A 57,671-nucleotide genomic window follows, 5' to 3' on the forward strand; every position below is an offset into this window, starting at 1 on the left:
GCCGGTGACGCCGCTGGCATCACTAGCAGTCAGACCGGAAACCGGCACGGTCAGCGAGCTTGAGGTTGACGGCATGGTGAAGGTGCTTACTACCGGTGCTGTAATGTCCAGGACTACATTATTTACTGTAACCGTTACTGTTGATGAATTGTTAGCATTGCCATTATTATCCAATGCCCTGGCGGTAAGGATATAGGTACCATTTGCCACTGACTTAGTATCCCATGTGTAGCTAAACGGGGCGATATTGCCAGCAGATAGAAGGACGCCATTGGCGTAAATCTCAACCATGCTCACGCCGACATTGTCACTAGCATTGGCGTTGATGGTCAGAGGGCCACTGACAACAGTATTATCAGCCGGGGCTGTCAACGCAACTGTCGGCGGAATTATATCGTTCACAACTGTTACGGTTCTATTCGACTGGCTGACATTACCGGCAGCGTCATAGGCCTTAGCCGTAAGGGTATAGCTACCTTCTGGCAGGGATGTGGTATCCCATGAATAGAGATAGGGTAAATTAGTCTCGACCACTTTTAATGCACCGTTTACATAAAACTCCACTTTGGTCACGCCAACGTTGTCAGTGGCACTGACATTGATTGAAACGATTCCGCTCACTTTGTTGGCATCGAGCGGTGAGGTTATATCTACTGTCGGCGGGGAAAGTTCTGCAAGAGCGACGACGTCGGAGAATCCACTTTCCAGACCTTGTTTATTATAAGCTTTTACAGCAAAACTGTATGATTTTGTAGGGTCAAGTCCGCTAATGGTTGCGGAGGTCTGGTTCTGCACATCGATAGGGGTTACGCCGTCAAAGGTGCCGGAGCCTGCCGCATAGTAAACCTTATATCCAGCCAGGTCTGACTCGGTATTCGGAGCCCATTTGACCAGAACGCTGGATGCAGAACTGATGGAGCTCATGCTCATGGAGAGGATGGCAGCCAAGACCGACCTGACCAGCATTTTTTGTAGCCGGATGCCATGCTTGATCTGAGCCGGGCGAACATAGCCCTCTTCAACAAGTACTTCACCAAGTTTTTTACGGGAGATGGTCTGTTTGGCGAGGGCTTTTTCCAACTGTTCCCGGGAGATATACCCGGTGGCGACAAGCAGTTCACCGATCCTTAGCGGGCCATCCGTTTTTCCGGTCTGATTCTGCTGAAAGTCGAGCAGTGCCGTGAGTTGTCGCTCGGTAAGTAGACCGAGGCGTACTAAAATTTTACCGAGCTTTTCACCGGATTTCTTCTGCTCGGCAATGGCCAGATCAAGCTGTTCAGCAGTTATCTTCCCTGATTGCACGAGCAGTGCGCCCAGGAGTTTTCGCTCACCAGCCGCTACCCTGACAGCGTCGTCCAGTTGGCTGAGATGCTCCTGTAATAGCAGCGGCGGTGCAACATCTCTCGCATCAAGAACCCCCATGCGAACCAGCACCTGGCCCAAAAGCTCTTTTGTCTTTTTCTGTTCCTCCAATGCCCGATCGAGCTCACGATGTGAAAGGAAGCTACCGTCCAACAGAATCTGACCAATGTGCCGTCTGAAAAGAAGACCCATGACTCTGCTCCTTCACCGAAGAGGAAAGTATTATTAAATTTGGTTTAATTATAGCACAAAAGTTGGTTTTATATACAAAAGTCAACAGTAATAAAAAAAATTCCTTTCGGCTCACCAAAAGTAAAAAGCCCGCTAATGCGGGCTTTTCCTAACAATAATGCAAAACACAACCTATCAATTGTATTTCTAGCCTACCTGGTAAGCTGACGATATCTGATTCGATGCGGGATGTCGGCGGCGGCTCCGAGCCGCTTCCTGCGGTCTTCTTCATACTCAGAGTAATTCCCCTCAAACCAGACCACCTTACTTTCGCCTTCAAAAGCAAGGATATGGGTAGCAATACGGTCGAGGAACCAACGGTCGTGCGAGATAACCACAGCACAGCCGCCAAAGGTTTCCAGTGCTTCCTCAAGCGCCCGCATGGTGTTGACGTCCAAATCGTTGGTCGGTTCGTCCAGAAGAATGACGTTGGCGCCGCTTTTGAGCATCTTTGCCAGATGTACGCGGTTGCGCTCACCGCCTGAGAGCATGCCGACCTTTTTCTGCTGATCACCGCCAGTGAAGTTAAAGCGGGCCACATAGGCGCGGGCGTTAACCGTCTGCCTGCCGAGCTGTATCGTTTCCTGGCCGTCGGCAATCTCTTCCCAGAGCAGACGCTCAGGGTTCAGTGAATCTCGACTCTGGTCAACATAGGCAAGTTGCACCGTATCTCCTACCCTTATTGAACCACTGTCTGGGGTTTCCTGACCACTTATCATTCTGAACAGGGTGGTCTTGCCTGCCCCATTGGGGCCGATCACCCCGACAATGCCGCCGCGCGGCAACTTGAAGTTCATACCTTCGAACAACAACCGATCGCCGTAAGCCTTGGCAACACCGTCAGCATCAATGACGACATCACCGAGACGCGGCCCAGGCGGGATATAAATCTCCAGTTCCTTGGCCTGGCGCTCCGTAGTTTCGTTCACCAACTGCTCATAAGCTGTAATACGCGCCTGGGACTTTGCATGCCGCCCCTTGGGGGACATTCTGATCCACTCCAGCTCACGCTGCAGGGTCTTCTGACGGTCCGACTCCTGCTTCTCCTCATTAGCCAGCCGGTTCTGCTTCTGCTCCAGCCATGACGAGTAGTTTCCTTTCCAGGGGATCCCCTCTCCCCGGTCAAGCTCCAGTATCCACCCGGCAACATTGTCCAGGAAATAGCGGTCGTGGGTAACAGCGATAACTGTTCCTTCGTATTTTTGCAGATGGTGCTCCAGCCAGGCAACGGTCTCGGCATCGAGATGGTTGGTCGGTTCGTCCAGAAGCAGGATGTCCGGTTTTTGCAGCAACAGCCGGCAAAGGGCAACCCGTCGCTTCTCGCCTCCAGAGAGGACTTTTACCTGGGTGTCCCCATCAGGGCAGCGCAGGGCATCCATGGCCATCTCCAGGCGTGAGTCAAGGTCCCAGGCGTCGAGGTGGTCGAGCTTCTCCTGAACAGCAGCCTGACGGTCGCAAAGCTTTTCCATGTCCGCATCTGGGTCACTGAAGGCTGCCGTGATCTCATTAAACTCGTTAATCAAGCTAACGGTCTCGGCAACCCCCTCTTCCACAATCTGCCTGACGGTTTTTGCCTCGTCCAGCTGCGGTTCCTGCTCCAGATAACCTACGGTATAGCCCGGCGACAGAACTGCCTGGCCGTTGAAATCCTTGTCCACCCCGGCCATGATCCTCAGCAGCGAGGATTTCCCGGAGCCATTCAGGCCGAGGACACCAATCTTTGCCCCATAAAAGTACGACAGAGAAATGTCTTTTATGACCGGTTTTTTGTCATAATGCTTCGATACCCGCATCATGCTGTAGATTATCTTCTTGTCGTCAACACTCATGAAACCCCTCCAGTATGATTTGAAAGATACTATTAACCGTTCAACCTCTTAGATGTCAACGGGAATGCAGTGGATACTGACATCTTTGGGGTGGATTAACAAAAAAGGCGGCCAGAAGGCCGCCTCGGACAGGTTATTTAACAACGGTTAAAAGGTGCCGCGAAAGAGTTGGGCATTGAAGACAACTGAGGTGTGGCCGGTAGTCGGATTTTCCTGGAGACCCGGCATAACGGTTGGTATGGCAAATTTCACCTTGCCGTTTTCATATTCAGCCAGGGATTTGGTTGCCTTGACAAGCCCGTAAGCTGCACCGACAAGGACACCACCAGCGCCGCCATAACCGATATAATCCAGATGATCGCCCGGATGCTTGGTAAAGGCCAGCAAAGCGCCACCGACCAAAGCACCGGCAAGGCCGCCATAGAAAGCACTTTGAAAGGTTTCAACAAAAGGGTTTTCAGCTGCCTGGCACGGTACAGAGATTGAGGTCAACATGCTGACTGCGATTGCAACTGCAAAGACTTTCGTCACTCTCTTCATTTAGCTCCCCTTGATTTAATATTTAAGTAGACAAGTTCAATAAAGCAGGATTCATGCCACTTACCAAGACCAGCAGTTAAACAAAAGTAACTGAAATCAGTAATATTTTCAACCTTAAAAAACAAAGGAAGAATAACCTCAAGCAAAACATGTTGCAGATATGCCACACTAAATTCCCGCCAGCAGGGCAATCCAACGCAGATTCAGCAGATTACGACTCACTGCACGGCCCAGTGTCCTGTTGCGAAAAAACTACATTATTCACGATTGCCTGCCTTATGAAGTTCAGTTCATCATCTCTGCTCATCACCGCACCATTGAGGCGAGCCGCAAGCAGTTGCTCAAGCAGTTCTCCGACCATTGGCCCCCTCGCTACGCCTAGCGCCAGAATGTCATCACCGGTAAGGATGGTATGTACCCCTTGCAGTTTGGTGAAGTATAGGGACAGGGCCTTTTTGGCCTCCTCGCTCTTGGTGCGGGCCATCAGGTAAAGCAACACCTCGACCGCCAGGTCGTTAAACAGGCGATAAATTTCGCTGGGCTGCAACGGGCGACATTTTGCCCCCCTGCGATTGAAGGCATCCAGTACCCGCTCCCCTAGCCGCCTCATTTCAGCCAACTTTTCCCGATAGTGTTCACTTACTGCCAGTCTCTTGCAGACCTCTATGAATTCATCATGGGTCAGTATTTCACACAAGGCAAGAAAGTAAACCACCCATTTTTCGTATTTTCTATCGAGAAACAGCAGCTCAAACCAGGAAATTACCGGCTTCACCTCTTCTAACAGCCTGCGGTTCATTGCGTCCAGTTTTAAAACCGGGTGAATGAACCGCAATAATCCGAGGTTTGCCATCCGCTCAACCGCGCCGAACGGATCACGCTCCTTGAAGATAATTACCAGTTCACTGAGCAGGCGCTTGCCTCCCAATTTATGGAGAAAATCCATCTTAACGGCATTCTTGATCAGGTTTTCGGTGTGCCTGGCAATGTGAAACCCAAGCCGCTGCTCAAAACGTATTGCCCTGAATACGCGGGTGGGATCCTCAACAAACGATAAGTTGTGCAAAACCCTGATATTTTGTTCCTGGAGATCACGTTGCGCGCCGAAATAATCGATAAGCAACCCGAAATCGCTTTGATTCAGCTGGATGGCCAAGGTATTAATGGTAAAGTCGCGGCGGTAAAGATCCATTTTCAGGGATGATCGTTCGACAACCGGCAGTGCTGCCGGTGTCTCGTAATACTCCAGCCGGGTGCTTGCCACATCAATCTTGAAGCCGTCCGGAAAGACAATCACTGCCGTGCCGAATTTAATATGCCCTTTGCAGCGGCAACCGAAGCGGGAGGCAAAAGTTTCGGCAAAGAGGATTCCATCACCTTCCACGGTAATATCGATATCAAGGTTTTCGGTACCGAGTAGCAGGTCCCTGACAAAACCACCAACCGCATAGACCTGAAGATCCAGCTCATCGCCGATTTTACCGGCACTACTGAGGATCTGCAGCACCCGTGGAGAGAGTCTCCCCTTCATCTGCCGGGCTAGCTCCTTGCTCTTGGTCGGGATATCTTCGCGCGCCAGGTCGTATAGCGCCTCTCCGGCATACATGGAGCGAAGCAGGTCTGTTCGAGTTATCACGCCGATCAGTTCTTCTTTTGCGAATACCGGGGCAAAACGGCGGTTCTGGCGGATAAAGTATTCCTGGATATCCTGAATAGGAGTGTCTGGAGAGGTTCTCAGGAATTCCGTGTGCATATATTCGGACACCGGCAGCTGCCCCAAACTGTGATAGAGCGCCTTCTCCACTATCCTGCGGGAGATGATGCCGATCATCTTATTCCCGGACATGACCGGCATGGCATTGACATTGTAACGCGTCAACAGTTCACGCGCTGCAGCAATAAGGGTGTCCGCAGTCATAGTCTTCACAGGAGAAGACATTATGTCGCGAGCCACCCGCCTGGGGTTTACTTTTTGTCGGAGAGACTTTTCAAGATTCGACAATACCTGGATCAGCGTCAGCTCCTTGATAGTTGCCGAGGCTGCAGTAGCATGCCCGCCACCGCCCAGATCGCGCAGCACATCGCCGACATTTACTTCCGGTATCCTGCTTCGGGCAACGATATAAACCCGGTTACCCATCTCAACCACCAGGAACAAGGCTTCGAGGTTTTCCATGTCGCGCATCATATGGGCGAGAATCGCAATATCACCGATGTAGTAATCAACGGAAGAATGGGCAATTGAGACCTCCACACCGTTTAAGGTGATGGACTGCAGGGATTTCAGGAGGTCATTGAGCAACGACACCTGATCCGAGGTCAGTTCCTGGGTCATGAAATCGCCGACCGTGCTCAGGCTGCCACCTTGGCGTAACAGCCAGGCAGCTGCCATAAAATCGTCTTCAGTGGTGGATACGAACGTCAGGCTGCCGGTATCCTCATATATTCCCAGCATCATCAGGGTTGCTTCAATCGGCGTGATCGCAATCTCGCGTTCTTCGAGAATCCGGCACAGGATAGCTGTGGATGAGCCGCAATCCCTGATTATCCCACCGCTCATTTTTATATCTCCCGATGACTCGGGGTGATGATCATAGATGTGGATTGCAATGCCGGGCCGTTCGAGCAGCTCAGCAAAGCGGCCGATACGCGAGGAGTGTTGACAATCCACCAGAATAAGCCTGGTTACCTTCCCCAGGTCCAGGTCTTTGAAACGGGTGAAGTTAAGGACATAGCTGGAGGATTTCAGGAAAAAATCACGCATCGATTTTTCCTGAGAGCCGGAAAAGACCATAAGGGCTTCCGGGTACAGCTTGTGTGCGGCAATCATGGCGCCGAGGCAGTCAAAATCGGCATTGAGGTGGGTGGTTATGACATCCATACATTGATTGTACAGGAGTTACGGCAAAAAAAAAGGCGCCGCGAACGGCGCCGACAATTTATGCTGGAATTGCGTTTAAGTCTTTCAGGATAGCGTTGACATCAATACCGTGGGCCTGGGCCCCCTGCTCCAGTGATTCGTTCTGGGCACCCATGCAACCGATGCAGCCGAGGTGGTAGTTTTTCAGCACCGCAGCAACCCCTTGAGGGTCGATCTGCAATGCCTGGCTAAAAGTCATATCTTTGTTGAAGCGCTCACTCATGCTATTTCTCCTTTATTCATACCTGATTTCTATTATTTCGTACTCCTTCACACCGGAAGGGACCTTGGCTTTTACCGAATCATCGAGTTTATGACCAATCAGCGCTTTGCCAACCGGGGAGGTGCAGGAAATCTTACCCAGTTTAATATCGGCTTCATCTTCTCCGACAATCTTGTAGGTAACCTCTTCCTCGGTAGCGGTATCGTACAGGGTCACGGTAGCGCCAAAAACAACCTTGTCAGGCTTGAGATTGGAGAGATCAACCACATAAGCCCTGGCAAGCTTGTCGCCAAGTTCAATGATCCGACCTTCAATAAAGCTCTGGCGGTTTTTGGCCGCATCGTATTCCGCATTTTCGGAAAGGTCTCCATGACCCCTGGCCTCAGCAATATCCTGGATTACCTTAGGCCGCTCTTCACGGATAAGCCGTTTCAAATCTTCCTGGAGCGCTTCGAAACTCTCCTTGGTCATCGGTACAGAATGAGACATTTAGCTGTGACTCCTTATAAAACTGCCGGGGCAGCCTTAAGGCCGCCCCGGTGCGTGATTCGGTATTATGCTATCAATCAGTAAAGATAATCCTGAAGGGGCTTTACTCCCAGGTCTTCGCGGATTATTGCTCGAATCCCATCAACTGCTGCTCTGGCACCGGCAACGGTTGTAAAATAAGCAACACCGTGCATCAGAGCGTTTCTCCTTATCGAGAACGAATCGGCAACAGCTTGTGCCCCCTGAGTGGTGTTGATGACCATTGCGATATTGCCGTTTTTGATCGAGTCAACAATATGGGGTCGCCCTTCAAGCACCTTGTTTACCACACTGACCTTGATCCCTTTTTCCTGGAGAAAAGATGCCGTGCCTCTGGTAGCCACAAGGTTGAAGCCGGCATCATACAATTTTTGAGCTGCCGAGACAACATGTTTCTTGTCCGCATCCCTGACACTAATGAAAACGTCACCAGAAGTAGGAAGTTTCACGCCAGCGCCGAGCTGTGACTTGGCAAAGGCAGTGGCAAAATCAGCGTCGATTCCCATAACTTCACCGGTAGACTTCATCTCCGGACCGAGCAAGGTGTCAACGCCTGGGAATTTGACGAACGGGAATACCGACTCCTTGACCGCGACATGCTTTGGCACGATATCGCCGGATATCCCCTGCTCCTTGAGGGTCTTACCGGACATGATCCGGGCAGCGATCTTGGCGAGCGGTCTGCCAGTGGCTTTTGACACGAATGGCGCCGTTCTCGATGCCCGCGGATTAACCTCAAGGATGTAGATGTCGCCATCCTTCACGGCATACTGGACATTCATCAACCCTCTTACATCCAGCTCAAGGGCCATCAGCCTGGTCTGGCGCTTGATCTCGTCAATGATCTCCTGGGAAATGGAATAAGGAGGCAAAGAGCAGGCAGAGTCACCGGAGTGAATACCCGCTTCCTCGATATGTTCCATGATGCCACCGATGACAACATCAGTGCCGTCACAGAGGGCATCGACATCAATCTCAATCGCTTCATCGAGGAATTTATCGATGAGGATCGGGTGTTCCGGGGACGCCTGGACCGCGGTAGTCATGTATCGCTGCAAGTTCTCGGTGTCATAGACGATCTCCATGGCCCGTCCACCAAGCACATACGATGGTCGTACCACCACCGGGTAGCCGATCCGTTCCGCAACCTTTTCCGCCTCTTCAAAGGAACGGGCAATGCCGTTTTCCGGCTGTCGCAGGGACAGCTTGTGCAGCATCTCCTGGAAGCGTTCCCGGTCCTCGGCCCGATCGATGGCATCCGGCGAGGTGCCGATTATCGGCACGCCGGCCTTCTCTAATGGCACTGCAAGCTTCAGTGGGGTCTGACCGCCGAACTGGACAATAACCCCTACCGGTTTCTCGATATCGACAATAGAGAGCACATCCTCGTAGGTCAACGGCTCGAAGTAGAGACGATCAGAGGTGTCATAGTCGGTGGAAACCGTCTCCGGATTGCAGTTGACCATAATGGTCTCAAAACCGTCCTCAGCCAGGGCAAAAACCCCGTGGACGCAGCAGTAGTCGAATTCAATCCCCTGGCCGATCCGGTTTGGTCCGCCGCCGAGAATCATGATCTTCTTCCGGTCCGTTACTTCGGCCTCGCACTCCTCCTCATAGGTTGAGTAGAGGTAAGGAGTATAGGCAACAAATTCGGCGGCACAGGTATCCACCCGTTTAAACACCGGCTTGACCCCAAGAGAAAGCCGGAGCTGCCTGATCTCTTCTTCATTCTTTCCCCAGAGCCGACCCAGAAACTTGTCGCTAAAACCGTACTGTTTGGCCTCGCGCAGGAGATCTCGAAATCCGGCATCAGCGGGGTTAGCCACTTTCAACGCCTCTTCCTTTTCGATTATCTGGCGGATATTATGGAGAAACCAAGGGTCGATGGCGGTCTTCTCAAAGATCTCATCCACGCTCATGCCGCTTCTCAAGGCATCGCCCAGATACCAGAGCCGCTCCCAGTTGGGAGTGCGGAGTTTCTCAGACAGCAGTTGCTGTTCCTTGGCGGTCAGTGCCCGGCGCGTTTCGTTTGTTAAGTCGAACAGCCGTGACTCAAGGCCGCAGGAGCCAATTTCAAGAGAGCGCAGCGCCTTCTGGAACGACTCCTTGAAAGTCCGACCGATGGCCATGACCTCCCCTACTGATTTCATTTGCGTGGTCAGGGTGGCATCGGCAGCCGGAAACTTCTCGAAGGTGAATCGCGGGATCTTGGTAACCACATAATCGATGGTCGGCTCAAAACAGGCCGGGGTCTCGCGGGTAATGTCGTTGACGATTTCGTCAAGCCGGTAGCCGACCGCCAGTTTGGCCGCGATCTTGGCAATCGGAAATCCGGTTGCCTTTGAAGCCAGCGCCGATGACCGTGAAACCCTCGGGTTCATCTCGATAACCACCAGCCGGCCATCGCGCGGGTTGATGCCGAACTGGATATTGGACCCGCCGGTATCAACGCCGATTTCGCGGATGATCTTGAGCGACGCATCACGCAGAATCTGATATTCCTTGTCAGTCAGGGTCTGGGCAGGGGCAACGGTAATCGAATCGCCGGTATGGACCCCCATCGGGTCGAGGTTCTCGATGGAGCAGATGATGACTACGTTGTCAGCGGTGTCGCGCATCACCTCAAGCTCATACTCCTTCCAGCCGATGACCGACTCTTCCACCAGGATCTCGTCGGTTGGCGAGGCATCGATGCCGGCAATTGCCATCCGCTCATACTCTTCCATGTTGTAGGCAATGCCGCCACCGGTACCACCGAGGGTGAACGACGGGCGGATAATTGCCGGGAAGCCGACCTCCTTGACAACATCCATTGCCTCCTGGCGGTTGTGGGCCAGGCCTGATTTCGGTATCCCAAGGCCGATCTTCTGCATCGCCTCCTTGAACAGGGTCCGGTCCTCTGCCTTTTTTATGGCCGGAAGCTTGGCTCCGATCAGTTCTACTCCGAATTTTTCAAGAATGCCCATCTCGGCAACGGCAACTGCAGTATTGAGCGCTGTCTGGCCGCCCAGGGTCGGAAGGATTGCATCCGGGCGCTCTTTTTCGATGATCTTGGCCAGGATCTCCGGGGTGACCGGCTCCACATAGGTCCGGTCGGCAAAGTCAGGATCGGTCATGATGGTGGCCGGGTTGCTGTTCAACAGCACCACCTCGAATCCCTCCTCTTTCAAAGCCTTGCACGCCTGGGTGCCGGAATAGTCAAACTCGCACGCCTGGCCGATGACGATAGGGCCGGCGCCGATAATGAGGATCTTCTTTATGTCTGTTCTTTTTGGCATCTAGACCTTACTCCTTGATCTTTTTATCTGAAAATAAAGAAAACTGCTCCGGCAAGGCAACACCCTGCCCATAGATAATCCAGTTTCAGCGGCGTCCCCATGTACCAGACGGCAAAAGGGATGAAAACAACCAGGGTAATAACCTCCTGCACTATCTTCAATTGCGCCAGGGAAAACTTTTCATAACCGATCCGGTTGGCGGGAACCTGTACCAGATACTCGAAAAAGGCGATTGACCAGCTTACCAGAACCGCGATCAGCCAGTGTCTGGTCCGGAGATTCCTTAGGTGCGCGTACCAGGCAAAGGTCATGAAAATGTTCGAGATGACCAGCAGGAGAACCGTCCTCAAATGTGCCCCCTCTGCTCGTCCAGCTCCTGCACCCAACCGTACTCCAGGCCAAGCTCATCCAGGTATTCGACTACGGCATCGTACTCATCATGGGTCAGGGGTCGGTTCAGTCCCTCGGTCTTCCCGGCAAGATGTGCCGGGAAATACTGACTCATCAGGGCAATATGGGTATCACGCCCCAGATTTTCGGCAATCCAGAGGAGTGTATTCCTACTGCCGGAGTTGCCATCCGGCAGCACGAGATGGCGAATGATCACCCCCTGAGTCGCCAGCCCATCACTATCCAGCTGCAGCTGTCCAACCTGGCGAAGCATTTCAGCTACTGCCCGGCGGTTGACCTCACGGTAACCAGGAGCAGAAGAGATCGCCATGGCAGGCTCATTTTCGGCATACTTCATATCCGGCAGGTAGATGGCAACAATGCCTTCAAGTAGCTGAAGCGCATCAACTTTCTCATAGCCACTGGAGTTCCAGACCAGCGGCAGCTTGAACCCCTCAGGGATTGCCAGCCAGAGAGCAGCAAGGATCTGCGGAAGAAAATGCGTCGGCGTAACAAAGTTTATGTTATGCGCCTTTCTCCTTTGCAGCTGCAGCATCCGCTTGGCAAGCAGGCGCGTACTGATCTCCTCGCCGTTTCCCATCTGGCTGATTGGAAAATTCTGGCAGAAGCGGCATGAAAGTGAACACCCGGAGAAAAAGATCGTTCCGGAACCATGCGTTCCTGATATTGGCGGCTCTTCGCCCCGATGGAGATTGCTGGAAGCCACCTTCGGTAGCAGCCCTGCCCGGCATATTCCCTGTTCACCTTTCAGGCGATTGACTCCACAATTGTGGGGGCAGAGGTCGCAACTGCTCAGCCTCGCGTATGCCCGCTTGACCCGCTTGAGCAGTTCGCCTGAATGGTAGAGATCGATATAATTCATGTCTTTCGTAGGGACAGGCTCTGTGCCTGCCCGAAACAGGGCAGCCACAGAGGGCAGCGACTACGCCGATTTATGTTTCTCCATCATTTCGACAAACCTTCCGAACAGATACTGCGAATCGTGCGGCCCAGGCGAAGCCTCGGGATGATGCTGTACCGAGAAGATCGGCAGGGTTTTATGCCTGATCCCTTCAACAGTCTGGTCGTTCAGGTTCAGGTGCCCCAGTTCGCAGATCTCGGCAACCGAATCGAGGTCCACGCAAAAACCGTGGTTCTGGGCAGTAATCTCAATCCTGCCGGTCGCCGTGTCCACAACCGGGAGGTTGGAGCCATGATTGCCGAACTTGAGTTTCATGGTCTGACCGTTTAGTGCAAGCCCCATCAGCTGGTGTCCGAGGCAGATGCCAAAGATCGGTTTTTTGCCGATGAACTTCCTGATGTTTTCCTGTACCGTTACCAGCGGCTCGGGATCGCCCGGTCCGTTGGAGAGAAAGATACCGTCAGGATTCATGGCCAAAGCCTGTTCTGCCGGGAAAGTGGCTGGAACCACCGTCACGTCGCAACCGGCATCTACCAGGCAGCGCAGGATGTTGTACTTGATACCGAAGTCATAGGCCACGACCTTGAATTTAAGCGTTTTCGGATCAACGTCGGCATATCCGTCGGCAAGATCCCAGGTCCCCTGGGTCCAATGATACGGCTTGCAACAGCTGACGCCGGTCGCAAGATCCAGTCCTGCCATGGTCGGCAGCCCTTTTGCCTTTTTCACCAGAGATGCATGATCACTGTCAATGGTCGAGATGATGCCGTTTTGTGCCCCGTTATCCCGCAGATGACGGGTCAAGGCCCTGGTATCGATACCCTGGATGCCGACCACCCCATTCTCTTTGAGATAGGCATCGAGACTCATGGTTGCCCGCCAGTTGGAATAGCAATCAATATACTCCTTGACGATGAACCCGGAGAGATACAGCTGGCTACTTTCGATATCCTCAGGATTGATGCCGGTGTTGCCGATCTGGGTGTAGGTCATGGTAACCATCTGCCCCTTGTAGGACGGATCGGTAAGCACCTCCTGATAGCCGGTCATGGCGGTGTTGAATACTACCTCACCACCTGCCTCACCGGTCGAGCCGAACGATTTTCCTTCAAAGATGCGCCCGTCAGCGAGCGCAAGAACTGCTTTCATGTATTAACTCCCCAATCGTGATTCCAGTAGGGGCGTTTAGCGAATCGCCCCTACCCTCTTTTGTATACGCCCTTACCCTCTTTTATAAACTACCTTGCCAGCCACAATGGTGTAGGCAGCAGCACCTTTCATCGTTTCCCCGAGCCACGGAGAGTTTTTTGACTTGCTGGCCAGTGTGTCTGCTGACACTGTCCATGCCGCCTTCGGATCGATTATGGTGATATCGGCAGCAGATCCGGGCTTTAGCGAGCCGCGATCAATACCCAATATTTTTGATGGGTTGACCGACATCTTCTCAATCAGCGCTGGAAGTGTAAGGACCTTTTCTTCGACAAGCTTCAGAGACAGCGGCAGGGAAGTCTCCAGGCCGATAATCCCGTTTAAGGCAAGATTAAACTCGATATCTTTCTCATCCAGATGGTGCGGCGCATGATCGGTGGCAATGGCATCAATGGTGCCGTCCTTGAGGGCGGCCTTTACAGCCTCCTGATCCGCGGTGCTGCGCAGCGGTGGGTTCATCTTGGCATTGGTTTCATAGCCACGGACAGCATCATCGGTAAGAGTAAAGTAGTGGGGGGCGGTCTCGCAGGTCACCCTGACCCCGCGAGCCTTGGCGTTCCTGATGATCCTGAGAGCACCCTGGGTGGAAACATGGGCGATATGGAGCGGCGAATTGGTAAATTCTGCCAGATAAACATCGCGGGCAGTGGCTACATCTTCTGCGGCCCACGGGATCCCTTTGAGACCAAGTTCGGTGGCCACAAAACCTTCATTCATGACCCCTTCGCCGACCAGGCTCTTTTCCTCGGCATGGGAGATCAGCATTATTCCCATCCCTTTGGCGTATTCCAGGGCGCGGCGCATCAGCTCGGTATTGGCAACCGGGTGACCATCATCGGAAACCGCCACACAGCCGGCTTCTTTAAGCTCACCCATCTCCGCCAGGCTTTCCCCCTTGCTCCCCTTGGTAATGGCGCCGACAGGGAATACGTTCACGCACCCCTCAGCCTTTGCCTTGGCAACGATATAGGAGGTGACGGTCTTGTTGTCATTGACCGGGCTGGTATTAGGCATGCAGGCAACAGAGGTGAAACCGCCGGCAGCGGCAGCCCTGGTTCCGGTAACGATGTCTTCTTTGTATTCAAGGCCCGGATCCCGTAGATGAACGTGCATATCCACCAAGCCGGGAGTCACGTAGCACCCTTTGGCGTCTATTATTTCAGCACTATCTGGCGCGGACAACCCCTTGGCAACGTCTTTGACCTTGCCTCGCTCAACCAGGATATCCAGCGTGTCGTCAATATTCTGCAACGGGTCAATCACCCGGCCGTTCTTAATCAAGAGACTCATTAATGCTCCCCCTTTTCAGTTCCGTTATCAAAATTGACCGTTTCATTCCGCTGTAAGTTCACCACCGCTGACATGGTACAACATCGCCATTCTCACCGCGACGCCGTTCTCCACCTGCTTCATGACATGTGATTGATCGCCATCGGCAACGTAGGATGAGAGTTCCACTCCGCGATTGATCGGACCGGGGTGCATAACCATGGCGTCTTTCTTGGCCAGTTTGAGGTTTTCCGGGTTAAGTCCGTAGTAGCGGGAATACTCCTTAAGGGTAGGCAGCAGGGTCTTGCCCTGACGCTCCAGCTGTATCCGCAGCATCATCACCACGTCGGCGCCGTCGATCGCTTCGTTCATGCTGTTACAGACCGTCACATTGCCAAGCTTCTCGGCGCCGGTCGGGATCATGGTCGGCGGTCCGGCCAGGAAGACCTGCGAGCCCATCTTGGTAAGCCCCTGAATGTTGGAACGGGCCACCCGGCTATGGGTGACGTCGCCGACAATCGCCACTTTAAGTCCATCGAGCTTGCCGAACCGGTCCCGCATGGTCAACATGTCGAGCAACCCTTGCGACGGGTGCTCATGGGCACCGTCGCCGGCATTGATGATTGAACAGGGAAGCCGCTTGGCCAGAAAGTAATGGGCGCCGGAAATGGCGTGACGCATGACGATAATATCCGGCTTCATTGCCATCAGGTTTTTTGCCGTGTCCAGCAGGGTTTCACCCTTGGTGGCGGAACTGGTTGAGGGCGAGATATTGACGGCATCAGCTGAAAGCCTCTTGGCGGCAATCTCGAACGAGGTACGGGTCCGGGTAGATGCCTCGTAAAACAGGTTGATGATGGTCTTGCCGCGGAGAGTCGGAACCTTTTTTATGTCCCTGCTGTTGATTTCCCGCATGTTTTCGGCGGTATCCAGCAGGAGCAGAATCTCCTCTTTGGTCAGGTCGCGCAAGGCTATAATGTCTTTATGCTTGAATCCCATTTTAGTTGTCCCCTCTCCAGTTATTTCTGCAGAAGCACATCAACAGGTCTGCTTTCGTCATTAAACTGTACTTGAATGATCTCCTTCTGGCTCGTGGGCACGTTACGCCCGACGAAATCGGCCCGGATCGGGAGTTCACGATGGCCGCGGTCGATCAGCACCGCCAGCTGGATGCTGTCCGGCCGGCCATGGTCCATAACCGCATCCATTGCCGCGCGGATGGTGCGACCGGTGTAGAGGACATCATCCACCAGCACCACCTTTTTCCCTTCCAGGCTGAAGGGGATGTCGGTCTTGCCCACCGGGAGGTGCGAGGCATGACCTTTGATGTCGTCACGATAGAGGGTGATGTCCACTTCGCCGACAGCTACCGATTCGCCTTCGATCTCTTCCAGCCGGAGGGCGAGTTCGCGGGCGATATGTACCCCGCCGGTGCGGATGCCGACCAGCACCAGATCGCTCACCCCCTTGTTACGTTCCAGGATTTCGTGGGCGATACGTGTAAGCGCCCGCTTCGTGCCGTTTTCATCAAGTATTACCGTTGTCCCGTCTCCCACTGCAAGCCCTCCTTTCAACTGTAGTCAGCCCACAAAAAAAGCCCCTCCGCGCAGATGTGCGGAAAGGCTCCTCAATAGCTATAAAATGAGTCTCTTTTCGTCACCTTTGCCAACCTCACAGGGTTAATTTAAAAGGTGACTTTCTTTTACATCTTCCCAGAGAAGAGGTCAAGGGGATTTTGGAATTTTAATTCTTACTAGGGGATTACGATATTGTCATGTCGAATGTCTTTACACTAACCTCAACACACAAAGACAACCAACACTAACAACTGAACAATTCAAACAAGTTACCAACTTGGCTGCAATATTGCTTTAGACATTTTCAATGAATTCAGTAGTTCGAATAAGGCGACTTAACAGAACTTTAATACCGCCACTAGTTTTAAATAAAAGGAGAATAAAATCATGAAACGTTCAATTTTAGCAGCATTGGCACTTTGTGGTATGATCGCAGCAGCAAGCACTGCTTCGGCATATACGATCAACGGCGGAGCTACCGATGTAGGTGGCCTGGATGACCTGATGGCTTACACCGTATTGAGTGACAGCAGTACTGCTGATGAAAATGCGTGGGCAGCACCGATTGTCCTTGCCAAGGATGGCGTAGTCGTTCAATTCACAAAGCAAACAGCTTCCTCAGAAACTGCATGGAAAGAAACTAATCAAGCAGGAATTTATGCCTTTCAGCTGACTGGCGCTAACGATTATTTCCTGTTAAAAACAGGTGACTTGTTTGTTGGTAAACCGTCAGGGCAACCTGCAGATGCTAAGCAATATGAGCACTTTCTCTACAGAAACAACGTTCAGGATTCATGGGCCGTGATTGATCTTAGCGCTCTTATTGGTGATAACAGCCCAACAACCTACCTTAATTCTTTTAATGTCAATACCGGCAAGATCAGTCATGTTACCACTGGTGAAGAAAGCACTCCCGTTCCTGAGCCTGGTACAATAGTCCTGCTCGGAGCTGGCCTGCTTGGTCTGGCTGCTTACGGCAGAAAGAGAATCCAGAAGTAAGTCGAAAAATTTTACACTTTTAATCAAGGCCGCCCGAGAGGGCGGCCTTTTTAATTCACGCCATAATCACTCGAAAGTATTATAATTTCACTCACCCTGCCACGCAATAAATCACCATAAAAACCAACATCCCCATGTCGGATTATTTTACACAGCGAAATATCATCAATATTCACGCTGGAATATTGATAAAGAGTCTTATCCTTCTTGTCTTTTCGGTCAAATTCAGCTAGATGTATAAAGTTTTATTCCAGTTAATTACATCAGGAGCTTGTTAATTGAATCAAATCCCTTCCGGCAATGAGTCGTTAAGCGAACTTCTACGTGATATCCGGCGCACAGGAGCCGTTTCATTGCTCAACGGAGATCCAGTAACCATCCCGCAATGCCCGCCTCAGAACCTCGGCTCTCCGCAATTTTGCGCTGACCTTGGCATCCGCTACCCATACCTGGGAGGGTCAATGGCCAAGGGGATCAGTTCGGTGGAGATGGCTGTCGAACTGGGCAAGGCCGGGATGCTCGGTTTCTTCGGCGCTGCCGGACTGCCGCTGGCAACAGTTGAGTCGGCTATTGACCGGTTGCAGGCTTCCGGAGTGGCATACGGAATCAATCTGATCCACTCCCCCCAGGAACCTGACCTTGAGCAGGCGCTGGCAGAGTTATATATTCGCAAAGGGGTGAGACTGGTCGAGGCCTCGGCTTTCCTGTCCCTGTCCCTGCCCCTGGTCCGCTATCGACTGCACGGCATTCACCGCACTCCTGACGGTCAGATTGAGACGCCGAACCGGATCATTGCCAAGGTATCGCGGGAAGAGCTTGCGGTCCGTTTCTTTTCGCCACCCCCCGAAAAATTCCTTGCCCAGTTGGTTGCTGAGGGCACCATAACCGTTGAGCAGGCTGAAATGGCGGCCCAGATCCCCATGGCCCAGTATGTGACCGCTGAAGCAGACTCCGGCGGACATACCGACAATAGGCCCGCCATGGCACTGTTCCCGACAATCAGGTCAGTGGCCGCGCGCTTGCAGCAAGAGCATGGTTATGCGGTAAACCTCATGACCGGCCTTGGCGGCGGGATCGGCACTCCTCACGCTGCAGCTGCCGCATTTGCCATGGGTGCCGACTGGATAATGACCGGGTCGGTAAACCAGTCATGCGTAGAGTCCGGCACCTCCCAGGCTGTGCGCGAGATGCTGGCAGCCACCCGCCAGGCCGACGTGATCATGGCACCAGCAGCGGATATGTTCGAGATGGGGGTCACAGTACAGGTCCTCAAGCGTGGCACCATGTTCCCGATGCGGGCGGCCAAGCTGTACGAGATCTACCGCTCCTGTCCGGGGATAGACGATATTCCGGCTGCTGAGCGGGAAAAGCTGGAAAAAACCGTCTTCAGATCAACCATAGCCGAGGTCTGGCAGCAGACCCGCACCTATTTCCTGCAGCGGGACCCGCGACAGGTGGAGCGTGGTGACCGGGACCCGAAACACCGGATGGCCCTGGTATTCCGCTGGTATCTCGGCCAGGGCGCCCACTGGGCCAAGGATGGCGACTCTTCACGCACTGTAGATTACCAGGTCTGGTGCGGCCCGGCCATGGGGGCATTCAACGAATGGGTTGACGGAACCTTCCTGGCTGCCCCGGAAAACCGGCGGGTGGTTACGGTAGCTCAAAATATACTTTACGGCGCCGCGGTCCTGACCCGCGCCAACATCGTTCGCTGCCAGGGAGCCAGACTACCTGACGGGCTGACAAGCACGGAACCTTTAGAAGAAACCAAGCTCAAGGAGTATCTCAGGTGAGAACTGACGCTGCCAACACTGACACATGCAGGGACAACTCAGCACGGCTGGCAATAGTGGGAATCGGCTGCCTTTTCCCCAAAGCCGAAGACCAGACGACTTATTGGGCAAACATCCGCGAAGGGATCGATGCCATCACCGATATCCCCTCGACCCACTGGCGCGTGGAAGATTACTATTCACCTGACCAGAAGACCCCGGATTTTACCTACGGCAAACGTGGTGGCTTTCTCTCGCCACTCCAGTTCAACCCGCTGGAATTCAATATCCCTCCCAATACCCTTGAAGCGATCGACACCTCGCAACTGCTCGGTCTTGTCGCAGCCGGTCAGGCGCTCAAGGATGCAGGCTACGGCCCGGACCGCCAATATGACCGCAACCGGGTCAGCGTAATCCTCGGCGTGACCGGAACTCTGGAACTGGTGATACCCCTGGGGGCCAGGCTGGGCCACCCGCTCTGGAAAAAGGCCCTGAAAGAGGCCGGGGTGGAAGACGCCGTGGCAGAAGACGTGGTGCAGCGCATTTCCGACTCCTACGTCCCGTGGCAGGAGAACTCGTTTCCAGGGCTGCTCGGCAATGTGGTGGCAGGCCGGATCAGCAAGCAGTACGACCTGGGCGGGACCAACTGCGTGGTCGATGCCGCCTGCGCCAGCTCCTTCAGCGCGCTCCACCTTGCCAGCATGGAGCTTGCCACCGGCAAGTCGGACATGGTGGTAACCGGCGGGATCGACACCTTTAACGATATCTTCATGTATATGTGTTTCAGCAAGACCCCTGCCCTCTCGCCAACCGGCAACGCCAAGCCGTTCGACGCTTCCGGTGACGGCACTATTCTCGGCGAAGGGCTCGGCATAGTGGTCATCAAACGGCTGGCCGATGCCGAGCGCGACGGAGATCGCATCTACGCGGTGATCAAGGGGATAGGCTCGTCCAGCGACGGCAAAGGTGACGCTATCTATGCGCCAAGTGCCGGTGGCCAGAAAAAAGCATTGAAAAACGCCTACGAAAACGCCGGGGTGACCCCGCAAAGCATCGGGTTGCTGGAGGCACATGGCACCGGGACCAAGGTGGGAGACGGCGTGGAGGTTTCGGCACTGCGCGAGATCTATGGCGATTCTGACCAGCCATGGTGTGCCCTTGGTTCGGTAAAGTCGCAGATCGGCCACACTAAGGCGGCAGCAGGAGCCGCCGGTTTGATTAAAGCGGCGCTGGCGCTGCACCACAAAGTTATTCCCCCCACCATCAAAGTGACCAATCCGCTAGAAGAGGTAACAGGCGGCAAGACCCCTTTTTACCTGAATGCAGAGAAACGTCCCTGGCTATCTCCTAAAGGAGTGCCGAGACGCGCTGCGGTCAGCGCCTTTGGCTTTGGTGGCTCCAACTTTCATACCGTGCTGGAAGAGTACCTCCCGGAAAAAACCGCAATCGATTGGGATGGATCGGTCCAGATCCTAGCGTTTGCCGCATCAAACCGGAGCGAGCTGGAAGAGGTTCTGAGCGAATTCCCGACCGACCTCACCTGGGATGAGCTTCGTACCCGTGGCGCCAAGCTCCGCCTGGAGTTTGAGCCGTCGGCCCCCTGCCGCCTGGCGCTGGTGGTTGAGAAGGACCGCACCAGCCTGACCACCATGTTCGCCAATACCCAGGCCATGCTCCGCAGCAACCAGGCAGCCGCCTGGCAGACACCGGACGGCGCCTGTTTCTCCAGTGCCGCTGCAGGGGGCAAGACCGGGGTCGTCTTTCCGGGCCAGGGGTCTCAGTATCTCGGCATGCAGCGCGATCTGGCCTGTAGCTTTCCCGAGCTGTTCTCGGTCATCGCAGCCGCTGATGAGCGCTTTACTGCTCGCGGCACCAGCAGGCTTTCCGATTTTATCTATCCGCTGCAATCGTTCGGTGCCGATACCCGCGACCGGCAGGAATCAGAACTTCGCGCCACCGATGTTGCCCAACCGGCAATCGGCGCGGTTAGTCTTGGCTCCATGAGGCTGCTTGAAACATTCGGCATCGAGCCGGATGCCGTTGCCGGCCACAGCTACGGCGAACTGACGGCGCTATGCGTTGCCGGCGTCCTGGACGAGCCCTCGTTCCATGCGCTCTCTGGCCTCCGAGGGGCACTAATGGCCAGGGGTGACGGCGACCGGGGAAGCATGCTGGCCGTACCTGCTCCGTTGCCTGTTATTGAGGGGATCATTGCCGAGGAACATCTGGAACTGGTGATTGCCAACCGCAACTCACCAACTCAGGCGGTGCTATCCGGGAGCAGCGCAGAGATCGATCGCGCTTGCGCGGCATTCGCTGCGAGGAAGCTCCAGACCAAGAAACTGCCGGTGGCAGCGGCATTTCACAGCCCGCTGGTCGCCGACGCGGCAGAACCGTTCCTTGAGGCGCTCTCCGCCATTGACCTGAACCCGGCAAGAATTGCCGTATATGCCAACACTAGCGGCGACATCTATCCTTCTGCGCCAGCAGAGGCCAAGACTCTGCTGGCAAACCAGCTGGCCAAACCAGTGGAGTTTGTCGCAGAAATCGAGGCCATGTACAGTGCCGGAATCCGCACCTTCATCGAAGTCGGGCCTGGCACCCGTCTCACCGGCCTGATCAAGGCGATCCTCGGCGACCGGGAGCATGTTTCCGTTGCGCTCGACTCATCCAACGGCAAGCGGACAGGCATTGCCGATCTCGCCCGCCTACTGGCCCAGCTTGCGGTATACGGTCACCAGTTGAAACTGACTGCCTGGGATGCCGATTATCGGCCGCCGGCAACAGCAAGTGGCAAAAAACCGGCCATGACCGTGCCCATCTGCGGCGCCAATTATGTAAAACCCAAGGCAAAACGGCCGCCTGTCGCCCCGAGGACTTTTGCTCAAGGGCACACGGCGCCGGCTGTGCCAAACAGCGCTGCCCAGCAGCCAATCGTGCCTGCTCCTTCACCGCAGGCACCCAGGGAAAGCGTTGCGGAGTCGCTCCGCGTTGCCCGCGAAAGCATGGCGGTACTGCAGAAGATGCAGGAAGACACGGCACGCCTGCACCAGCGTTTTCTCGAAGGCCAGGAAGCGGCGAGCAGAACCTTGCAGATGCTTCTGGCCCAACAGCACAATCTTCTCAACAGCGGCAGCGTGCCTTATGTCGCTCCTGCTGCTCCGCCAAGCTTCGCACTGCCGGAGCCACCAGTAATGCCGCCGGTGCAACCAGCGCCAATAGCCATTACTCCGGCGCAACCACTGCCTGTACCAACGGTTGGCGCCACAGATCAAGTCTCCAAGACGCTCCTCGCCGTAGTCAGCGAGAAAACCGGCTATCCCGAAGAGATGCTGGAAATGGAGATGGGGCTGGATTCGGATCTCGGCATTGACTCGATTAAACGGGTCGAGATCCTTTCGGCCTTGCAGGAACGGCTTCCCGGAGCGCCGGTCATCGGCCCCGAACATTTGGGCACCCTGCACACCCTGGGCGAAATCGCCCGGCACCTGGGTGCAGGCGAAGCGTCTGCAGCACCCGTTGTTCAGGCAGCGCCAGCAGCCTCCGCCAATAATATCACCGAGACCCTGCTCACCGTGGTCAGCGAGAAAACCGGCTATCCGGTGGAGATGCTGGAACTCGGCATGGGGCTGGATTCTGACCTCGGCATTGACTCGATCAAGCGGGTCGAGATCCTTTCCACCCTGCAGGAGCGGCTCCCCGGAGCGCCGGTCATCGGCCCGGAACACCTGGGGACACTGCATACCCTGGGTGAGATCGCCACGCACCTTGGATCAGGAGCACCCACGAATATCGTGACTGCTCCCAGCCCGGCGCCAACTCCTTCTTCGACTGTTGTTACCGACGCCCTGCTGGCCGTGGTCAGCGACAAGACCGGCTACCCGGTCGAGATGCTGGAACTCGGCATGGGGCTGGATTCTGATCTCGGCATCGATTCCATCAAGCGGGTCGAGATTCTCTCCGCCTTACAGGAGCGACTGCCGCAAGCACCCGTCATCGGCCCGGAACATCTGGGTACGCTCCACACCCTCGGCGAGATCGCCAACTTTCTCGGAGCAGGAACGGTCTCCGTGGCACCGGCTCCGGAAGCAGCCGCTGCCGTATCGGCACCGACAGCTTCAGTAGATATTGCCGGGACTCTCCTCTCCGTGGTTAGTGACAAGACCGGCTATCCGGTGGAGATGCTGGAACTCGGCATGGGGCTGGATTCTGACCTCGGCATCGACTCGATCAAGCGGGTCGAGATCCTTTCGACCCTCCAGGAGCGGCTCCCCGAGGCACCGGTCATCGGCCCCGAACATCTGGGAACACTGCACACCCTGGGGGAAATTGTCCAGCACCTGCAGGGGGGTCTCGCGGTGAACCAGGATGCCCCGGCAGCGGCACCGAAGCCTGTCAATTCCCTGCCTTCAGCTGCCGCTACCGCAGCAACCGTTGTTAACCGGAGCGCCATCGTGCCGGTGCAGCTCCAGCCGGCATCGGAAAAACTGGAAGTCGCCCCTGGCGGCGAATTCTGGATAACCGACAACGGTTCGCAATTCCCCCGAGAACTCGCCTCTAACCTGAGAAGCCGCGGCCATGCGGTACGGATGATTGCTCCCGGCGATTCGATTGACAACCTCCCGGACTCGGAACTCTCAGGCCTGGTTGTCTGTGCTCCATCAACCGGCACCAGCGACAGTTTTATCGAAGAATCGTTCCTGTTGCTGCGCAAGGCATCACTTTCGCTGCGGCGTGCAGGTTCATCCGGCGGCGCTATTTTCGTCACCGTGTCCCGGCTGGACGGCAAATTCGGCTGCGGGGCCGGCACCACCCTGATTGACCCGCTTTCCGGCGGTCTTGCCGGTCTCTCCAAGACAGCATCCAGGGAGTGGCCGGAAGTATCGTGCAAAGCGATAGATCTCGGGAGCTTCTCCAACGAGGCGGCGGCAGCCGGGGCAGTTGCCGAAGAGATCTTCTCGTCCGGCCCGGTCGAAGTCGGCCTGACCCCCAAGGGCAGAACCTCCCTTTCCCTGGCCGAACTCCCTCAGTTGCCACCGGCTGAAGGCGCCACCTTGAACCAGGGAGAAGTAGTTATCGTTACCGGCGGCGGCCGCGGAGTGACTGCCGCCACGGCCATCGCTCTGGCAGAGGCTTTCAGGCCCCATCTGGTGCTGCTCGGCAGGAGCCCGGAACCGTCAATTGAGCCGGAGTGGCTGTCACAGCTTGGCGACGAAGCAGGGATCAAGCGCGCCATACTCAAACACGCCGGTGAGAAGCTGTTCCCCAAAGAGGTCGAGGAGCGTTACCGTTCGATCATTGCCGGACGGGAGCTGAAAGAGACCATTGCCAGGATAGAGGCAAGCGGCGCCACGGTCAGCTACCGGTCGCTCGATATCCGCGACAAGAAAGAGATAACGCCGCTACTTGACGAGATCCGGCGCAAGCATGGCAGGATCCGCGGCATTGTCCACGGCGCCGGGGTGCTTGCCGACCGCCTGATAACCGACAAAACCCGGGAACAGTTCTCCCAGGTTTACTCGACCAAGGTTGCGGGATTGCGTGCCCTGCTCGATGCCACGGCAAAAGACGACCTCAGGTTCATAGCCCTGTTCGGCTCAACCACCGGCCGCTTTGGCCGTACCGGTCAGGTCGACTACGCCGTTGCCAATGAAGTGCTCAACAAGCTGGCCCAGGTCGAGGCCCGGCGCCGGCCGGGATGCCGAACCGTCTGCATCAACTGGGGCCCCTGGGATGGCGGCATGGTCACCAATTCCCTGAAAAAGGTATTCAGTGACGAAGGGATCGCCCTCATCGGCCTCAAAGAAGGAAGTGAACTTCTGATCCGCGAGATTGCTGCTGCGGATGCCCCGGTGGAAGTGGTGGCACTGGCCGGAGGCAAGACCGTTCCCCAGGCAAAACCTGCTTCGCCACGGGTCAAACCCCTTTCCGAAGCGCTTGCCATCACCTTGAACGTCAATAACTATCCGTTCCTCAAATCCCACGTCATTGACGGCAAGGCAGTGCTACCGATGGCGGTCATCGTCGAGTGGCTCGCCCACGGCGCCCTGCACAGTAACCCCGGCCTCCGCTTTCATGGCTTCAACGATCTGCGCATCTTCAAGGGGGTGATCTTCGACGGCAGTGCGCCGTGCAACCTCCGGATACTGGCAGGCAAGGTCGAAAAGAAGGAATCGTTCCACCTGGTGCCAATCGAGCTGCACAGCAGTTCGGCCAACGGCCAGGACCAGCTTCATGTGCGGACCGAGATCGTACTGGCTACCCGTCTTCCCGAAGGTATCCGCTCCATTGCCGAGCTGCCGGCCACCCCATTCGTGCCCCACAACGGGGTCATCTATGACAAGGACCGGCTGTTCCACGGTCCGGACCTGCAGGGGATCGAAGAGGTCGAGTGCTGTTCGCCGAAAGGGATCTCAGCCATGGTCAAAGGCGCGCCGCAACCGGCCAGCTGGATCAGCCAGCCACTGCGGAACAGCTGGCTGACCGATCCGCTGGTGATGGACTGCGCCTTCCAGATGATGATCCTCTGGAGCTTTGATCGTACCGGGGCAGGGTCACTCCCCACTTTCGCCGGGAGATATCGCCAGTTCAGCGAGGCATTCCCGCGCGACGGCGCCCATGTCATGATCCGCGTCACCGAGGTTCACGAGCATTCGGCCACTGCCGACATCGAGTTCTTGGACCGCCAGACCGGCAAGCTCATCGCCCGGATGGAAGGATACGAATGCGTTATCGACCCGTCCTTGCAGAAAGCGTTTCAGCGTAACCAGCTGCACCAGCTCGGCGTAGCATGAAAAACGCACGCGGTTCTTCAGTCGCCATTGTCGGCATCGGGGGAATATACCCGGACGCCCACGATCTCGGCCGGTTCTGGGACAACATCAGCAACGCCAGGAGTGCGGCCCGGGAGGTCCCCGACGGACGCTGGCAGATCCCCGTTGACGTGGCCTATGACCCGGAGGTAGGAAAACCGGACCACGTCTATTCCCGCCGCGGCTGCTTTATCAACGAGATCCCGCCATTGGCCGATCTTTCAGGTCTTGCCATTGACACGGCCCTTCTGGCCGATCTGGACCCGCTGTTTCATCTGCTGCTCCACGCCGGCAAGCGCGCCTTTGATGACGCAATCACCGAAAAGCTGAACCGCGACCGGATCGGGGTGATTATCGGCAACCTGGCGCTGCCCAGCGAGAAATCCACTCTCCTTACCCGCCAATGGCTCGGAAAGAGCTTCGAAGAAGCGCTTCTCGGCACCAGCAGCGATGCTGTGGCCACCGATCCCCTCAACCGCTACGTTGCCGGACTTCCGGCCGGAATACTCGCCCATGCCCTCGGGCTGGGCGGCGGCAGTTTCACCCTCGACGCCGCCTGCGCTTCCTCACTCTATGCCGTAAAACTCGCCATGGACGAACTCCTGGAAGGCCGTTGCGATGCCATGCTCACCGGCGGTCTCTCCCGTCCCGACCCGCTCTATACCCAGATGGGGTTTTCTCAGCTTCGGGCGCTTTCCAAAAAGGGGATATGCGCCCCCTTCGATGCAACCGGCGACGGTCTGGTCGTGGGCGAAGGGGCCGGGATCTTCCTGCTCAAGCGGACCGAGGATGCCGTTGCCCATGGCGACAGGATCTACGGGGTAATCCGCGCCGTGGGCGTGGCAAACGATGTTGGCGGCAGCCTGCTGGCCCCAATGTCCGAAGGTCAGCTCAGGGCGATGCGTGCCGCCTATGCCAAGGCCGGCTGGTCGCCGTCCGATGTGGACCTGATTGAGTGTCACGCCACCGGTACCCCGGTCGGTGACGCCACCGAGGTAGCAAGCCTCCGGGAATTATGGAGCGAGAGCGCTGCTGAGCCTGGCCGGTGCGTCATCGGTTCCGTAAAATCCAATATCGGCCACCTCCTGACCGCGGCTGGTGCCGCAGCGCTCACCAAGGTGCTGCTCTCGATGCAGCAGGAGACGCTCCCGCCTACCGCCGGCTTTAACGCCCCGCAACCCGGCATGGAGCTGGACAACTCCCCGTTCACGGTTCTGAAAGAGCAAGCGGCCTGGAACCGCAGGAGAGAGGGGGTTCCCAGGCGAGCGGCGGTGAGCGCCTTCGGTTTCGGCGGGATCAACGCCCACCTCCTGGTGGAGGAATGGCTGCCGGAAACCGAAATTCAGACAAACCAGACAACGAACAGCGATAACCGGCCACTTATTGCGGTAGTCGGCATGGATGCCCGGTTCGGCCCCTGGTCGTCTCTCAGGTCCTATCAGGAGCGGGTTCTTGGCCATGACAGCTCGATGCAGCCGACCCCGCCGACCAACTGGTGGGGTGCCCAGAACAACCAATGGTTCAAGAATGAGGGGCTGGAGTCCACCCCTTTTGCCGGGTTCTTCCTGGGTGATGTCCAGGTGCCGACTGAAAAGTTCCGGATTCCGCCGAGGGAGATGGAGGAAATGCTCCCGCAGCAGCTGGTGATGCTGCAGTCTGCCGCCGCTGCCATGGAGGACGCCGGACTCGACCGCGACGATAACCTCAACAGTTCCGTTCTGATCGGCATTGCCCTTGACCTGAACAGCACCAACTTCAGCTACCGCTGGTCCCTGGCCGAACGGGCCAAAGGTTGGGCTGTCAAGGCCGGTAGCGAAATCTCTGCCGGTGACATGGCAGAATGGACCAAGAGCCTGCGCGATGCCGCCGGTCCTGCGCTGACCGCTAACCGGACCATGGGCGCCCTTGGCAGCGTTGTTGCCAGCCGGATCGCCAGGGAGTTCCGGGTCGGCGGACCCAGTTTCACCATCTCCAGCGAGGAGAACTCCGGAATCAAGGCCCTGGAGACTGCGGTCAGGCTGTTGCAAAAGGGAGAAACCGACCGTGCTCTGGTGGGTGCCGTTGACATGGCTGGTGATATCCGTGCCGTACTGGGTCACCACGCAGTCAGGCCGCTCTCCCGTTCGGGTCGGGGCGTTCCGTTTGATGCCCAGGCAGACGGCAGCCTGATCGGCGAAGGCGCAGCCGCAGTAGTTTTGAAGAGACTGGAAGATGCCGAGAGGGATGGCGACAGAATTTATGCGGTAATCCGTGGCATCGGTTCCAGCAGCGGCACCACGCTGTTGCCCGGCAGCGACGCTTACTGCCGCGCAGTAGAGATGGCCTATCGGGATGCCGGTGCCGGCTCATCCGTGGATTACCTGGAGGCTGCTGCCAGCGGCCACCCGGCAGAGGACCGGATGGAGGCCAAGGCCCTGGCCGCCCTGTTTGCCAAAACAAAGGGAACAACGCCCCGCAGATGCTCAATATCATCGGTCAAGGGTGATATCGGCCATTGCGGCGCGGCATCCGGCCTGGCGTCATTCGTCAGGGGCTGCCTGGCGCTCTATCAGGAGATCATCCCCGGATGCCGTGGAATAGAAGCGCCTGCCGCGGAACTCTCAGCCATCCAGCAACTTACCCTTCCAGACTCCCCGCGATACTGGCTGCGCAACAGGGCCGATGGCCCGCGTCGAGCGGGGATATCTTCTTTCAGCATTGACGGCAGCTGCAGCCATCTGATCCTGGAGGGGTGGGAAAGGCTTCCAACACAGGCAGAACAGGAGCGGATCGCCCCTACCGGCAGGCTGAACGAATACCTGTTTGCGGTTGCCGGCGAAAACGGTTCAGAGCTGCATCAGGAATTAGAGCTGCTCAAAAAACGGTGCAGCGCTGCCGCTGACCTGGAGCTACCCTCCCTGGCCCGGCAATGTTATGAGCGGCTGACAGCAAAAGGCGACCAACCACGCGCCGTTGCCCTTGTCGCCAGGACGGTAGAGGAGTTGAACGCACTGGTCGATCTCGGCATCGAGTCGGTGTTATCCGGTAAAGAAGCGCCCATAACCCATCCAGCACTGCGCGACCGGCTGTTCTATTCGACCAGGCCGCTCGGCAGGGACAGCAAAATAGCCTTTGTCTTCCCCGGCTCCGGCAACCACTTCCCCGCGATGGGTCTGGAACTCTCCTCCCGCTGGCCGGCTATCTATCGCCGCCAGGACAGCGAGAACCAGCGCCTGCGCGACCAGTTCCGGCCCGAACTGTTCTGGAGCGGCGCACCGTTAGATGAACTCAATAACGACCATAAGGCGGTCATCTTCGGTCAGGTGGCCACTGGTTGCGCCGTGAGCGACATTGTCCGGAGTTTCGGCGTAGAGCCACAGTCGGTGATCGGCTACAGCCTGGGAGAATCGGCCGGGCTGTTCGCCCTCCGCGCCTGGAAGGATCGGGACCTGATGTTCTCCCGGATGAACGCCTCCACCCTGTTCACCAGGGATCTTGCCGGAGAGTGCCGGGCAGCCAGGAAGGCCTGGGGACTCCCTGATGGCAAGGAGGTCGCCTGGAGCATCGGCGTGGTTGAGGCGACGGCCCGTGAGGTGCGCCATGCCCTGCGGACCACGGCCCATGTCTACCTGTTGATCGTCAACACCCCGGACGAGTGCGTCATCGGCGGCGATGCCAAGGGCGTCAAGCGGATGGTCGCTATGCTCGGCTGCCGCTTTCACCCCCTGGCCGGAGTCACCACGGTCCACTGCGAGGTGGCAAAGGAAGTTGCGGAGCCGTATCACGACCTGCATCTCTTCAACACCAAGGCTCCTGCCAATATCACCTTCTACAGCGGCGCCAGGGGCCGTTCCTACGACGTGACCCGCGACAGCGCGGCCGACGCCATCCTGGCCCAGGCGGTCGAAGGGATCGATTTCCCGGCAGTGGTCAACTCGGCCTATGATGCCGGAGTGCGGCTGTTCCTGGAGATGGGGCCGGGCAGTTCCTGCAGCAGGATGATCTACCGAATCCTGGAGGGGCGCCCCCATCTGGCTCGTTCAGCCTGTTACCAGGGTCAGGACGCGGCATCGCTTGTAGTCCGGATGCTGGCCAATCTGGTTAGCGAGCGAGTGGCGCTTGATCTGGCCCCGCTTTTTCAAGAACCAGCGATCCGTACAGCATCAACGTCGACCGGCTCTGTTGTGCAGCTTGTCATCGGCGGCAAACCGTTTAGCCCGCCCAAACAACCTCAAGGCAAACCAGCGCCTGCTGTCCGGCAACCGGTGGCTGCTAAGCCGACACTATCGGTTGCGCCGCAAGAGCCTCCTCGGATTCCGGCATCACAAGTCGCTGAACCGACCCACGATCCGCTACTCCGCGAGCTGGCAGCGTCCCAGGAAGCGCAGATCAAGGCACACGAGGCCTTTCTCCGGTTGAGCGACTCCCTTGCCAAATCCATGGCCGATGCCATTGCCTTGCAGATGTCCCTGCAGGACGAACCTGGTGGTGAGCTCCCCATGGAAGCCCCGGCAATGCCGGCAGTTGCCCCTGCCCCGCTGTCAACACCGGCAAAAAAAGCAGTATTTGACCGGGAGCTCTGCCTGGAATTTGCCCGCGGGTCCGTTGCCAAGATGCTCGGCCCTTCTTTCAGCGAGGCCGACACCTTCCCGACCCGGGTCCGGCTCCCGGACGAGCCGCTGATGCTGGTGGACCGGATCGTTACCCTTGAAGGGGAAGCCAGATCCATGACCAACGGCCGAGTGGTCACCGAACACGACATCCACCCAGGCGCCTGGTACCTGGATGGCGGCCGGATACCGACCTGCATCGCCGTGGAAGCAGGTCAGGCCGACCTGTTCCTTTCCGGCTATCTCGGCATCGATTTCATCACCCGCGGCCTGGCGGTCTACCGGCTGCTGGACGCGGTGGTCACCTTTCACCGCGGGCTGCCGGGACCGGGCGACACCATCCATTACGACATCCGGATCGAGCGGTTCTTCCGCCAGGGGGACACCTGGCTGTTCCGTTTCCGGTTCGACGCCACGGTCAACAACGAACCGCTGCTCACCATGCGCGACGGTTGTGCCGGTTTCTTCTCCGAGGAAGAGCTGGCAGCCGGCAAGGGGATCGTCCGCCCGGCCCTTGACCTCCGCCCCACATCCGGCATCCGCCCTGCGGACTGGCAGGAGCTGGTGCCGATGGCACGGGAGAGCTACAGCGCCGGGCAGCTGGACCGTCTCCGGCAGGGGGACCTGGCAGGCTGCTTCGGTGACCGGTTCGCCGGACTCGCCATTTCCGACCCCCTGACCATACCGGGCAACCTGATGCGGCTGGTGCACCGGGTGAACGAGATTGACCCGACCGGCGGCAGGTACGGCCTGGGGATCATCCGCGCTGAAGCTGATATCAAGCCGGACGACTGGTTCCTCACCTGCCATTTCGTCGATGACCGGGTCATGCCCGGCACCCTGATGTACGAATGCTGCATGCACACCCTCCGGATCTTCCTACTCAGGATGGGCTGGGTGGCAGAGGCAGAACGCTCCGTGTGGGAGCCGGTTCCGGGCATCGCCAGCGGGCTCCGCTGCCGCGGCCAGGTACTGGAAACAACCAAAGTGGCCGGGTACGAGGTCAGCATCCGCGAGCTCGGCTATGGTCCGGAGCCGTACGCCATCTGCGATGCCCTGATGTATGCCGATGGCCGCCCGATCGTCGAGATCACCAACATGTCGGTCCGGCTCACCGGCACCACTCAAGAGCAGTTGGCGGCATTGTGGAGCGCACCTGCTGCAGATATCACAAAGCCTGCCATCTACACCAAGGAACAGATCCTTGCCTACAGCAACGGCAAACCGTCGCTAGGGTTCGGCGAGCCGTACCGGATCTTCGACTCCGGCCGGAAGATCGCCCGGCTCCCTGGCCCACCGTTCCAGTTCATGGACCGGATAACCGGGCTGGCCGGGGAACCATGGCAGATGACCGCCGGTGCCATGGCCGAAGCCCAATACGATCTGCCAGCTGATGCCTGGTTTTTTACTGCAGAGCGGCAACCGGCCATGCCGTTCGCCGTGCTGCTTGAGGCAGCGCTCCAGCCCTGCGGCTGGCTGGCCGCCTATGTCGGCTCGGCCCTCACTTCGCCGGTAGATCTGTCCTTCCGCAATCTGGGAGGGAGCGCCATCCAGCACCGGCCGGTGACGCCTGACAGTGGCACCCTCACTGCGGTTGCCACCATGAAGAAGGTTGCCACCAGTGGCGGCATGATCATCCAGGAATTCGATTTCAGTGTGGCCGACCGCAGCGGGCTCGTCTACAACGGCGAGACCATGTTCGGTTTCTTCTCCAGAGAGGCGCTGGCCAACCAGGTCGGCATCCGCGACGCCAATCCGTATCAGCCCACTGCTGCCGAGCTTGATCGAGGCAGTTCTCTCCCCTACCCTGAACAGCCGCCGTTCCCGGAAAAAACTTTGCGGATGATCGACCGGATCGAGCTGTTCGTCCCTGACGGTGGACCGGCAGGGCTTGGCTACATCCGCGGCATCAAAGATGTCGATCCTGACGAATGGTTCTTCAAGGCCCACTTTTTCGAAGACCCGGTGACCCCCGGCTCGCTCGGCCTCGAATCGTTCCTGCAACTGCTCAAATATGCTGCCCATGAACGTTTCGGCATGCCGAAAGCCGCTGTCATCGCCCTTGGCGCAAGGCACCGCTGGCTGTACCGCGGCCAGATCGTTCCAAGCAACAGCCGCGTTACTGTGGAGGCCTGGATCACCGCAACCGATGAGCAGGCACGCACCCTGACCGCCGACGGGTTCCTGTCGGTCGATGGCAAAATGATCTACCAGATGAACCAGTTCACTGTAGTTGTGGAGTAGAAACGGATGAAGTATTCCAAGGTTTTCATAGAGTCCCTCGGCTACGAACTCGGGCCGGTGGTGGTCACATCGTCGGAACTGGAAGCTCGGCTGGAGCCGCTTTACAAGGCACTCCGCTTCATTCCGGGCCAGTTGCAGGCACTTACCGGCATCCGCGAGCGGCGCTGGTGGGAACCGGGCTATCCGCTCTCCAAAGGGGCGATCGCTGCGGCCAAAAAGGCGCTTCATTCGAGCGGGGTTTCCCCAGCCGATATCGGCGCGCTGATCTACACCGGAGTCTGCCGGGAGCAGTTCGAGCCGGCCACTGCCTGCAAAGTGGCTGCCGGGCTCGATATAAAAGGAAACTGCGCCATCTTCGATATCTCCAACGCCTGCCTCGGGGTGCTGAACGGCATCCTGGAGGTGGCCAACCGGATTGAACTCGGCCAGATCAGGGCCGGGCTGGTGGTATCCTGCGAAAGCGCCCGTGAGATCAACGACATCATGATCGCCGCCATGCTGGAGGAACGGAGCATGGAGCATTTTGCCGTATCCCTGGCAACCCTTACCGGTGGCTCCGGTGCTGTGGCGGTGCTGCTTAGCGACGGTTCGTTTTCGGGTGCGGAAAAGCGGAGGCTGGTCGGCGGGGTTACCCAGGCAGCCCCGGAACACCACGATCTATGCCTCTGGGGGGTGACCCCTGATGGCCGGGGCGGCTACAGCCAGTCGATGCGCACCGACGCGGTGAGTGTCATGAATTTCGGGGTGGAACTGGGCCGCAGGACCTGGGCCGCGCTGCTCCACGAGCTGAAATGGCAGACCGCCGAAGTGGACCGGATCATCTGCCACCAGGTCGGTTCGGCCCACCAGAGCGCCATCCTCAAGACCCTGGGAATACCTGATGACCGGGACTTCACCACCTTTGAATACCTGGGGAACATGGGGACCGTGTCGCTGCCGCTGACCATGGCAGTAGCCGAGGAGCGCGACATGCTGGAACCGAGGCAGAAAGTCGCCCTGCTGGGGATCGGCAGCGGCTTGAACTGTTTAATGTTAGGAGTCCAGTGGTGACAACCGCTTTCAAAGCCGAATACCCCTTTACCAGCAACTACCTCGACCTCGACGGCCTCCGCTACCACTACCTCGACGAGGGGAACGGGCCGCCGGTGGTCATGGTCCATGGCAACCCGTCCTGGTCGTTCTACTACCGCAACCTGGTGCTGGCGCTCCGGGGCAGCCGGCGCTGTATCGTGCCGGACCATATCGGCTGCGGCCTCTCGGACAAGCCTGGTGACGACCGTTACGACTACACCCTCTCCCGCCGGGTGAACGATCTCAACCGCTTGATCGACCATCTCGACCTGCAGGAGAAGATCACCCTGGTGGTGCATGACTGGGGCGGAATGATCGCCATGGCCTGGGCAATTCTCCACCCGGAGCGGATCGAGCGGATCGTGGTGCTGAATACCGGCGCCTTCCACCTCCCGGAAGAGAAACCGTTTCCTCTGGGGTTGCGCATCTGCCGCGATACCGTTATCGGCACCCTGCTGGTGCGCGGCTGCAACGCCTTTGCCAGGGGCGCGGCCAGGGTCGGCTGCAAACGGAACCCGATGACTCCGGAACTGCAGCGTCTCTACTGCCTCCCCTACGACTCATGGCAGAACCGGATCGCCACTCTCCGCTTCGTGCAGGATATCCCGCTGACACCCGGAGACAAGGGATATGACATCGTCTCTGCCGTGTCTGAAGGTATTGCCCAATTCCAAGAGCTGCCGATGCTGATCGTCTGGGGCGAGCTGGATTTCGTTTTCGACCGCCATTTCCTGGCTGAGTGGCAGCAACGCTTCCCCAATGCCGAGGTCCACTCCTACCCCGACTGCGGCCACTACATCCTCGAAGACGCCAAGGACGAGGTCGTGCCGTTGATTGCTGAATTCATCCAGAGATCCGCCTGAAGCTGCTGAACTCACCTGTCTGATCGCCGAGCTGGTTGATTCCATAGCCGACGGTGGCAGGCTATCGAAGTGCCTCCTCGACACTTTTGTAGAGACCGGGGATATCCCCTTTGCAGATATAGCCCTGAACTCCATGATCTGTAGCCAAGGCTCTCAGTATCCCTTCATCGTTGGAAGAGTAGAAGAGTATTGGTATCCGCCGCTCCCTGCACCACGGCTTGATAAGAGTAACCAGGTTTTCACCGGAAAGAGCCGGCATGTTGACGTCAAGCAGCACCAGATCTGGTTGCACGCTCTTCACGTAGTTGGTTGCTCCGAATGACCCCTGATAAGTCACCACCTCAAGCGCTCCGCTCTCCAACAACGCTTTGCTGGTATAGAGATGAAGTTCTTCATCATCGATTATCAATACCTTTTTTTTATCCTGCATTGCTCTCCCCTTTATTTAATGGTGTCGCATCGGTGCGGAAACGATAAATCGGGTTCCCTTGCCCCGAGCGCTGGTAACTGTAATTTCTCCCCCAATGAGCCTGGTGAGGTTTCGGCTGATTGCCAACCCGAGTCCCGTCCCTACATGGGTTTTAACTGCTGGATCCTCGAGCTGGCCGAAAGGGGTAAAAAGCAAATGGAGGTCTTTCTGATCGATACCAATACCGGTATCGCTTACTTCAATTTCAAATTGTTCGTCGCTAACGGCGAGTGCAATGTCAATGGCCCCTTCGTCGGTAAATTTTGCCGCATTGCTGGTAAGATTCGTGATGATCTGTCGCAGTTTGATCGGATCGGACATGACGTTAACCGGACAGTCCGGTCCGTTGACAGTGACGATGACCGGCTTGTCCCCCACAAGGATACGGGTAGTCTCCGCAATCTCGCTCAAAAGCGGCATGACATCGATAGCCTGAAACGTCACCTCCATTTTCCCCGCTTCGATCTTGGACAGATCAAGGATGTTGGTTATGATCCCCCTCAGGTTGGTTGCAGTGGTCAGCATAAGCGAGAGACGCTCCCGTACCTGTTCGAGCGATCCCTTGCCGGCCGCAATCCTCAAGAGCTCGGCCAGCCCAACAATGGCGTTCACCGGAGAGCGGAGTTCATGGGTGACATTGGCAAGAAATTGGGTTTTGATTTGGTTGAGCCTTTCAAGTTCCTCAGCACGGGCCGTTGCAATCTCTTTAAGCAGTACACTTCTACTCAGGGCATTACCCTGCTGGGTCACCAACTGCTTGACCGACAGTATCCCCAGGTAGTAACCGTCACCGTCAGTTACAATGATCTCGTCGTAAATATCCTTCGGCTGGCGGGCAAATGCCTTCTCAATAACCATTTCAAGAGCCTCGTCCCGAAAAACCGTCAGCGGGACCGAGTCGGCTATGCCTATGATCGGATGTCGCGCATGGAGTTCGTAGCCGAACCTTTTTGAGAGGGTATAGAACAGCTTCATCCGTGTAATCAATCCAACCGGCCTGTTCCCATCAACCACTGCCATGGCATCCAAAAGAGGATTACTGGAAAACCAGTCGTACACGCTGCTCACAACAACCTGAGGCTGCACCTGATCACGACAGATGATCAAATCGCCGGCAACAGATGCCATGCTCTCAGCATCTACCATGCAATCCCCCTTGCCACTAACCACCTATGCGCATCTGAACTAAACATTTCACCTTACCGACCTTTACTGGCAGGATATTAGACAGTCATTGCAATCTGGTTAATGCCGTGTAACGATCAGGTGACAGCAGCTGCCCTCTGCAGCAAGCATTGTATAAATCGAGCCAACACCCATTTAATTTCAGCATGTTACATCTCTCATTAAGCCTTTCACCTTGACTTTTGAACTACCATGGGTTATTGTCACGAAACTTAATACACGCTTGGCCTGATACACGATAATACTAAACCATCCGCGAGGATGGGACGGAAAGCCTACAGGGTCTCACCGAGACAGCCGGGTCGCCGAAATATCCTTTGATATCTCGGCGACCCGGCTTTTTTTATGGTTTCACCATTCAACACCGGCCACAGATGCCGTACCTAAACAGATGATTACGGAGGATATATGACTAACATGAGTAAAAAGATCCAGGAGATGGCAGTTTTTATCGAATTTCTCGTCGGTTCGGGACTGGCGATCTTCTTCCACCTGGTGCTGCACAACGAGCAGGCCGCCTACCTGATCTTCGGCCTTGGTATCCTGCTGTCACTGTTCACCTACCTGGTGCGTCAGGATATCGAGACAACCAAGTCGCACCTGATCGACAAGTATCATGAGGCCCACGAGATCCCGTTTGCCCTGGCTCAGATCAGCGATGCCGAGTGCAAGGCAAAGGCAAGCGAGCTGATCGCCAGCACCCTGAAGAGCATCATGATCCTGCAGAACGGCTACATCCCGCTGGATGAGATCGAATTCTACCTTGAAGGGGCCAGACTCTCGGACCAGTCGGTAAGCCAGATCAAGGCGGTGGACCCGCTGACCTCGGGCTGGCTGAGCCGCGGGGCGCTGATTAATTTCTACCAGGCAAACCTGCGCGCCATCAACCGCGGGGTCACCGTCACCCGGATCTTTGTCACCAGCCGCGAAGAGCTGGGCGATAACGACGTACAGAAGGTACTGTTATCTCAGTACAACGACTGCGTTAATGTGCGGATCGCCTTCCGTGACGAGCTGCCGACCACCTTTGACATCAGCGGCAGGGACACCAACAGTTCCTTTGACTTTGCCATCTATGACGACCGCGGGGTGACCGATGTCTTTGTCCAAACCGGCAAGTATTACGGCCGGAAGACCTTCCAGCAGTCCGAAGTGGCCAAATATCAGTATCTCTACGAGCTGCTCGAACACAGCGCCCATCCGGTAAGGCTTGAGAACGACAGGATTGTCCTGGCAAGCGAACAGTATGCCCTGGTCGCGAACGGCTGATCGGATAATGGCTTGCAGAAGGCGATTCCTCCTGGTACGCAGTAACAAACAATATTGATTCGCAGTTTCATTGATAGTACAGTGAGTCACCTCCGGCAGGTCTGGAGGTGACTTTTTTAGTTTTACCGGAGGGGCTATCTATGGAACAGGATGCGACGTCCGCGAAATGGAAAAAGGTGTTCAGCCTGCCGGTGATTGTGGCGGCGCTGGGTTACTTTGTCGATATCTATGACCTGGTGCTGTTCAGCATTGTCCGGGTGCCTAGCCTTAAATCCCTGGGTCTCCAGGGACAGGAGCTGATCAACCAGGGGGTGTTCCTCCTCAACATGCAGATGGTAGGAATGCTGGTCGGCGGCATCATCTGGGGGGTTCTGGGAGACCGCAAGGGCCGCCTCAAGATCATGTTCGGCTCCATCTTCCTTTATTCCATCGCCAATCTGGCCAATGGCATGGTCTCCTCCCTGCCGGCCTACGCTGCGCTCCGGTTCATTGCCGGAATCGGGCTCGCCGGTGAGCTGGGTGCCGGGATCACCCTGGTCTCGGAAGTGCTCCACAAGAGTGTCCGCGGCTATGGCACCATGATCGTCGCCTCCATCGGGGTATCGGGGGCCATCCTGGCCAACGCAGTTGCCGCCAGCTTCGACTGGCGCAACGCCTTTTTCATCGGCGGGGTGCTGGGGCTGCTCCTGCTGATCCTGCGAATCTCCGTGGCCGAGTCAGGCATGTTCCGCGACATGGAAAAGAAAGAGGTCTCCAAGGGGAACTTCCTCGCCCTGTTCACTGACCGCAAGCGATTCGGCCGCTATCTCGACTCGATCCTGATCGGCATCCCCACCTGGTTCGTGGTGGGGATCCTGATCACCTTTTCCCCGGAATTCGCCAAGGCGCTAAAAGTCACCGGCCCGGTCTCGGCCGGCAATGCCGTGATGTACTGCTACCTCGGCCTGGTCTTCGGCGATTTTGCCAGCGGCGCCTTGAGCCAGCTGCTCAAAAGCAGAAAAAAGGTGATCCTGCTGTTCCTGATCCTGACCGGCATTGGCGTTGTCTGGTATTTCCTGGCTAGCGGGGTTACCCCAGCCGCCTTTTACGGCATTTGCACCTTTCTCGGCTTTGCCAGCGGCTATTGGGCTATCTTCGTCACGGTGGCGGCCGAGCAGTTCGGCACCAACCTGCGAGCCACGGTGGCCACCACGGTCCCCAACTTCGTGCGGGGGATGGTGGTGCCGATCACCCTGTCATTCCAGTGGGCACGGGGCCAGCTCGGCCTGGAACGTGGCGCTGTTGCCGTGGGGTGTGTCTGCATGCTCATTGCCCTGGTCTCCCTCTACCGCCTGGAAGAGACCTTTCACAAGGACTTGGACTATTTCGAGGAGTACCTCTGATGCAATTAAACGAATTCAGGCTCTTTGATGCGCATCTCCATATCATCGATAACCGGTTTCCGCTGGTGCCGAATAACGGCTACCTCCCTGATGAATTCACCTGTGCCATGTATCGTGAACAGATGCAGCGCTATAACCTGGCAGGCGGGGCCGTGGTCTCCGGCTCTTTCCAGGCATTTGACCAGAGCTATCTTAAGGAAGCATTGCAGACCCTTGGGCCAGGGTTTGTCGGGGTGACGCAGCTAGCGGCCACGGTTTCGGATGAGGAACTGCTGGAACTGGATGCTGCCGGGGTCCGTGCCGTCCGCTTCAACCTCAAGCGGGGCGGCTCTGAAGAGGTCAGCCAGCTGGACCGTATGGCAAGAAGGGTTTATGAACTGTGCCGCTGGCATGTGGAACTGTATGTCGATTCGAAAGAACTGCCTGGGCTGTACATGACCCTTAGCGGGCTGCCGGCAGTAAGTATCGACCATCTGGGGCTTTCCTCGGCAGGGCTCCCCATGCTGATAAAACTGGCAGGGAAAGGGGTGCGGGTGAAGGCTACCGGATTCGGTCGGCTGGATTTCGATCCGGCTACGGCACTGAAAGATATCCACTCTGCCAACCCCGAGGCCCTGATGTTCGGCTCTGACCTGCCATCTACCAGGGCGCCCAGGCCTTATGACCACAGTGACTTTTCCCTAGTAGTCGATACCCTTGGTCCCGAAGCCGCCAGCCGCGTTTTTTACGGCAATGCCGCAGCATTCTACCTGTCTCGCAAACCGTTCGACTCCGCAGGATAATCATTGAATCCGCTCTGGACAGCATTCGGACTGACCCTGCTCGCCGGCATGGCTACCGGTATCGGTAGCGCTATCGCCTTTATGGCCAAGCGGACCAATTACCGGTTCCTCTCGGTTTCCACCGGTTTTTCTGCCGGGGTCATGCTCTATGTCTCGTTCGTCGAGATCTTTTTCAAGGGTGTCCATGCCCTGACCGAGGCCTATGGCGAGTACTGGGCCCACTGGATCAATACCGCTGCCTTTTTCGGCGGCATGTTCCTGATCGGGATCATCGACAACCTGATCCCGTCGGCGGAGAACCCGCATGAGATCCACGGCGAGAGCGAATCAGCGCCGCTACGCAATCCCGACGCCGCAATGCCCGACTTTGCACTCATCGGCCGCGCCGGCAGCGACGCAGCCACCGGACTGCACGACCATGGGGTCCATGAAGGGAAATTGCTCAGGATGGGGCTGTTCACGGCCCTGGCCATCGGCATCCACAACTTTCCGGAAGGGCTGGCCACGTTCCTGGCAGCGCTGCACGACCCAAACCTGGGAATTGCCATCGCCATCGCCATTGCCCTACACAATATCCCGGAGGGGATCAGCGTATCAGTGCCGATCTTCTACGCCACCGGCAACAGGAAGAAGGCCTTTGCCTGGTCATTTGTCAGCGGCCTGGCCGAGCCGGTCGGTGCCGGCGTTGCCTATCTGTCGATCCGGCTGTTCTTTGGCGGAGAGACCGGAGCCATCCCTCCCCAGATCATGGGGATTCTCTTTTCCGGCGTGGCTGGAATCATGGTCTACATCAGCCTCGACGAACTGCTCCCGACCAGCCGCGCCTACGGCAAGGGGCACGACAGCCTTCTGGGGCTGATTGGCGGCATGATGCTTATGGCCTTGAGTTTGCTGCTCATGAAATGATATACAACTACTACCTATGCCCCGCTCTGACATCATAAACATCGCCCGCCCGCTGACCGCACTGGCCCAGAGTCAGCCCGACACCCCTGCCATTGTCTTTCCGCAGGAGAACCGCACCCTGACCTTCCGCGAATTGGATGCAGAGAGCGACCGCCTGGCAGCCGGGTTGTCAGCCATCGGCATCAAGCGTGGCGTAAGGACCGCGCTGCTGGTTCCCCCATCACCTGAGCTGTTCGCTCTGACCTTTGCCCTGTTCAAGTCCGGGGCGGTGCCGGTGTTCATCGATCCGGGCATCGGCGCCAAGAACATGAAGGGATGCCTGGAGAATGCCGAGCCTAGCGCATTCATCGGCGTACCTAAAGCTCATCTCGCCAGGAGGCTGCTCGGATGGGGGAAGGCCACTCTGCAGATCCTGGTCACGGTCAACGGCGGCAAGGTTTGGGGAGGGGTACCACTTGACGAGATCCGCCGCTCGGTCAGTGACCTGAGCCGTTTCGAGCCAATAGCGACCAGAAGGGACGAAACCGCCGCCATCCTGTTCACCAGCGGCAGTACCGGCACTCCCAAGGGGGCGGTCTACAGCCACGGTAATTTTGCCGCCCAGGTCGAGGCGCTGCGGCAGGTCTACGACATTACTCCCGGAGAGATCGACCTCCCGACCTTCCCGCTGTTTGCCCTGTTTGCGCCAGCACTAGGCATGACCGCCATCATCCCGCAGATGGATTTCACCCGCCCCGGCTCGGTGAATCCGAAGCGGATCATCGGCCCGGCAACCCGTTTCAAAACCACCACCATGTTCGGCTCGCCGGCGTTGCTCAACCGGGTCGGTCGTTACGGCAAAGAAAAGGGGCTAAAACTCCCGGCTTTAAAGCGGGTGATCTCTGCCGGGGCGCCGGTGTCCCCAGCGATACTGGAGCGGTTCAGCGCCCTGCTCCCTGACGATGCCGAGATCTTCACCCCCTACGGCGCCACCGAAGCACTGCCGGTCTGTTCCATCGGCAGTCGCGAAATCCTGGGCGAGACCCGGCGGATCACCGACGCCGGCGGCGGAGTCTGCGTGGGCAGGCCGGTGGATGGCATCAGGCTGGAGATTATCGGCATCAGCGACGAGCCGATTCCCACCTGGGACGATTCGCTCCGCCTGCCACTGGAAAAGATCGGCGAGATCATTGTCCAGGGACCGCAGGTCACCAGCGGCTATTTCAACCGACCGGAGGCCGACCGGCTTTCGAAGATCGCAGACCCGGCAACCGGCGGTTTTTTCCACCGGATGGGGGACCTGGGCGGCAAGGACGATCAGGGTCGGATCTGGTTCTGCGGCCGAAAGGCCCATCGGGTGGAAACCGGCTACGAAACCCTGTTCACCATTCCGTGCGAGGCGGTCTTTAATACCCACCCGGCGGTGTTCCGCTCCGCCCTGGTTGGGGTCGGGGCAAAGGGTCATCAGCGGCCGGTCATCTGTATCGAGCTGGAAAGGGGGGGCAAGAGCTCCAGGGAGCAGATTCGTAAGGAACTGCGCGAAATAGCCCTGGCACACCTGCATACCCAGGGGATAGACACCTTCCTCTTCCATCCGGCGTTTCCGGTCGATATCCGGCATAATGCCAAGATCTTCCGGGAGAAGCTGGCGGTGTGGGCCGCAAGGAAGCTGAAATGAAGGCGCTGGTGACCGGAGGTGGCGGTTTCCTGGGCGGAGCGATCGTCAAGATGCTCCGTGACCGGGGGGATGAGGTGGCTAGCATCTCCCGCACCTGTTATCCGGAATTGGCCAGCCTCGGGGTGGAACAGGTCCAGGCTGATCTGGCCGACAGCACAGCGGTAATGAAGGCTGCCGCAGGCTGCGACATCGTGTTCCATGTTGCCGCCAAGGCCGGTGTCTGGGGTCCGTATAGCGAATACTATCGGGCCAATGTGCTCGGCACGGAGAACGTGATCGCTGCCTGCCGGGCCAATTGCATCTCACGGCTGGTCTACACCAGTTCGCCCAGTGTGGTGTTTGACGGCCGGGACATTGAAGGGGGTGACGAGTCGCTTCCCTACCCCGCTCACTTTGAAGCCTTCTATCCGCAGACCAAGGCCCTGGCAGAACAGCTGGTGCTGGCCGCCAATGCGGCCGACCTGGCAACCGTTGCCCTGCGCCCCCATCTGATCTGGGGCCCCGGAGACAACCATCTGGTGCCGCGCATCATCGCTAGAGGCAAAAGCGGCAGGTTGCGAAAGATCGGCAACCGTCCCTGCCCGGTGGACACCATCTATGTGGACAATGCCGCGCAGGCGCATCTGCTGGCTGCTGACCGGCTCTTCCCCGGCTCTGCCGTGGCCGGCAAAGCCTATTTCATCTCCAACAACGAACCTTTGCCGCTCTGGGATATGGTCAACCGTATCCTGGCCAGTGCCGACATCCCACCGGTTACCGGCACCATAGCGCCGCGGCTGGCCTATTTCGCCGGTGCCCTGTGCGAAAAGATCTGGAGTGCGTGCCGCCTTGCAGGCGAACCACCGATGACTCGCTTTGTCGCCCAGGAGCTGGCCACTGCCCACTGGTTCGACATCTCTGCGGCCCGGCGCGATCTGGGCTATGAACCTGGGATTTCTATAGATGAGGGGATGCGACGGCTGAAGCAGTGGCTTGCCGGGAGAACATAACCACTTCAACGAAAGCTCAGATTATCGAAAAGGACGGTAGGCCTGAATTTGTGGTAATTTCATACACGGCAGGCAGCAATAAGCAAGCCGTATCTGTCGCAGATCGAAACCGGCAAGCGTCAGGAGACGATTGAAACGCTGACTACGATAGCGCTGGCACTCGATGTACCTTGATCGATTAAACCTTCCGCTTAAATTTCCACGATCGGGTAGGAAGCGGGGTCTCCCCCGCTGTCATCTCACACCACCGTGCGTACGGTTCCGTACACGGCGGTTCCTGTCAGCATGTTCCGTTGTTGACTTCCATCCTTGGTGTCCTATAAGCACCCGACCCTGCCCTCGCGGATTCCGTCCGCTACTCTTTGGGAACTTAGGCCCTCTTGCGAGGCTTCTGCTCAAGACAGCCAGAGGACGATCTGGCAGGTTCAGCCCTTCATCGTGACCTGACCCCGCGCCATTCCCGAAGGCGAGTCTGTCTGGTTGGGACTTCTTCGTTGTAATGTTTCAACATATCAATACTTGGTACCGGGGCTGTACCTACATGCTTCCTATTGATGTCCTAAATTTGTTAGTTTTTGCCTCTTAAGCTTATGGAGTTTTAACCGCCTTTTTATGAGCTTTAATCTTTGCCTTAATAACGTCGTAGCGGGTAATTTCTTCCATAAAGTTTTCTATTGTTGGTTTTTTATATGCGTATTTGTCACTATGCGAATGCCCTTCCATGTGTTGACAACACCGATAAAATCCATCTTGTAATTCGTCTGCCAACTCACGGCAAAAACAAGCTTCGTTAAGGGAATCAACGCTCACGCGTTCAGCGAAGCGCTGAACAACATCGCTGAACATTCCACTGATAACAAGCATCTCATAGCAAGTGCGAAGGGCAGTAAATCCTGCCTTCGTCAGATACTCTCTGCGGTCAGGTGGGCAAGCGGCATCTTTTGCTTCGTTGTAATGCGCCATTGGTATGTTGGAATTGCGGTATTTTTTCTCGAATGACGGCGAACTATTAATAAAGACATGCCCAGGTTTGTCATCACGTTTTTCAATCCAATGGCAGGCATAAGGCGTCTTGGTAGCATCGCAAATGGAAATCAGGGTTGAAACAAACACTAAATCGTGCGTAAAAACCACGATTTGCTTTTTAGCTGTTTCATTAACGATGCGATTGCCAATAAGGCATTTCCTTTCGTCGTCAAGGGAGGTTACTGGGTCATCAAAGATAATGCCTCGCGTAATCTCCGAAAGGTTCATTTCTGCTAAAAAGTCGGCCAGGGAAATAACTTTTTGCTCCCCTTCGCTTAGAATCTGCGATGGTTGATTCTTGCCTTTCAAAAAAAGCTGCTTATAGGAAGCCCCTGATGCACCAGTATGGCTTATATCAATGCCAAAATGGCCGTCCAGTGCTTCGCATTCCTGATTAAAAGAGGTGGCATAGGCATCATTGAAGTATTTTCCAGAGAGCTCCTTTTCCTTCCTTGTCACCTGTAATCTAGATATATTATTTTTTGCAGCTTTAGTGGCTGTATCAGCCCAATTCAAACAATCAATGTATGATTCAATGTTACTTATGTGCTGCTCAAGTTTTTCTTTATGGTTCAAAAAAGTAATTGTGGTCTGAAGTTTTTTAATGTCCTCAGAAGGGTCATTTTCTTGCAATTTGGCAATAGCTGTGTCAATAGAGGTTGCAATCGTGTCAATAGGTGTAGTTTCGATTACGACTGCTGCACGTTTATTGATTACCTTAGCTTCAATGTCTGAGCTTATATCAGCTGCTAATGCCTTCTGAATCAGCAGACTTGCCTTAATACCATTTAGCTGTTCAGGATGGTTTTCAAGAAGCCATGTAGTCAAAACCGCGTCATCAGGCAGAAGGTCAAATTTCAATCCATCATATACTGCTTTAGTCGCCTTCAAGGCACCATTCGCAGCTGTAGCATTATGTTCCGCCTGGCTTTTAATGAAGACCCAGTACGACTCGATTAGTTTTTTCGACTCCGCCGATAGAGGGTGCCGGCAAAAAAGGCATGTGTCCTTGTCCCTGGGGTAGGGTCCACCATTATCTCCTTGCTGAATAGCAAATTTATTGGCTGCAACAATGAAAGCTTTCCATTCTGCACTTCCGACGTTTTCAAGCTTATCCGTCTTGAATTTTTCAAGCCCCTCATTTTCTGCGATTTTATCCTTTGTTATACAATCGGAAATGGCTGTCTGGGCGGCAAGAAGTGCCTCGGAGGACAAATGTTTATTGTTATCGGCTATCGAAGTCTTCAGTGTTTCGAGTAACTTCTTATTGGTAGTTAGTATCCCAATTTCTTTGTCTTTTTTTAACGCCTGTAATTGAACCTTCTGGCCTTCAAGTTCTGCTCTCTTTGTCTTGTCTGCCTCTGTAAAAGGTATCATTTTCTTTAAGTCGGCTGCCTTTGTTTTAGCCGACAAATTCACCATGAATTCCCTTATCGCTGATTCGCCGTCGAATAAAGCTGCATAATCCTTTGGGGCTTTTTTCGTGTTTACTTCTATCTCAATTTTTTCTTCAAGTCTCCTGAATGCATCAGTTAAATCAGCAAAAAAATTAAGTCCTGCGGGTCTAAACTCGGGTCTGTTTTTTGATAAATGTATGCTTACGCATTTGTTATCGAAAATTGAAAACTGTTTAAATTCTGTTTTATCTTTCTGGGTGGGGTAGTTCAAGGTATAGGGTGCGGCATCAGTCTTAAACTCAAAAATGGCTTTAGTTGCTTTATGCCCAGAGGCTAAATGTATATTTGAAATAATTGGTTCGGTTGTGCGGCTGTGAAAGGCTTGTTTCAGTAGGCGTATATAACCAGATTTTCCTGAGCCGTTAACACCATATATAATTGTGAGTTTTGGGCTAAATTCAATAGTTTGTTTCTCAACAAGGGCGTTCACACCCTCTACCCCGTAAAGACTGTTAAGAAGCAAGTCATTGTGGTAATCGCTATTCGAGATGCTGTCGCATGTAATATTAATGCTTTTTCTAGGTTTTTTCTCCTGCAGGCCCGCATCTTCAAGAAAATAGGCGTATGCATCATTAATGTGACTTTCTGTTACTTCTGTTCCGGAAAGAAGTTTACCTGCCAAATATTTGGTGTAGTACGGCAGAGAACAGGCGTATTGCATGATCTGGGAATTAAGATTATCGGTCTTTGTAACAGACAGCTCAGTCATGTGACCCTCCTTGAAATATGCTACTCATCATTCCATTTTTCAGCCAACGGGGCGGCCTTGACCGGCAGCGCTAGCCGTCCGCGTCGTAGGGCGTGGTTGGGCCATTTTCTGTGTACCTTGGCAAAGAAAGTTAGGCTTATAGCGCCCCCCCTGTCTGAGCCCGTCTTAAACTGGATTAGCCCGATCTACCTCATGTATTTTGTCTTTCAAGTGCTTATCTCCACATGGGAATTTTTGCGAGTCAAATACGTAGTATAGGTACCCTTGATTCGGAACATTTTCGTATCCGATGATAGGTTCAATTTCATTGTATGGCTCCAGCGCTGCAATTATTCTGTTACAAAATGGAACGGCTTCGCTTTTGGTGCCATCGACTGCGGCAAATCCATGCTTAACAACGGCATCTACAGCGTTAAATACGTTCTCTGTTGCTCGAAATATTTTCATCACATTAGTTCCTTTATTTGTTTCTCGTCTAACGCAAGGCAGACCAGCCTGATCCTTAGTTTAGTTGACTGCAAAAAACTCTTTAAAATATTGTTGAAGCATCGGCTCGATGATCGTTGGCGTCAGGTTTTCGAGCCTAATAGTCCTTTCAGCAAACTCTGAGAACGTATTAGTCCTAGAGGAGACGGTAGCCTTTCCGTCATTGATGTTTATCATAATTCGGAAAGCTGGTTCTAAACCATCCGACAAGTTACTGGTGGAATGGCTACGAGAAATTACTAAAGCTATTTTTTCAAATGCCTTACGCTTCGTCTGTCTTTCTTCTCTCTCTGTAGTGGTTATTTCAGTCGCATAACCTTCTGACTTAAGCTTAGCCTCTACAGCTTCAAATAACGGCTTAATGAGGGTAGTGATGGCATGATTTGTTGCCGTGATTTTTTGTTCAAGCTCCTTTATTTTTTTCTCGTGCTCCAGCTTTGCAACTTCTCCTGCATCTTTGGCCTTAATCTTATGGTCTGCAATTATTGCGTCCAACCATTCCATCAGGAATCCCTCCGTTTGTTATTTTCTTTCCTTTTGTATTGGCCAACGGTGTGGCAGTTGACCCGCCAGCCCGGCTTTTTCGGGCGGGCGGTGTCTAACTGACTGGTTGGAGGCTTCATCCTTTTTCTTTGGCTTCATTTAAGGTCAACACCAGCAACCCCTTCTTCGAGCTGGCTAATTGCGTCGATACAGGCTTTAACTCCGTCGGTTTTCATTTTCTCCTTAAATGCTTCAATCATTTCCTTTTCGATCTCGTCCATTTTCAGAAGTATTTGTTGTTCCTCCGTTTCTGTCTTGGCTAATGTGCGCAACTCCTTGATGCAAGTCTGCGCAGTTTTCTCTGCTTTTGTGGCGTTTCGGGCGAGCCATGCGGAATATGCCTTTGAAGAACGGCCTGAAATGTCGGGATATTGTGAAGAGCAGGCTTTCACCATAGCCTCTGTTACAGAGATAGCCCTGCACTCATAGACCGCGCCATAATTGAGTCCTTCGGATGCTGCGCCTATCTTTGATAGGAAGACAAAAATGATTATCAGCATTATGCGGTGTGTCAATTTTTCCCTCCAACTCATTATTGAGCAGTTGTAAGCATATAATATTAGATGCATGCATCTAATATTATATGCTTTTCTGGCTCGGTGCCTTTGATTTTGCCGTAAGCGATATACCACAATTTAACTGCTGAGTCCCATTTGCTACCAAGGGAACGGATTTGCCGTTGAAGCTCCTTCTCTCCATAAGCTATTTGCACTGGTACAAGGGAAAAACCACAACAATAAATCTTAATTTTCATAAGATTAACTATGAAGACGCGCCCCCACCCATTAAAAATTTTATACTTATATGCGGTTTTGTAGAGAATTGAAAGATGGGGAAATCCCTACCATCGGGAATAACGGGGACTGTTTCAATAGACGAGGGGATGCGACGGCTGAAGGATTGGCTTCACTCCAAACCTAAATTGCAATAAAAAAGGCCACTTTGAGGTGGCCTTTTCAATAATCTATTTAAGAAGCATCAGTCGATCAGCTTGCCGATGCTGCCAAAGCGGACCCGGAACTTCTCCCGGTCCCATGACCAGTACTTGATGAACGCCAGCCCCTTGATCTTGTCCATTTTCACAAAGCCCCAGAACCGGCTGTCGTAGGAGCGGTCGCGGTTGTCGCCCATGACAAAATAGGAACCGGGCGGCACCACGATCTGCTTGGTGTTGTCGCGCGGGTTCTGGGCAGCAGGGATGACATCCTTCTCCTTGTGAACCTCGTGGGGATTGTTATACGGCTTGGCGTTGACCATCACTGTCTTGCTCACCACCTGGATCACATCGCCCGGCACCCCGATAACCCGCTTGATGAAATCCTTGCTGGGATCTTCCGGGTATTCAAAGACAATGACATCGCCCCGCTTCGGGTCGCGGATCTTGAAAAGGCGCTTGTCGCTGAACGGAAGCTTGGTGCCGTAGATGAATTTGTTTACCAGGATGTGATCGCCGATTGCCAGGGTATCCTCCATGGAGCCTGATGGGATCTTGAAGGCCTGCACCACAAAGGTCCTGATGATCAGGGCCAGGATAACGGCAACAATGATCGACTCTGCGTATTCGCGGATTATATGTTTTCGCTTGAATTCAGGCTGCGGTTTTTCTTCATTACCGTAGTTCTTCATATCTTCCATTGTCAGGTCCTTAGTCCTCTACTTTTAGTATGGCCAGGAACGCCTCTTGGGGGAGTTCCACGTTACCGACGTTCTTCATCCGCTTCTTGCCCTCTTTCTGCTTTTCGAGGAGTTTGCGTTTACGGGTAATATCGCCGCCGTAACATTTGGCAAGAACATCCTTGCGCATAGCCTTGACGGTTTCCCGGGCAATGACCTTGTTGCCGATTGCCGCCTGGATGGCCACCTCGAACATCTGGCGGGAGATCAGCTCTTTCATCTTGGAAACAAGAGCACGGCCTCGGTAGTAGGCCTTTTCCTTATGGACAATGAGAGAGAGGGCATCGACAATCTCTCCGTTGATCATGACGTTCATCCGGACCAGATCACTCCGTCTGAAGTCGAGATGCTCGTAATCCAGGGAGGCATAACCCTTGGAAATCGATTTCAGGCGGTCATAGAAATCGAGCACGATCTCATTCAACGGCAGTTCATAGATGATCATCACCCTGGTTGGGGTCAGATACTTGATCTCCCGCTGCACGCCGCGCTTCTCGACGCAGAGGGCAATCACAGGGCCGACGAAATCGTTGGGCACATGGATATGGGCCAGGATGAACGGCTCTTCCATGTAATCGATATGCTGCGGTTCCGGCATCTTGGCCGCGCTCTCGATCTCGATCATGGTGCTGTCAGTCCGGTGGACCCGATAGACAACAGTCGGTGCCGTGGTGATCAGGTCGAGGCTGAACTCCCGCTCCAGGCGCTCCTGAATGATCTCCATGTGGAGCAGTCCCAGGAAGCCGCAGCGGAAACCGAAGCCGAGCGCCACCGAGGTCTCGGGCTCGAACGAAAAGGACGAATCGTTCAGCTTGAGTTTGGCCAGGGCATCACGAAGCTGTTCATACTGGGCGGTATCGATCGGGTAAAGCCCGGAAAAGACCATCGGCTTTACCTCTTTGAATCCTTCCATGGCCTTGTTGCACTGGCGATGGAGCAAAGTAACGGTATCACCGACCTTGGCGTCGGCGACATCCTTGATACCGGCGATGACAAAACCGACCTCGCCGACCGACAGGCTCGGCACTTCGCGCATGACTGGGGCAAAAACGCCCACCTTGAGCGCCTCGTAAGAGCGGTTGGTGGACATCAGCTGGATCTTGTCCCCCTTCTTGAGGGTGCCGTCAAAGATCCTGACCAGGATAATGACCCCTTGATACTGGTCGTACCAGGAATCGAAGAGCAGCGCCTTGAGTGGTGCGTCCTGATCGCCCTTGGGCGGCGGGATCTTCTTGACGATCTCTTCCAGGATCTCCCTGGTGCCGATCCCTTCCTTGGCACTGGCCAGCACCGCGTCATGGGCATCGATGCCGATGATATCCTCGATCTCCTGGATAACCCGCTCCGGCTCGGCAGCCGGCAGGTCGATCTTGTTGAGAACCGGAAAAACCTCAAGGTTGATATCCAGCGCCAGGTAGACGTTGGCCAAGGTCTGAGCCTCTACCCCTTGCGAGGCATCGACGACCAGCAGCCCGCCTTCGCAGGCAGCCAGCGAACGGGAAACCTCATAGGTAAAGTCCACATGGCCGGGGGTATCAATCAGGTTAAGGATATAGTCCTTGCCGTTATCAGCGGTGTAGTTGAGCCTGACGGTCTGGGCCTTGATGGTTATGCCCCGTTCCCGCTCCAGGTCCATCTTGTCGAGGAACTGGTCCTGCATCTCCCTGGCGGTCAGTGCCCCGGTGTATTCCAGCAGACGGTCGGCCAGCGTTGATTTGCCATGGTCGATATGGGCGATTATTGAAAAATTGCGGATATTGTCGTGAGACATGAACACCTTTGCTTCCTGATTGTATAAACCGGTGAAGAATAGCCCAACAACAGCGCTGATGTAAAGGGATTTCTCGTCTGTAGCCGGTCTGTAAAACATTGCCTTGCATTATTGTCCGTGATAAAGTCCGTTCATAAAAAACTCTAAAGGATAATCAACGAAATGCTGACAGGAAAGCAGAAGCGATTTCTCCGAGCGTTGGGGCACAGCCTCAAGCCGGTAATCACGGTAGGTAAAAGCGAAGTAACCGAGGCCTTGGTAAAAGAGACCTCTATTGCGTTGGATGCCCATGAATTGATCAAGATCAAGCTGCTGGAGAGCTGCCTTATGGACCGGAACGAGGTCGCCAGGTTGCTTGCCGAAGGGTGCGAGGCCGAAGTGGCCCAGATCCTGGGGAGAACAGCACTGCTGTATCGCCAGGCAAAAGAACCCAAGCTCGAACTTCCTAAACAAACGGCAAAAAAGGGCTGATCAAGGGTGGAAGCAATGCTGCAGACCAAAGAATTCCCTCAGGAAAGACCTGATCTGGCCCCCTATGCCGCTCGCAGTGCCGCATCAAGAGGCCGCAAGCATCATGAAGATTTGCGCGATCCCCGGCCGGCCTTCGAGCGCGACCGGGACCGGATCATCCACTCTGCGGCGTTTCGGCGCCTTGAGTATAAGACCCAGGTCTTTGTCAATCATGAGGGGGATTACTACCGGACCCGCTTGACCCACTCGCTGGAAGTCGCCCAGATCGGCAAGGCCATAGCGCGCCGCCTGAAGCTGAACGAGGAACTGACTGAGGCGGTTGCCCTGGCCCATGATCTTGGGCACACGCCGTTCGGCCACACCGGTGAAGAGGTGCTGAACCGCCTCATGGAAAACAGCGGCGGTTTTGAGCACAATCTCCAGTCGCTACGGGTGATCGACGAACTGGAAGAGCGTTATCCGACCTTCAATGGACTCAACCTGTCCTGGGAAGTGCGTGAAGGGATCATCAAGCACTCCTCTCCCTATGACCGTCCCTCAGGGATCATCGATGAGTTCATGCCGGGAGTGGTTCCGACCGTTGAGGCACAAATTATAAACTTTGCCGATGAGATCGCCTACAACAACCACGATATTGACGATGGTCTGAAATCCGGGCTGTTGAGCATAAAACAGCTACAGCAGGTGGAACTGTGGCAGGAGATGCATGAAAGCATTGCCCGCCGCTTTCCCGGCCTGGACGAAGAACGGGCCAAGTGCCAGACAATCAGTGCCCTGATCGGTTCGTTCATCGCCGACCTGACGGCAAACACCCTCAACAATCTTGAGGCGTTCGCTATTCAAACCACCGATGATCTGCGCCGGGTAAACAGACAGGTTGTTGACTTCACCCCTGAATTCGCCGAGAAAAATCGGCAACTCAAGCGGTTCCTCTTTGAGAACCTCTACCGTCACTACAAAGTCGAACGGATGCGGGTCAAGGCCGAGCGCTATATATCAATGCTGTTCGACAGCTACCTCAAGCACCCCACCCTGCTGCCGCTCAAGTATGTGAAACGGATGGAATCCGTGGGGCGGGAACGGGTGATCTGCGACTATATCGCCGGCATGACCGACCGGTTTGCCCTGGACGAATTCAAGCGGTTATTTGAACCGTATGAAAGGGTATGAGCCGGTTAGCGGTCTGCCCATAAGATCGCTTACTTCTTGACTGCCCAGGTATCTGGTGATAAATTAATGAACTCTTCCTTACAGACAATATCAAGATGAGAGCATAAATGACCAACACGTTGCTGGCAAAGGTTCCCATAAACATTAAAGAGAAACTTGGTTCCTCAAGTTGCGTCTGTCCCCTATCCGGGAAAGACGTCTTTAATGCCCTTAAGGATGAGCACTTGATAGTAATGGGGTGTAATCCCCGGATCATGCATGTCATCCCCGGTATCATGCGCGCGGCGCAAGAGCTTGATGCCGTGGTGGCCTTCGAATTGAGCAGGGCTGAAGGCGACCTTGATGGGGGATACACCGGCCTGACTCCTGAAAGTTTCTGTTCGACTCTGCTATCACATGCGGAATCCTGTCGCTTCACCAAGCCGTTCGTTATTCATGCCGACCATATCTTCATCCCGGATAACTCCCAGGCTGAGCGGGACAGTGCGCGAAGCCTGATCGAAGCGCAGATAGCTGCCGGTTTTACCTCATTTGCCATGGATGCGTCATGCACCCAGCTGGAGCAGAACATTGCCATCATCGCGGACCTGGCTTTGCCGATACAAAAGGCTGGGTTCGGTCTTGAGACCGAACTGGGCGAAGTAAAGCATGTCGGCTCAGAATCCAGGCTTACCGAGGTCTCAGAAGTAACGGCTTTTCTTGCCGGTCTGCAGGACAAAGGGGTTTGCCCCCAGCTGCTGGCCATAGATAACGGCTCGAAAAGCGGCAATTACCTTGATGGCCAGGCAGTCAACATTGACCTTGAACGCACCGGCGAGATTTATCAGGCCGCGGTTCAATTCGGCGTTACCGGGCTGGTGCAGCACGGCATTACCGGCACGCCGTTGAGAATTGTTGGCAGGTTTTCCGATTATGGCATCCGCAAGGGGAACATCGGCACGCTTTGGCAGAACATTGCCCATGCGGGATTCCCGCTGGATCTCATGGACGAAATGCGTAAATGGTCCAGAGAGAACAACCGGGATATCAAGCATGCCACGGCAGTTTTCAAGCAGGAGATTGATGCCATTCCGGCAGAGAATTGCCAGATGATCAGTGAGATGGCTTTCCGGGAAGCAGTCGAATTTATCAAGGCGTTCCATGCTCAGGGAAGCGCTACCAAACTTGCCGCCCGATTTGCAGAATAGATGAGGGTAATCAGTGGCACGGCAAAAGGGCGACGCTTGACCCCTCCGACGGACCGGCGGGTGCGACCGACCTCTGATCGCACCAAGGAAGCTCTTTTCAGTATTTTGCACTCGATGCTCGGCGATCTTACCGGACTGAAGGTCCTGGATGTTTTTGCCGGTACCGGGAACCTCGGCATTGAAGCATTGAGCCGCGGGGCGGCAAGCGCAGTTTTCATTGACAGCCATCGGAGTTCTGCCGCACTGGTGAATGAGAATCTCCGGTCAACAGGGCTCTACGCCAAGGCAGAAGTAATGCAGTCAGAAGTTAGCCAGGCACTGTCAAAGCTTAAGATGCGCAACTGCAGCTTTGACCTGGTTTTTGCCGACCCTCCCTATGATCAAGGGCTGGCAGAAAAATTTCTCGATATAATTTCAGATTCCGTGCTGCTCAACAAAGAGTCTCTTGTGGTTGTTGAATCCGGAGTAAACGAAAATTTCCTTCTCGCTGAAGGTGTTCTGAGGCAAGTCGATCGCCGGATATATGGCGATACGGCCCTGACATTCTTCTCAATTTCTGACTGAGGTTTTCATGCCGCGCAAAATTGCCGTATACCCAGGGTCTTTTGATCCCATTACTTACGGTCATCTGGACATCATTAACCGGGGACTGAAGATATTCGACAATATCATTGTTGCTGTTGCCAGGAATTCGGCCAAAAATTCTCTGTTTACCATAGAGGAACGGGTGGATCTGATCAGCCGTGTCCTTGAAGGGAACGACCGGGCAAAAGTTGACACCTTCGACGGCCTTCTGATAGACTACGTCCGCTCCCAGCAGGCAACGGTGATCATCCGCGGACTCCGGGCCATATCCGATTTCGAGTACGAATTCCAGATCGCCCAGATGAACCGGGGGCTGACCAAAGAGGTCGAAACCCTGTTCATGATGACATCCGTGCCGTATAGCTACCTTTCCTCTTCAATAGTAAAAGAGGTCAGCTCACTGAACGGCCCTGTAGACGGCCTTGTGCCCCCTCTGGTAAAACAAGCACTTGACATCAAGTTTCAGCACCAAAAAACCTCTCAAGGAGACCCGAATGAATCCGTTAGCAGTTGAACTCAACGAGATGCTCAGCCAGAGCAATTCCTACGTTCTGGAGATGCTGTCCGACCTGGGCAAGAACCTGTTCTTTCCCAAGGGAATACTGACCCAGTCGGCCGAAGCCAAAGAGAAAGCCCATAAATTCAACGCTACCATTGGGATCGCCACCGAAAAAGGCGGCCCGATGTACCTCCAGTGCATCCAGGACAAGCTCACCGCCTGGGACCCGAAGGACATCTACCCCTATGCACCGCCGGCCGGCAAGCCGGAACTGCGTTCGCTGTGGCGGGAGAAGCAGTTGCGCGAGAACCCGAGCCAGCAGGGTAAGCACTTCAGCAACCCGATCGTTACCAACGCCCTTACCCACGGCCTCTCCATTGTCGCCGACATGTTCGTCGATCGGGGAGACCACGTGATCCTGCCGGACATGCTCTGGGGAAACTACAATCTCACCTTCGGCACCTGCTCCGGTGCCGTCATGAAAAAATTCCCGACCTTCACCGTGGCCGGTGGCTATGACGTGGACGCCTTCAAGGCCGAATTAAAGAACAGCGCCGAAGAAAAAGGGAAAGCCATTGTCATCCTTAACTTCCCCAACAATCCGAGCGGCTACACCCCGACTGTTGCCGAGGGTAACGCTATCGTCGCCGCCATCAAAGAGGTCGCTGAGGCTGGCTGCAACATCGTTGCGGTAACCGACGACGCCTACTTCGGCCTCTTTTACGAGGACAGCCTGAAGGAGTCGCTCTTCGGCAAGCTGGCCAACCTCCACCCGCGCATTCTGGCGGTCAAGCTGGACGGCGCCACCAAAGAGGAGTTTGTCTGGGGCTTCCGCACCGGCTTCATCACCTTTGCCGACGGCAACAGCTTTGAGAACGAGCGGGTCATGACCGCCCTGGAGAAGAAGGCGATGGGGATCATCCGCGCCCGGATCTCCAACTGCCCTCACCCTTCCCAGACCTTTGCCATCGAGGCGCTCCGCTCCCCGAAATTCCTTGAGCAGAAGGAAGAGAAGTTCCAGGTGCTGAAAGGGCGAGCCCTCAAGGTCAAAGAGGTCCTCAACAGCGGCAAGTACGACTCTGCCTGGACCTACTACCCATTCAATTCCGGTTACTTCATGTGCCTCAAGCTGAAAACCGTCGATGCCGAGAAGCTGCGGGTTCACATCCTCGATAAGTATGGCGTTGGCGGCATCTCCATCGGCAAGACCGACCTGCGAATCGCCTTCTCCTGCATAGAGGAGAAAGACATCCCTGAACTGTTCGACATCATTTACCAGGGAGTTCAGGATCTGGCCTGATCATCCCGCCGTAACCAAGGGGGGCAGTGGCAGCGCCCCCCTACTTTATCAGTTTTTTAACTGGCGAAACCCGCAACGGAGGTTCCATGATCACCAAAGACATGATCATCGGCGACATTATTCGCTCCTTCCCCGCGACCATTCCAGTCTTTGCCAAATACAAGCTGGACTGCTACGAGTGCCAGATCGCCGACCTTGAAACGCTGGAGCATGGTGCCGGAGTCCACAAAATCAGCGTTGACGACCTTCTTGCAGAACTGAACCGGAACGCAGCTTCTTAACTCATGACTGAGCAACTACTTGAATACGAGCAATACTTCCTCCCTCAGCAAGCCATAAGGGTTGCCCTGATTGCAGAGTCTCATACCCTACCGGAACAATCCGGGACCGTCTCAGCACTTTCCGGAGACCTGATAAAAGTCTTCCTCGACTCTCAGTTGCCCATCGCAGATCACCGCGATACGGCAGAGTATCTTCTTGAGCTGCGCTCTGTCCATTTGGGCAGTGCTTTTCGTTGCAGGGCCTTGCTGGTAAGCGACGCATCGGAATTGATCGTTCAGCTGCGACTGGTCGGCAATGTCATTTTTGAAGAGTTGCGTGAGTATTTCAGGATCGATACCTATATCCCGCTGCGCTATATACCAATGCCTGACCGGGACGAAAAAACCATTCTCCGGCAATGGATGGAACTTTCGGATTATCATGCCCAACGGGCAAACAAACCCGCCAGCTTCCTTTACAGTGGCGGCCATGAAACACCGACGCCTCGGGACTCGAACTTTTTTACGCCGCTTGAATACTCGACACCGGTCGCCGCCAACATCAGTGGCGGGGGACTGAGAACCAACCTTCCCGAACATCTGCAACCTGGGTGTAAGGCGATTCTAGAAATGTACCTCCCCGGCGCTCCGTCAAAGGTTGTCGATGTCATCGGCGAGGTCCTGCCATCGGCATTCGTCCATTCAGAGGACGGAGGACGGACCTTTTCCACGCCGTTCAAGTTCACCCATATCAATGAAAGCGATCGCGATGCGATCATCAATCATATCCACAAGGTCCAGCAGAGACAGATCAGGCAAATTTCCGAAGATATGCCGACAGAGTACCAGACGGCACCTGAGATTCATCTCTCAACAAGAGCAAAAGCAAAACGCATCTTAATCAGAGTCCTAGCAATAGCAGCTTCGCTTGTTGTTTTCACCCTTCTCTTCAACCTTTATAAACACAGAGGTAAATCGGAAATAGGCATCATTTTCGAGAAGGGCCTGCAGCTGTATATCGACAAGATCTCTTCCAGAAACAGGGAATAAATCGTTTTTATTGCCCCCCTACTCCGGCCATTTCATAATTGACACTCATGCCGATCTCTTCCCGCACCAAGTTGCTGATACGGGACGCGGACTCTTCCACCAGCATGTCAAGCAGCAGCTTTTTCTTCTTCGGCGGATGGATCACCTCTGGTTCACCTTTAATGCCTGCCAGCCTGCCGGCCTCCTCTATTGCATCCTGAAGAGAGCCGAGGC

General features: G+C 55.4%; 43 protein-coding genes and 1 riboswitch (1 of these 44 running past the window's edge). Of the genes, 21 read left to right on the plus strand and 22 right to left on the minus strand.

Annotation, left to right across the window (positions count from 1 at the left end):
* The 13 genes from KI809_RS08195 to pyrR form a co-directional block, all read right to left on the minus strand.
* Positions 1 to 1,554, minus strand: a 1,554-nt coding sequence (locus tag KI809_RS08195; RefSeq protein ID WP_214171071.1) for a cyclic di-GMP-binding domain-containing protein, MshE-related, incomplete at its 3' end; no start/stop codon positions are given.
* Positions 1,555 to 1,745: 191 nt separating this feature from the next.
* Positions 1,746 to 3,422, minus strand: coding sequence for an energy-dependent translational throttle protein EttA (ettA, locus tag KI809_RS08200; RefSeq protein ID WP_214171072.1), 1,677 nt, complete (start codon positions 3,420 to 3,422; stop codon positions 1,746 to 1,748).
* A gap of 147 nt (positions 3,423 to 3,569) precedes the next feature.
* Positions 3,570 to 3,962, minus strand: coding sequence for a hypothetical protein (locus KI809_RS08205; RefSeq protein WP_214171073.1), 393 nt, complete (start codon positions 3,960 to 3,962; stop codon positions 3,570 to 3,572).
* 211 nt (positions 3,963 to 4,173) lie between these two features.
* Positions 4,174 to 6,843, minus strand: a complete 2,670-nt coding sequence (locus tag KI809_RS08210; RefSeq protein WP_214171074.1) for an A-adding tRNA nucleotidyltransferase — start codon at positions 6,841 to 6,843, stop codon at positions 4,174 to 4,176.
* A gap of 58 nt (positions 6,844 to 6,901) precedes the next feature.
* The gene (locus KI809_RS08215; RefSeq protein WP_214171075.1) at positions 6,902 to 7,105 is read right to left on the minus strand and encodes a DUF1858 domain-containing protein; all 204 of its coding nucleotides are present in this window, start codon (positions 7,103 to 7,105) and stop codon (positions 6,902 to 6,904) included.
* Between the two features lie 12 nt (positions 7,106 to 7,117).
* On the minus strand, positions 7,118 to 7,594 hold the full coding sequence (gene greA / locus KI809_RS08220) for a transcription elongation factor GreA (protein WP_214171076.1): 477 nt from the start codon (positions 7,592 to 7,594) through the stop codon (positions 7,118 to 7,120).
* Positions 7,595 to 7,671: 77 nt separating this feature from the next.
* Positions 7,672 to 10,911 carry a carbamoyl-phosphate synthase large subunit gene (gene carB / locus KI809_RS08225; protein WP_214171077.1) on the minus strand — a complete coding sequence of 1,080 codons (3,240 nt, stop codon included), beginning with the start codon at positions 10,909 to 10,911 and terminating at the stop codon, positions 7,672 to 7,674.
* Positions 10,912 to 10,934: 23 nt separating this feature from the next.
* Positions 10,935 to 11,261, minus strand: a complete 327-nt coding sequence (locus tag KI809_RS08230) for a DMT family protein (protein ID WP_214171078.1) — start codon at positions 11,259 to 11,261, stop codon at positions 10,935 to 10,937.
* Positions 11,258 to 12,184 (minus strand): radical SAM protein, encoded by a 927-nt coding sequence (locus KI809_RS08235; protein WP_214171079.1) that lies wholly within the window; start codon positions 12,182 to 12,184, stop codon positions 11,258 to 11,260. Before KI809_RS08235 ends, KI809_RS08230 begins: the two co-directional genes overlap by 4 nt.
* A 60-nt stretch (positions 12,185 to 12,244) precedes the next feature.
* Positions 12,245 to 13,372, minus strand: a complete 1,128-nt coding sequence (gene carA, locus KI809_RS08240; protein WP_214171080.1) for a glutamine-hydrolyzing carbamoyl-phosphate synthase small subunit — start codon at positions 13,370 to 13,372, stop codon at positions 12,245 to 12,247.
* A gap of 72 nt (positions 13,373 to 13,444) precedes the next feature.
* The gene (locus KI809_RS08245) at positions 13,445 to 14,722 is read right to left on the minus strand and encodes a dihydroorotase (RefSeq protein ID WP_214171081.1); all 1,278 of its coding nucleotides are present in this window, start codon (positions 14,720 to 14,722) and stop codon (positions 13,445 to 13,447) included.
* Between the two features lie 42 nt (positions 14,723 to 14,764).
* Complete coding sequence (locus KI809_RS08250) at positions 14,765 to 15,700, minus strand: aspartate carbamoyltransferase catalytic subunit (protein WP_214171082.1); 936 nt, start codon at positions 15,698 to 15,700, stop codon at positions 14,765 to 14,767.
* 20 nt (positions 15,701 to 15,720) lie between these two features.
* Complete coding sequence (pyrR, locus tag KI809_RS08255) at positions 15,721 to 16,257, minus strand: bifunctional pyr operon transcriptional regulator/uracil phosphoribosyltransferase PyrR (protein ID WP_214171083.1); 537 nt, start codon at positions 16,255 to 16,257, stop codon at positions 15,721 to 15,723.
* A 408-nt stretch (positions 16,258 to 16,665) separates the two neighbouring features.
* Here pyrR and KI809_RS08260 point away from each other — a divergent pair, with 408 nt between their 5' ends.
* The 6 genes from KI809_RS08260 to KI809_RS08285 all read left to right on the plus strand — a co-directional run bounded on the left by KI809_RS08260 (position 16,666) and on the right by KI809_RS08285 (position 34,631).
* On the plus strand, positions 16,666 to 17,277 hold the full coding sequence (locus KI809_RS08260) for a PEP-CTERM sorting domain-containing protein (protein WP_246559316.1): 612 nt from the start codon (positions 16,666 to 16,668) through the stop codon (positions 17,275 to 17,277).
* Between the two features lie 278 nt (positions 17,278 to 17,555).
* Positions 17,556 to 19,073, plus strand: coding sequence for a PfaD family polyunsaturated fatty acid/polyketide biosynthesis protein (locus KI809_RS08265; protein ID WP_214171084.1), 1,518 nt, complete (start codon positions 17,556 to 17,558; stop codon positions 19,071 to 19,073).
* Positions 19,070 to 25,846 (plus strand): type I polyketide synthase, encoded by a 6,777-nt coding sequence (locus KI809_RS08270; protein ID WP_214171085.1) that lies wholly within the window; start codon positions 19,070 to 19,072, stop codon positions 25,844 to 25,846. The genes KI809_RS08265 and KI809_RS08270 overlap by 4 nt, the downstream gene beginning before the upstream one ends.
* A complete protein-coding gene (locus tag KI809_RS08275) occupies positions 25,843 to 32,697 on the plus strand; it encodes a beta-ketoacyl synthase N-terminal-like domain-containing protein (RefSeq protein ID WP_214171086.1) in 6,855 nt (2,284 codons plus the stop codon). Before KI809_RS08270 ends, KI809_RS08275 begins: the two co-directional genes overlap by 4 nt.
* A 6-nt stretch (positions 32,698 to 32,703) precedes the next feature.
* Positions 32,704 to 33,747, plus strand: coding sequence for a 3-oxoacyl-ACP synthase III (locus KI809_RS08280; protein ID WP_214171087.1), 1,044 nt, complete (start codon positions 32,704 to 32,706; stop codon positions 33,745 to 33,747).
* On the plus strand, positions 33,744 to 34,631 hold the full coding sequence (locus tag KI809_RS08285) for an alpha/beta fold hydrolase (RefSeq protein WP_337833293.1): 888 nt from the start codon (positions 33,744 to 33,746) through the stop codon (positions 34,629 to 34,631). Before KI809_RS08280 ends, KI809_RS08285 begins: the two co-directional genes overlap by 4 nt.
* Before the next feature lie 61 nt (positions 34,632 to 34,692).
* On the opposite strand, the gene KI809_RS08290 is transcribed toward KI809_RS08285, so the two are convergent.
* Both KI809_RS08290 and KI809_RS08295 read right to left on the minus strand, forming a co-directional pair.
* A complete protein-coding gene (locus KI809_RS08290) occupies positions 34,693 to 35,061 on the minus strand; it encodes a response regulator (protein ID WP_214171088.1) in 369 nt (122 codons plus the stop codon).
* A gap of 15 nt (positions 35,062 to 35,076) precedes the next feature.
* On the minus strand, positions 35,077 to 36,246 hold the full coding sequence (locus KI809_RS08295; RefSeq protein WP_214171089.1) for a sensor histidine kinase: 1,170 nt from the start codon (positions 36,244 to 36,246) through the stop codon (positions 35,077 to 35,079).
* Between the two features lie 272 nt (positions 36,247 to 36,518).
* Positions 36,519 to 36,595: riboswitch (cyclic di-GMP riboswitch) on the plus strand.
* Positions 36,596 to 36,693: 98 nt separating this feature from the next.
* On the opposite strand from KI809_RS08295, the gene KI809_RS08300 reads away from it, so the two are divergent.
* From KI809_RS08300 to KI809_RS20940, 7 genes are all read left to right on the plus strand, one after another.
* Positions 36,694 to 37,554 (plus strand): hypothetical protein, encoded by an 861-nt coding sequence (locus tag KI809_RS08300; protein ID WP_246559317.1) that lies wholly within the window; start codon positions 36,694 to 36,696, stop codon positions 37,552 to 37,554.
* A 140-nt stretch (positions 37,555 to 37,694) separates the two neighbouring features.
* Positions 37,695 to 38,936: an MFS transporter gene (locus KI809_RS08305; protein ID WP_214171090.1), complete on the plus strand. Its 1,242-nt coding sequence runs from the start codon at positions 37,695 to 37,697 to the stop codon at positions 38,934 to 38,936.
* On the plus strand, positions 38,936 to 39,718 hold the full coding sequence (locus KI809_RS08310; RefSeq protein ID WP_214171091.1) for an amidohydrolase family protein: 783 nt from the start codon (positions 38,936 to 38,938) through the stop codon (positions 39,716 to 39,718). Before KI809_RS08305 ends, KI809_RS08310 begins: the two co-directional genes overlap by 1 nt.
* A gap of 3 nt (positions 39,719 to 39,721) precedes the next feature.
* Positions 39,722 to 40,624 (plus strand): zinc transporter ZupT, encoded by a 903-nt coding sequence (zupT, locus tag KI809_RS08315; protein ID WP_214171092.1) that lies wholly within the window; start codon positions 39,722 to 39,724, stop codon positions 40,622 to 40,624.
* Between the two features lie 16 nt (positions 40,625 to 40,640).
* On the plus strand, positions 40,641 to 42,281 hold the full coding sequence (locus tag KI809_RS08320) for a fatty acid CoA ligase family protein (protein WP_214171093.1): 1,641 nt from the start codon (positions 40,641 to 40,643) through the stop codon (positions 42,279 to 42,281).
* Positions 42,257 to 43,270 (plus strand): NAD-dependent epimerase/dehydratase family protein, encoded by a 1,014-nt coding sequence (locus KI809_RS08325; RefSeq protein ID WP_337833294.1) that lies wholly within the window; start codon positions 42,257 to 42,259, stop codon positions 43,268 to 43,270. The genes KI809_RS08320 and KI809_RS08325 overlap by 25 nt, the downstream gene beginning before the upstream one ends.
* Positions 43,271 to 43,348: 78 nt before the next feature.
* Positions 43,349 to 43,444, plus strand: a complete 96-nt coding sequence (locus KI809_RS20940; protein WP_214171484.1) for a helix-turn-helix domain-containing protein — start codon at positions 43,349 to 43,351, stop codon at positions 43,442 to 43,444.
* Positions 43,445 to 43,858: 414 nt separating this feature from the next.
* Here KI809_RS20940 and KI809_RS08335 read toward each other — a convergent pair whose 3' ends face one another.
* From KI809_RS08335 to lepA, 6 genes are all read right to left on the minus strand, one after another.
* Positions 43,859 to 46,462, minus strand: coding sequence for an AAA family ATPase (locus KI809_RS08335; RefSeq protein ID WP_214171094.1), 2,604 nt, complete (start codon positions 46,460 to 46,462; stop codon positions 43,859 to 43,861).
* A gap of 165 nt (positions 46,463 to 46,627) precedes the next feature.
* Positions 46,628 to 46,909, minus strand: coding sequence for a hypothetical protein (locus tag KI809_RS08340; RefSeq protein WP_214171095.1), 282 nt, complete (start codon positions 46,907 to 46,909; stop codon positions 46,628 to 46,630).
* Positions 46,910 to 46,969: 60 nt separating this feature from the next.
* A complete protein-coding gene (locus KI809_RS08345) occupies positions 46,970 to 47,452 on the minus strand; it encodes a hypothetical protein (RefSeq protein ID WP_214171096.1) in 483 nt (160 codons plus the stop codon).
* Positions 47,453 to 47,586: 134 nt separating this feature from the next.
* Complete coding sequence (locus tag KI809_RS08350; RefSeq protein ID WP_214171097.1) at positions 47,587 to 48,006, minus strand: hypothetical protein; 420 nt, start codon at positions 48,004 to 48,006, stop codon at positions 47,587 to 47,589.
* Positions 48,007 to 48,469: 463 nt separating this feature from the next.
* A complete protein-coding gene (lepB, locus tag KI809_RS08355) occupies positions 48,470 to 49,126 on the minus strand; it encodes a signal peptidase I (RefSeq protein WP_214171098.1) in 657 nt (218 codons plus the stop codon).
* A gap of 10 nt (positions 49,127 to 49,136) precedes the next feature.
* The gene (lepA, locus tag KI809_RS08360; protein ID WP_214171485.1) at positions 49,137 to 50,936 is read right to left on the minus strand and encodes a translation elongation factor 4; all 1,800 of its coding nucleotides are present in this window, start codon (positions 50,934 to 50,936) and stop codon (positions 49,137 to 49,139) included.
* Positions 50,937 to 51,098: 162 nt separating this feature from the next.
* On the opposite strand from lepA, the gene yhbY reads away from it, so the two are divergent.
* From yhbY to KI809_RS08400, 8 genes are all read left to right on the plus strand, one after another.
* Entirely contained in the window at positions 51,099 to 51,407 is a 309-nt protein-coding gene (gene yhbY / locus KI809_RS08365) for a ribosome assembly RNA-binding protein YhbY (protein ID WP_214171099.1), read from the plus strand.
* 15 nt (positions 51,408 to 51,422) lie between these two features.
* Positions 51,423 to 52,577, plus strand: coding sequence for a deoxyguanosinetriphosphate triphosphohydrolase (locus KI809_RS08370; protein WP_214171100.1), 1,155 nt, complete (start codon positions 51,423 to 51,425; stop codon positions 52,575 to 52,577).
* Positions 52,578 to 52,684: 107 nt separating this feature from the next.
* A complete protein-coding gene (locus KI809_RS08375) occupies positions 52,685 to 53,764 on the plus strand; it encodes a class II fructose-bisphosphate aldolase (protein ID WP_214171101.1) in 1,080 nt (359 codons plus the stop codon).
* Positions 53,765 to 54,328, plus strand: coding sequence for a 16S rRNA (guanine(966)-N(2))-methyltransferase RsmD (gene rsmD / locus KI809_RS08380; protein ID WP_214171102.1), 564 nt, complete (start codon positions 53,765 to 53,767; stop codon positions 54,326 to 54,328).
* A 7-nt stretch (positions 54,329 to 54,335) separates the two neighbouring features.
* Positions 54,336 to 54,863, plus strand: a complete 528-nt coding sequence (gene coaD, locus KI809_RS08385; RefSeq protein ID WP_214171103.1) for a pantetheine-phosphate adenylyltransferase — start codon at positions 54,336 to 54,338, stop codon at positions 54,861 to 54,863.
* Positions 54,844 to 56,148: an aminotransferase class I/II-fold pyridoxal phosphate-dependent enzyme gene (locus KI809_RS08390; protein WP_214171104.1), complete on the plus strand. Its 1,305-nt coding sequence runs from the start codon at positions 54,844 to 54,846 to the stop codon at positions 56,146 to 56,148. The genes coaD and KI809_RS08390 overlap by 20 nt, the downstream gene beginning before the upstream one ends.
* Before the next feature lie 86 nt (positions 56,149 to 56,234).
* Entirely contained in the window at positions 56,235 to 56,429 is a 195-nt protein-coding gene (locus tag KI809_RS08395; RefSeq protein ID WP_214171105.1) for a DUF1858 domain-containing protein, read from the plus strand.
* A gap of 3 nt (positions 56,430 to 56,432) precedes the next feature.
* The gene (locus KI809_RS08400; protein WP_214171106.1) at positions 56,433 to 57,458 is read left to right on the plus strand and encodes a PilZ-like domain-containing protein; all 1,026 of its coding nucleotides are present in this window, start codon (positions 56,433 to 56,435) and stop codon (positions 57,456 to 57,458) included.
* A gap of 7 nt (positions 57,459 to 57,465) precedes the next feature.
* Here KI809_RS08400 and sppA read toward each other — a convergent pair whose 3' ends face one another.
* On the minus strand, positions 57,466 to 57,671 hold the final stretch of the coding sequence (sppA, locus tag KI809_RS08405) for a signal peptide peptidase SppA (RefSeq protein ID WP_214171107.1). Its footprint extends 691 nt past the window's final position; 206 of the gene's 897 nt are visible here — the last part of the coding sequence; the start codon falls outside the window, past its right edge; the stop codon is at positions 57,466 to 57,468.

The organism is Geoanaerobacter pelophilus, assembly GCF_018476885.1.
In the GTDB taxonomy this organism is placed as follows: domain Bacteria; phylum Desulfobacterota; class Desulfuromonadia; order Geobacterales; family DSM-12255; genus Geoanaerobacter; species Geoanaerobacter pelophilus.

What these genes read in the sequence shown, in the direction of transcription:
- KI809_RS08345 (WP_214171096.1), bottom strand. Translation starts at nt 47,452, where the DNA reads ATGGAATGGTTGGACGCAATAATTGCAGACCATAAGATTAAGGCCAAA.
- KI809_RS08235 (WP_214171079.1), bottom strand. Translation starts at nt 12,184, where the DNA reads ATGAATTATATCGATCTCTACCATTCAGGCGAACTGCTCAAGCGGGTC.
- KI809_RS08370 (WP_214171100.1), top strand. Translation starts at nt 51,423, where the DNA reads ATGCTGCAGACCAAAGAATTCCCTCAGGAAAGACCTGATCTGGCCCCC.
- KI809_RS08205 (WP_214171073.1), bottom strand. Translation starts at nt 3,962, where the DNA reads ATGAAGAGAGTGACGAAAGTCTTTGCAGTTGCAATCGCAGTCAGCATG.
- greA (WP_214171076.1), bottom strand. Translation starts at nt 7,594, where the DNA reads ATGTCTCATTCTGTACCGATGACCAAGGAGAGTTTCGAAGCGCTCCAG.
- KI809_RS08335 (WP_214171094.1), bottom strand. Translation starts at nt 46,462, where the DNA reads ATGACTGAGCTGTCTGTTACAAAGACCGATAATCTTAATTCCCAGATC.
- KI809_RS08320 (WP_214171093.1), top strand. Translation starts at nt 40,641, where the DNA reads ATGCCCCGCTCTGACATCATAAACATCGCCCGCCCGCTGACCGCACTG.
- KI809_RS08250 (WP_214171082.1), bottom strand. Translation starts at nt 15,700, where the DNA reads ATGGGATTCAAGCATAAAGACATTATAGCCTTGCGCGACCTGACCAAA.
- KI809_RS08210 (WP_214171074.1), bottom strand. Translation starts at nt 6,843, where the DNA reads ATGGATGTCATAACCACCCACCTCAATGCCGATTTTGACTGCCTCGGC.
- coaD (WP_214171103.1), top strand. Translation starts at nt 54,336, where the DNA reads ATGCCGCGCAAAATTGCCGTATACCCAGGGTCTTTTGATCCCATTACT.
- carB (WP_214171077.1), bottom strand. Translation starts at nt 10,911, where the DNA reads ATGCCAAAAAGAACAGACATAAAGAAGATCCTCATTATCGGCGCCGGC.
- KI809_RS08275 (WP_214171086.1), top strand. Translation starts at nt 25,843, where the DNA reads ATGAAAAACGCACGCGGTTCTTCAGTCGCCATTGTCGGCATCGGGGGA.
- KI809_RS08215 (WP_214171075.1), bottom strand. Translation starts at nt 7,105, where the DNA reads ATGAGTGAGCGCTTCAACAAAGATATGACTTTTAGCCAGGCATTGCAG.
- KI809_RS08300 (WP_246559317.1), top strand. Translation starts at nt 36,694, where the DNA reads ATGACTAACATGAGTAAAAAGATCCAGGAGATGGCAGTTTTTATCGAA.
- ettA (WP_214171072.1), bottom strand. Translation starts at nt 3,422, where the DNA reads ATGAGTGTTGACGACAAGAAGATAATCTACAGCATGATGCGGGTATCG.
- KI809_RS08295 (WP_214171089.1), bottom strand. Translation starts at nt 36,246, where the DNA reads ATGGTAGATGCTGAGAGCATGGCATCTGTTGCCGGCGATTTGATCATC.
- KI809_RS08400 (WP_214171106.1), top strand. Translation starts at nt 56,433, where the DNA reads ATGACTGAGCAACTACTTGAATACGAGCAATACTTCCTCCCTCAGCAA.
- KI809_RS08245 (WP_214171081.1), bottom strand. Translation starts at nt 14,722, where the DNA reads ATGAGTCTCTTGATTAAGAACGGCCGGGTGATTGACCCGTTGCAGAAT.
- rsmD (WP_214171102.1), top strand. Translation starts at nt 53,765, where the DNA reads ATGAGGGTAATCAGTGGCACGGCAAAAGGGCGACGCTTGACCCCTCCG.
- carA (WP_214171080.1), bottom strand. Translation starts at nt 13,372, where the DNA reads ATGAAAGCAGTTCTTGCGCTCGCTGACGGGCGCATCTTTGAAGGAAAA.
- KI809_RS08305 (WP_214171090.1), top strand. Translation starts at nt 37,695, where the DNA reads ATGGAACAGGATGCGACGTCCGCGAAATGGAAAAAGGTGTTCAGCCTG.
- KI809_RS08390 (WP_214171104.1), top strand. Translation starts at nt 54,844, where the DNA reads ATGAATCCGTTAGCAGTTGAACTCAACGAGATGCTCAGCCAGAGCAAT.
- KI809_RS08395 (WP_214171105.1), top strand. Translation starts at nt 56,235, where the DNA reads ATGATCACCAAAGACATGATCATCGGCGACATTATTCGCTCCTTCCCC.
- KI809_RS08340 (WP_214171095.1), bottom strand. Translation starts at nt 46,909, where the DNA reads ATGAAAATATTTCGAGCAACAGAGAACGTATTTAACGCTGTAGATGCC.
- KI809_RS08310 (WP_214171091.1), top strand. Translation starts at nt 38,936, where the DNA reads ATGCAATTAAACGAATTCAGGCTCTTTGATGCGCATCTCCATATCATC.
- lepB (WP_214171098.1), bottom strand. Translation starts at nt 49,126, where the DNA reads ATGGAAGATATGAAGAACTACGGTAATGAAGAAAAACCGCAGCCTGAA.
- KI809_RS08290 (WP_214171088.1), bottom strand. Translation starts at nt 35,061, where the DNA reads ATGCAGGATAAAAAAAAGGTATTGATAATCGATGATGAAGAACTTCAT.
- KI809_RS08260 (WP_246559316.1), top strand. Translation starts at nt 16,666, where the DNA reads ATGAAACGTTCAATTTTAGCAGCATTGGCACTTTGTGGTATGATCGCA.
- KI809_RS08375 (WP_214171101.1), top strand. Translation starts at nt 52,685, where the DNA reads ATGACCAACACGTTGCTGGCAAAGGTTCCCATAAACATTAAAGAGAAA.
- yhbY (WP_214171099.1), top strand. Translation starts at nt 51,099, where the DNA reads ATGCTGACAGGAAAGCAGAAGCGATTTCTCCGAGCGTTGGGGCACAGC.
- lepA (WP_214171485.1), bottom strand. Translation starts at nt 50,936, where the DNA reads ATGTCTCACGACAATATCCGCAATTTTTCAATAATCGCCCATATCGAC.
- KI809_RS08280 (WP_214171087.1), top strand. Translation starts at nt 32,704, where the DNA reads ATGAAGTATTCCAAGGTTTTCATAGAGTCCCTCGGCTACGAACTCGGG.